Origin of the sequence: Paenibacillus methanolicus (assembly GCF_008124765.1) — a bacterium.
In the GTDB taxonomy this organism is placed as follows: Bacteria; Bacillota; Bacilli; order Paenibacillales; family Paenibacillaceae; genus Paenibacillus_Z; species Paenibacillus_Z methanolicus.
Genome location: NZ_VNHS01000014.1, coordinates 1 through 57,671, shown reverse-complemented (window position 1 = coordinate 57,671; position 57,671 = coordinate 1). Strand labels below are relative to the sequence as shown.

General features: G+C 56.2%; 46 protein-coding genes (1 of these 46 running past the window's edge). 12 read left to right on the top strand and 34 right to left on the bottom strand.

From position 1 onward, the window contains the following. From BCM02_RS30530 to BCM02_RS30480, 11 genes are all read right to left on the bottom strand, one after another. Nucleotides 1–1,286, bottom strand: partial view of an ABC transporter substrate-binding protein gene (locus BCM02_RS30530; protein ID WP_148932920.1) — the 5' portion only. Its footprint begins 259 nt before the window's first position; only the first 1,286 of its 1,545 coding nucleotides appear in the window; it begins with the start codon at nt 1,284–1,286; its stop codon lies off the left edge, out of view. 7 nt (nt 1,287–1,293) lie between these two features. Next, a complete protein-coding gene (locus BCM02_RS30525) occupies nt 1,294–2,055 on the bottom strand; it encodes a response regulator transcription factor (RefSeq protein WP_148932919.1) in 762 nt (253 codons plus the stop codon). Further along, nucleotides 2,030–3,790: a sensor histidine kinase gene (locus BCM02_RS30520; RefSeq protein ID WP_148932918.1), complete on the bottom strand. Its 1,761-nt coding sequence runs from the start codon at nt 3,788–3,790 to the stop codon at nt 2,030–2,032. Before BCM02_RS30520 ends, BCM02_RS30525 begins: the two co-directional genes overlap by 26 nt. A 155-nt stretch (nt 3,791–3,945) precedes the next feature. Beyond that, nucleotides 3,946–5,457, bottom strand: coding sequence for an ABC transporter substrate-binding protein (locus BCM02_RS30515; protein ID WP_148932917.1), 1,512 nt, complete (start codon nt 5,455–5,457; stop codon nt 3,946–3,948). A gap of 93 nt (nt 5,458–5,550) precedes the next feature. Further along, entirely contained in the window at nt 5,551–6,480 is a 930-nt protein-coding gene (locus tag BCM02_RS30510) for a carbohydrate ABC transporter permease (RefSeq protein ID WP_148932916.1), read from the bottom strand. Nucleotides 6,481–6,495: 15 nt separating this feature from the next. Further along, nucleotides 6,496–7,440 (bottom strand): ABC transporter permease, encoded by a 945-nt coding sequence (locus BCM02_RS30505; RefSeq protein ID WP_148932915.1) that lies wholly within the window; start codon nt 7,438–7,440, stop codon nt 6,496–6,498. 268 nt (nt 7,441–7,708) lie between these two features. Continuing rightward, the gene (locus BCM02_RS30500) at nt 7,709–8,386 is read right to left on the bottom strand and encodes a GNAT family N-acetyltransferase (protein ID WP_148932914.1); all 678 of its coding nucleotides are present in this window, start codon (nt 8,384–8,386) and stop codon (nt 7,709–7,711) included. A gap of 77 nt (nt 8,387–8,463) precedes the next feature. Next, entirely contained in the window at nt 8,464–9,018 is a 555-nt protein-coding gene (locus BCM02_RS30495) for a redoxin domain-containing protein (protein WP_148932913.1), read from the bottom strand. A gap of 76 nt (nt 9,019–9,094) precedes the next feature. Then, the gene (locus BCM02_RS30490; RefSeq protein WP_281288263.1) at nt 9,095–9,763 is read right to left on the bottom strand and encodes a Crp/Fnr family transcriptional regulator; all 669 of its coding nucleotides are present in this window, start codon (nt 9,761–9,763) and stop codon (nt 9,095–9,097) included. Between the two features lie 81 nt (nt 9,764–9,844). Continuing rightward, nucleotides 9,845–11,584 carry an ABC-F family ATP-binding cassette domain-containing protein gene (locus BCM02_RS30485; protein WP_148932911.1) on the bottom strand — a complete coding sequence of 580 codons (1,740 nt, stop codon included), beginning with the start codon at nt 11,582–11,584 and terminating at the stop codon, nt 9,845–9,847. A 173-nt stretch (nt 11,585–11,757) separates the two neighbouring features. Next, nucleotides 11,758–12,726, bottom strand: a complete 969-nt coding sequence (locus BCM02_RS30480; protein ID WP_246183624.1) for a helix-turn-helix transcriptional regulator — start codon at nt 12,724–12,726, stop codon at nt 11,758–11,760. Between the two features lie 82 nt (nt 12,727–12,808). Here BCM02_RS30480 and BCM02_RS30475 point away from each other — a divergent pair, with 82 nt between their 5' ends. Continuing rightward, nucleotides 12,809–13,288, top strand: a complete 480-nt coding sequence (locus tag BCM02_RS30475; protein ID WP_148932910.1) for a hypothetical protein — start codon at nt 12,809–12,811, stop codon at nt 13,286–13,288. 24 nt (nt 13,289–13,312) lie between these two features. Next, nucleotides 13,313–13,789, top strand: coding sequence for a GyrI-like domain-containing protein (locus BCM02_RS30470; protein WP_148932909.1), 477 nt, complete (start codon nt 13,313–13,315; stop codon nt 13,787–13,789). A gap of 442 nt (nt 13,790–14,231) precedes the next feature. Here the strand turns inward: BCM02_RS30470 and BCM02_RS30465 are convergent, their stop codons facing one another. From BCM02_RS30465 to BCM02_RS30415, 10 genes are all read right to left on the bottom strand, one after another. Further along, complete coding sequence (locus BCM02_RS30465) at nt 14,232–16,883, bottom strand: FtsX-like permease family protein (protein WP_148932908.1); 2,652 nt, start codon at nt 16,881–16,883, stop codon at nt 14,232–14,234. After that, nucleotides 16,775–17,551 (bottom strand): ABC transporter ATP-binding protein, encoded by a 777-nt coding sequence (locus BCM02_RS30460; protein WP_148932907.1) that lies wholly within the window; start codon nt 17,549–17,551, stop codon nt 16,775–16,777. The genes BCM02_RS30465 and BCM02_RS30460 overlap by 109 nt, the downstream gene beginning before the upstream one ends. 35 nt (nt 17,552–17,586) lie before the next feature. After that, a complete protein-coding gene (locus BCM02_RS30455) occupies nt 17,587–18,276 on the bottom strand; it encodes a hypothetical protein (protein ID WP_148932906.1) in 690 nt (229 codons plus the stop codon). Then, nucleotides 18,263–19,150 (bottom strand): ABC transporter ATP-binding protein, encoded by an 888-nt coding sequence (locus tag BCM02_RS30450; RefSeq protein ID WP_148932905.1) that lies wholly within the window; start codon nt 19,148–19,150, stop codon nt 18,263–18,265. Before BCM02_RS30450 ends, BCM02_RS30455 begins: the two co-directional genes overlap by 14 nt. Nucleotides 19,151–19,154: 4 nt before the next feature. Continuing rightward, nucleotides 19,155–19,523: a GntR family transcriptional regulator gene (locus BCM02_RS30445; protein WP_148932904.1), complete on the bottom strand. Its 369-nt coding sequence runs from the start codon at nt 19,521–19,523 to the stop codon at nt 19,155–19,157. Between the two features lie 535 nt (nt 19,524–20,058). Then, complete coding sequence (locus BCM02_RS30435) at nt 20,059–21,090, bottom strand: DUF1835 domain-containing protein (protein ID WP_148932903.1); 1,032 nt, start codon at nt 21,088–21,090, stop codon at nt 20,059–20,061. Nucleotides 21,091–21,401: 311 nt separating this feature from the next. Continuing rightward, the gene (locus tag BCM02_RS30430; RefSeq protein ID WP_148932902.1) at nt 21,402–21,896 is read right to left on the bottom strand and encodes a DMT family transporter; all 495 of its coding nucleotides are present in this window, start codon (nt 21,894–21,896) and stop codon (nt 21,402–21,404) included. Nucleotides 21,897–21,910: 14 nt separating this feature from the next. After that, a complete protein-coding gene (locus BCM02_RS30425) occupies nt 21,911–22,609 on the bottom strand; it encodes a Crp/Fnr family transcriptional regulator (protein WP_148932901.1) in 699 nt (232 codons plus the stop codon). 29 nt (nt 22,610–22,638) lie between these two features. Then, nucleotides 22,639–23,061 (bottom strand): DMT family transporter, encoded by a 423-nt coding sequence (locus BCM02_RS30420; protein WP_148932900.1) that lies wholly within the window; start codon nt 23,059–23,061, stop codon nt 22,639–22,641. Nucleotides 23,062–23,208: 147 nt separating this feature from the next. After that, the gene (locus tag BCM02_RS30415) at nt 23,209–23,922 is read right to left on the bottom strand and encodes a ferritin family protein (protein WP_148932899.1); all 714 of its coding nucleotides are present in this window, start codon (nt 23,920–23,922) and stop codon (nt 23,209–23,211) included. 243 nt (nt 23,923–24,165) lie between these two features. Here BCM02_RS30415 and BCM02_RS30410 point away from each other — a divergent pair, with 243 nt between their 5' ends. Next, a complete protein-coding gene (locus tag BCM02_RS30410; RefSeq protein WP_148932898.1) occupies nt 24,166–24,597 on the top strand; it encodes a hypothetical protein in 432 nt (143 codons plus the stop codon). Nucleotides 24,598–24,709: 112 nt separating this feature from the next. Here BCM02_RS30410 and BCM02_RS30405 read toward each other — a convergent pair whose 3' ends face one another. From BCM02_RS30405 to BCM02_RS30385, 5 genes are all read right to left on the bottom strand, one after another. Further along, nucleotides 24,710–25,246, bottom strand: a complete 537-nt coding sequence (locus BCM02_RS30405; RefSeq protein ID WP_148932897.1) for a hypothetical protein — start codon at nt 25,244–25,246, stop codon at nt 24,710–24,712. Nucleotides 25,247–25,445: 199 nt separating this feature from the next. Continuing rightward, entirely contained in the window at nt 25,446–28,676 is a 3,231-nt protein-coding gene (locus BCM02_RS30400; RefSeq protein ID WP_187434492.1) for a beta-galactosidase, read from the bottom strand. A 123-nt stretch (nt 28,677–28,799) separates the two neighbouring features. After that, nucleotides 28,800–30,347, bottom strand: a complete 1,548-nt coding sequence (locus tag BCM02_RS30395) for an ABC transporter substrate-binding protein (protein WP_148932896.1) — start codon at nt 30,345–30,347, stop codon at nt 28,800–28,802. A gap of 76 nt (nt 30,348–30,423) precedes the next feature. Next, nucleotides 30,424–31,377: a carbohydrate ABC transporter permease gene (locus BCM02_RS30390; RefSeq protein ID WP_148932895.1), complete on the bottom strand. Its 954-nt coding sequence runs from the start codon at nt 31,375–31,377 to the stop codon at nt 30,424–30,426. Nucleotides 31,378–31,400: 23 nt separating this feature from the next. After that, entirely contained in the window at nt 31,401–32,330 is a 930-nt protein-coding gene (locus tag BCM02_RS30385; RefSeq protein ID WP_148932894.1) for an ABC transporter permease, read from the bottom strand. A gap of 388 nt (nt 32,331–32,718) precedes the next feature. Here BCM02_RS30385 and BCM02_RS30380 point away from each other — a divergent pair, with 388 nt between their 5' ends. Then, nucleotides 32,719–32,943 carry a hypothetical protein gene (locus BCM02_RS30380; RefSeq protein ID WP_148932893.1) on the top strand — a complete coding sequence of 75 codons (225 nt, stop codon included), beginning with the start codon at nt 32,719–32,721 and terminating at the stop codon, nt 32,941–32,943. Nucleotides 32,944–33,281: 338 nt separating this feature from the next. Here BCM02_RS30380 and BCM02_RS30375 read toward each other — a convergent pair whose 3' ends face one another. Beyond that, on the bottom strand, nt 33,282–34,898 hold the full coding sequence (locus BCM02_RS30375) for a response regulator transcription factor (RefSeq protein ID WP_148932892.1): 1,617 nt from the start codon (nt 34,896–34,898) through the stop codon (nt 33,282–33,284). Continuing rightward, entirely contained in the window at nt 34,895–36,733 is a 1,839-nt protein-coding gene (locus BCM02_RS30370) for a sensor histidine kinase (RefSeq protein ID WP_148932891.1), read from the bottom strand. The genes BCM02_RS30375 and BCM02_RS30370 overlap by 4 nt, the downstream gene beginning before the upstream one ends. Before the next feature lie 369 nt (nt 36,734–37,102). On the opposite strand from BCM02_RS30370, the gene BCM02_RS30365 reads away from it, so the two are divergent. The 3 genes from BCM02_RS30365 (at nt 37,103) to BCM02_RS30355 (ending at nt 44,874) form a co-directional block, all read left to right on the top strand. Further along, entirely contained in the window at nt 37,103–40,480 is a 3,378-nt protein-coding gene (locus BCM02_RS30365) for an alpha-mannosidase (RefSeq protein ID WP_148932890.1), read from the top strand. Nucleotides 40,481–40,637: 157 nt separating this feature from the next. Next, the gene (locus BCM02_RS30360; RefSeq protein ID WP_148932889.1) at nt 40,638–41,924 is read left to right on the top strand and encodes a glycoside hydrolase family 125 protein; all 1,287 of its coding nucleotides are present in this window, start codon (nt 40,638–40,640) and stop codon (nt 41,922–41,924) included. Between the two features lie 13 nt (nt 41,925–41,937). Continuing rightward, nucleotides 41,938–44,874: an alpha-mannosidase gene (locus BCM02_RS30355; protein ID WP_148932888.1), complete on the top strand. Its 2,937-nt coding sequence runs from the start codon at nt 41,938–41,940 to the stop codon at nt 44,872–44,874. 83 nt (nt 44,875–44,957) lie between these two features. Here the strand turns inward: BCM02_RS30355 and BCM02_RS30350 are convergent, their stop codons facing one another. From BCM02_RS30350 to purM, 3 genes are all read right to left on the bottom strand, one after another. Further along, entirely contained in the window at nt 44,958–45,452 is a 495-nt protein-coding gene (locus BCM02_RS30350) for a BsuPI-related putative proteinase inhibitor (RefSeq protein WP_148932887.1), read from the bottom strand. Between the two features lie 381 nt (nt 45,453–45,833). Beyond that, nucleotides 45,834–46,796, bottom strand: coding sequence for a cation diffusion facilitator family transporter (locus BCM02_RS30345; protein ID WP_148932886.1), 963 nt, complete (start codon nt 46,794–46,796; stop codon nt 45,834–45,836). A 187-nt stretch (nt 46,797–46,983) separates the two neighbouring features. Next, on the bottom strand, nt 46,984–48,033 hold the full coding sequence (gene purM, locus BCM02_RS30340) for a phosphoribosylformylglycinamidine cyclo-ligase (protein ID WP_148932885.1): 1,050 nt from the start codon (nt 48,031–48,033) through the stop codon (nt 46,984–46,986). 154 nt (nt 48,034–48,187) lie between these two features. On the opposite strand from purM, the gene pdxR reads away from it, so the two are divergent. Further along, the gene (pdxR, locus tag BCM02_RS30335; RefSeq protein ID WP_148932884.1) at nt 48,188–49,723 is read left to right on the top strand and encodes a MocR-like pyridoxine biosynthesis transcription factor PdxR; all 1,536 of its coding nucleotides are present in this window, start codon (nt 48,188–48,190) and stop codon (nt 49,721–49,723) included. A 27-nt stretch (nt 49,724–49,750) separates the two neighbouring features. On the opposite strand, the gene BCM02_RS30330 is transcribed toward pdxR, so the two are convergent. Next, a complete protein-coding gene (locus BCM02_RS30330; RefSeq protein WP_148932883.1) occupies nt 49,751–50,233 on the bottom strand; it encodes a CBO0543 family protein in 483 nt (160 codons plus the stop codon). A 183-nt stretch (nt 50,234–50,416) separates the two neighbouring features. Further along, nucleotides 50,417–50,905: a helix-turn-helix domain-containing protein gene (locus tag BCM02_RS30325; protein WP_148932882.1), complete on the bottom strand. Its 489-nt coding sequence runs from the start codon at nt 50,903–50,905 to the stop codon at nt 50,417–50,419. Between the two features lie 266 nt (nt 50,906–51,171). On the opposite strand from BCM02_RS30325, the gene BCM02_RS30320 reads away from it, so the two are divergent. The 4 genes from BCM02_RS30320 to BCM02_RS30305 all read left to right on the top strand — a co-directional run bounded on the left by BCM02_RS30320 (nt 51,172) and on the right by BCM02_RS30305 (nt 55,081). Next, nucleotides 51,172–51,837 (top strand): TetR/AcrR family transcriptional regulator, encoded by a 666-nt coding sequence (locus tag BCM02_RS30320; RefSeq protein ID WP_148932881.1) that lies wholly within the window; start codon nt 51,172–51,174, stop codon nt 51,835–51,837. Nucleotides 51,838–51,958: 121 nt separating this feature from the next. Next, the gene (locus tag BCM02_RS30315) at nt 51,959–52,636 is read left to right on the top strand and encodes a pentapeptide repeat-containing protein (RefSeq protein ID WP_246183623.1); all 678 of its coding nucleotides are present in this window, start codon (nt 51,959–51,961) and stop codon (nt 52,634–52,636) included. A gap of 69 nt (nt 52,637–52,705) precedes the next feature. Further along, complete coding sequence (locus BCM02_RS30310; RefSeq protein ID WP_148933023.1) at nt 52,706–53,935, top strand: serine hydrolase domain-containing protein; 1,230 nt, start codon at nt 52,706–52,708, stop codon at nt 53,933–53,935. Between the two features lie 459 nt (nt 53,936–54,394). After that, nucleotides 54,395–55,081, top strand: a complete 687-nt coding sequence (locus BCM02_RS30305; protein WP_187434491.1) for an AlkZ-related protein — start codon at nt 54,395–54,397, stop codon at nt 55,079–55,081. 272 nt (nt 55,082–55,353) lie between these two features. Here BCM02_RS30305 and BCM02_RS30300 read toward each other — a convergent pair whose 3' ends face one another. Then, nucleotides 55,354–57,483: a hypothetical protein gene (locus tag BCM02_RS30300; protein WP_148932880.1), complete on the bottom strand. Its 2,130-nt coding sequence runs from the start codon at nt 57,481–57,483 to the stop codon at nt 55,354–55,356. Nucleotides 57,484–57,671 lie beyond the last annotated feature (188 nt).

The following is a 57,671-nucleotide window of genomic DNA, read 5'->3' as shown; positions in this document are numbered from 1 at the left end:
CTGTTGCTGGCGCGGAATTGATCCCATTTGTCCAAGGGGTCCGGGTATTCGCCGCCCATCGTCTTCAAGATGAACCAATTCCCCTGGGTGTACTGCACGCCTCCATAGCGCGGGAGCGCATCCGGGATCGGATTGCCGTTATTATCCTTCGGCGGAATCGGCATCACCTGGCCGTTGCGATCCAACGTGTAGTGCACGCCCTCGATTCCGAAATTGAACAGATTGCGCACCTCGGGATCCGTGTTCAGCAGATTGAGAAACCGGACGGACTCGACGGGATGCTTCGTATCCGCGCTGACGGACATGACCCCTCCTCGGGTGGATTCCGTCGTGATGAGCGCAGGGGTGACCGGGTAGGCCACCATCTTGTAACCGCGATCCTTGCTCCAGCTATTTTCCGACAAGGGGCCGCCGCCCGCGGCTTTCCAGAATACCCGCGCGCCCCGCTTCAGTCCTTCGGTTTCCCGCAGGGCCGCGTCCTCATTAATATAGCCTTCCACATAATAATGCCGAAGAAGATCCAACACCTTCCGGGCTTCTTCGGTTTCGAATATATTCACCACCGGGGAATGGGGATCTAGAATCTTCGTCATAAGCGGAAGCGTCTTGTCCGATATGTATTCGTAGCCGTCCAAGGCGAAGAAGTTCTGAGATTCCTTGTCGAGCTCCATCGGCAGATAGGCGGGTTCCTTCTGCTTGATCATCCTAAGCAGCGGTTCAAGGGAAGCCAACGTGGCGTACTTCGAGATGTCGATCCGGTACTTCTTCACCAACGCCTCCGGGTACATCCACTGGTCGCGCACGGCTAATTCTTTGTTGGTCGGCACGCCGTAGATGCCGCCGTCCTCCATCCGCACCCCTTGCCAGAAAATCGGGTCGATCGCGTCAACCATCTCTTTACCCGCATTCGACAAGTAGTCGTTCAGCTTCAGCCACGCGCCTCGCTGCGCATAGATCGCATACTCCGGCGCGAACGCGATGTCAAAAGGGGTTCCAGCCGACACGAGGGTGTTCAGGCGGTCTTCGTACTCTTGCCAGCCCACTTTGATATACGTGACGGTCACCCCGATTTTCTCGGCCAGCACCTCGTTGATCTTGTCGTTGACCATCTGCAGGTCCTCGTCCGGATCCCCGATCGTGTAATAGATCAAATTCACCGTATCGGCGGACATGGCGGCATTGTCTTCCTGACCGGATGCGGAGAAACAGCCGGATAACGGCAGCGTCAGCATCAGGACGAGCGCGAGGGAGGTAACGAGACGACTCCAGTTCCGTTGTTCCCGCATGGCGTCATTATTCCTTTCTCCGCATATCCGACGGTGATTGGCCGAAATACGCGTGGAAATGAGAATAAAAATAGTTCAGGTTGGGATAACCGACAGCAAGCGCGATGCTAATGATCTTCTCGTCCGTCGCCTGTATGCGTGCCTGGGCGCGAAGCATCCGGTAGGCCATCAGATATTCCGAGAACTTCTTTCTCGTCTCCTTGAGGAAAAGCTGCCCGAGGTACGTGCCGTTCATGCGAAACCGCTCCGCCACCGATTTCAAGCTCAAGTTCTGGGCATACTCCGCCTTGACGATCAGCAGAATGCGATTGGTCAGCTTGGATAGGCTGTCGTAGCGCACGCCGAGCACCGGATCTATATCCCGATCATCGGGATCCGCGCCTGCCAGCTTACCGTGCAGATCTTCCACGATAATCTTCTCGATCAGCTGCTGCAGCTTCGAACGGTCGACGGGTTTGAGCAGGTAGTCCTTGGCCCCGCAGCGAATCGCCTCCAGCGCATACTGAAATTCGCCATAGCCGCTCATCATAATATATTTCGAGGGGACGCGCAGTTCGTTGAGCTTGTGGATCGCATCATAACCGCGCTGCTTGCCGATGCATACGTCGAAGATCGCCAGATCGGGCAGCATGTCCACGGCCTTGGAAATCGCGCCCTCATAGGTCTCGCTCGTCTCAATGCGGCCAAAGCCGTATTTCTCCCAGTCCAGCGTGCGCTTCATGCCCTCCAAAATCTGCGGCTCGTCATCGACGATCAGCAACTTGTACATCGTTCGTCGCCTCCTTGGATAGGATTACGGTTATTTTAACGCCGGCTTCCTCGTTATTGTCGATCGTCATGGAGAACCCTTTCCCATAGAAAAAGCGCAGCCGGGTGTACACGTTGCGCAGACCGATGCTATCCGCCGGGGCGTCGTCGCCGCTGGCGAGCTTATTCCGGATTTCGGCTAGACGCTCGGTTGAAATCCGATTGCCGTTGTCCACGATCTCCAGCACGAAGCCCCCCTCTTCCTCCCAGCCGTTCACGATGAGCAGATTGAACTCGCTCTCCGGGTGGAAGCCGTGGATGAAGAAGTTTTCCGCCAGCGGCTGCAGCCAGAATTTGACGGTGGGCAAGGCGAGCAACGCCGGTTCGATATGAAACTGATAATAAAAGCGGTCCGGATATTTGAACTCCATAATTTTCAAATACTGCTGAAGCAAGTTCAACTCGCTGCTTAGTGAAATGATATTCTCGTTCTTCACGATATCCCGATACAGCGCGCCCAAGGTGGCGATGGCGTCGGATGTATGATCGGCGCTGTTCATCAGCGCGGATGAACGAATCACCTCGAGCGTATTATACAAAAAATGCGGATTAATCTGATGTTGAAGCGCTTTTATTTCCGTCTCTTGCTGCTTGAGTTTGAGCAAATAGTTGGTGCGGATATGCCGATCGAGCTGACGGATCATATCGTCCAATTCCCGAGCGATCATCCCGTATTCGTTCCTTCGGTAGCGGGCCGGCTTAACCGGCGTAAAGTCCGCCGTTTTCACGCGTCCGATGGAATTGATGATCCGCCGCAAGAAGTTCGCGTCCTCGCGCAAATTGTATACGATGAGCAGCAGGACGGAGATCATCGCGGTCAGGACGATGAGAAACACGATGAGCAGCACGTTGGCTTTTTGACGAATCAGCGAGGCCACATCCACGATGCTGACGAACTGGTAATCGAACTCGCTGGAATAGAACGCCGCGTAATACGCGCGGTCCATGAAACCCGTCGTCAGCAAGCCATGCGAGCGCCCATCCGCCACGGCCCGGCGAATCCGCTCCTCCGCGGCGCGTCCGTTACCGGCGATCAGGTACACGTCTCCCGAAGCGCTGACTGCCGCGGCTTCATCCGAATAGTCATGATGCGCCGTCTTAAAAATCCGGTCGCTGCTGACCAGGAATCGGAATTCGCCCAACTGGCGGGAGATTTGGTTCGGATCCGAAAGCTTCTTGCGGTAGACGAATCCTTGTTGGATCGTCTCGCGAAACGTCTCATCCGCGTTCGGCAGACGGAATCGAAAACTCGTATTGCCGTTATGATCAAAGCTGACCACGTTACCCTCTTGTTCGGTATGCAAGCTGATTTGCGTGATGTCTCCTTTGCCCCCGTTGCTCAGAAAGGATTTGATATCGTCGGGAAAAGAGACGAGCGGCCGGTTATAGTGGCTGCCCTGCAGCCTGCTCGTCAGATAGCCTTCCGCGTTATTGCCCAAGAAACTGCGAATGTCGGACACCAGCCCGCTGTTGGAATACACGCGCTGCATGAACGCTTCGATCCGGTCGGCGTCGTACCGTAGGCTGTTCTCCGCCCGAGAGAACGCGCCGGCGGCCTCATTCCGCGAATTCTCCACCCATTGGTCCAGCAGCACGGCGCAGGTGAGCGCGCCGATCGTTACCCCTATGAACACCACGAATACCGCATAGGCAATGAACTTGGCGCGATAGATCTTGATTTGCATAAATGAACGCATCGCATGCGGCCTCTCCTTTGCAATAGGCTGTCGTCGCCCCCCCACTGCTCCACCATATAACGGAGGGTTCGAGAAAAACAATCCTAAATTTCGTGCCAGAAAACCCGAACGGGGATCGCCGTTCGGGTCTCTGGATGGGGATGACAAAACAAAACTTATTGGAAATACGTATCGACTTGCTCTTGGGCGGCCTTCATAATCGCATCCAAGCCGGCGGCCTTCAATTCCTCCACGATCTTCGGCACCATCTTCTCCGGGTCGGAAGCGCCTGTCAGCAGTTCGTACCGATATTTGTCCCATACCGCTTTCGTATTGGCCACTTCGGTGCTCAGCTTGCCGATATCCAGCGCGAAGCCCAAGTTCGCGGAGGAGGTCGCTTGTTCGTTCAGCTTGCGGACTTGATCCCATTGATCGACGGGAGCGCCTTTCGTGACGGCCAGGTTAAAGAACGTCCCTTGCGTGTAAGCGGCCAGCGGCCACGTATCCGTTTTGCGCTCCACCACTTTCTCGCCGTCCACGTTGTCGTAGTCGACGCCCAGCTCGCCGAAGGCCAACATATTGCGCAGCTTCGGGTCGGTATTGACCAGCTGCAGATATTTCAACGCCTCGTTCTTATACTTGGAATTGGCCGAGATGGCGTTCAGGGAGCCTTGGATCGTGCTCGTCGTGTAGATCGGGCCGAAGATTTGGAACATGTCGTACTTCGCAACGCCCTCCGTAATCTGCCAGTTCACTTCCGCGCCCGGGAATGCCTGCGCCGCGAAGAATGGGCGTGCTTTGTCCGCTTCCGTCTTCGTCGGCGCGTCCGGATTGATGATGCCGTCTTGGTACCATTGGTGCAGCAGCTTGAGCCCGTCCATGATGTCCGGCTGCTCCAGCACGGAGACGACCTTGCGGGATGCGTCGTCGACTTTCACGCCGACCGGCGCAAGGCCCAGCGTCATATCGTCGTAGCCGTTGAAGAATCCGTTGAATCCGTCGCCTTGCGTGAGCGACAGCGGGTAGAAGCTTTTGCCTTCGCCGGCCTTCATATCGCGGAACGGTTTGTCGAGGTCATTCAACGTCTTAATGCTAGCCGTGTCGATGCCGTATTTCTGCACGTACTTGTCATCGAACACCCAATATTGGGTCAACGACGAATCTTTGTACGTCGGCACGGCGTAGATTTTCCCTCCGATCTTCGTTCCGTCCCAGACCTTCTGAGGAATTAGCTTCGAGAGCTCGGGCGATTCGCTTTGCACCAAGTCGGTCAGATCGGCGAACGCGCCCAAGGCCACTTGCTGGCTATACTTGCTGTTGTTCGTAAACATGATGTCGAACGGTTCGCCGGTGTTCACGATGGTATTGATCTTCGTATCCCAGTCGCCCCAGCTGGCTACCTTAATGTCGACTTTCACGCCGATTTTCTCGGCCGTGTATTCGTTCATCGCGGCGATCGCTTGGTCGAAATTAGCAGGCGTCTGACCGCCGATCGTCCACCATACCAGCGTAGGCACCTCGCCCGAATCGGCGGGTTTGTTCGCTTCCGTCTGCGTGTTGGCAGGCGTGTTGGCGTTCGCAGGCGTGTTGGACTCGGAATTCGAATTCGAGTTGCCGCAGCCCGCAAGCGCGGTTGTCAAGAGCGCCGCGGCGCTGATCGCAAGCCATTTTTTCTTCGTCTTTTTCATACCCATTTCCTCCCTTTGATCGCTTCCTTCATGCCCATCTCCGCCATCATGCGGCGGATATCATAAACCGGACGAATGCCGGTTTATTTCCCATCAACCTTTCACGGCGCCTACCGTCAGACCGGTAATAAAGTATTTCTGGAAGAACGGGTAAGCCACGGCCACGGGAACCACAATGACGATGGCCACCGCCATGCGCGCGGATTCCTTGGGCATGGTGGCGACAAGTTCCGCATAGCTGATGCCCATGCTGGACGCATTCTTCGCCAGGGCGTCCACGTTGGTCATCAAACTGTTCAAGAGCGCCTGCAGCGAGTACAGGTTCTGGTTGTCGATATACAGCATGGATTGGAACCAGTCGTTCCAATAGGTGAAGCAGAGGAACAATCCGATGGTCGCCAGGACCGGCAGCGAGATCGGCAGCACGATCGAGAAGAAGATGCGCAATTGGCTCGAGCCGTCGATCTCGGCGGATTCGATCAGCGCGTCCGGAATCGTGCTTCGGAAGAAGGTTTTGCAAATGATGACGTTGAAGGAGGAGACGGCCAGCGGCAGAATGAGCGCCCACACCGTATCTTTCAAGCCCAGCACATTCGAATTGATGTAGTAGCTGGACACCAAGCCTCCGTTGAACACCATCGGGATGAACACGATCCAGGTCAGCAGGCCTTTCAGCTTGTAATTCGGCCGGGAAAGGACGTACCCCATCGACGTCGTCAGCATTACGCCGAGCACGGTGCCGACACCGGTCACGAGCACGGAGATGCCCAGCGCCTTCGTGATCATCGTCCCTTGCTGCGCAATATACTGATAAGCTTCGCCGGAGAAAGCCGCCGGGATGAGACGATACCCGCTGGTCCGAATCGCATCCTCGCTCGTCAGCGATATGGATAGCACCACGAGGACGGGTATCAGGCAGAGCAGCGCCAGTGCAATGAAAATCAGATGGAACACCACGTTCGTGCCGGGTCGGATTCGGTTGAATTTGTCCAGACCCGATTCAAATTTCGCGCTTGATGACATTTCCCGCTTCCTCCCTTACATCATGGCGCTCTCTCGGTCTACGCGACGAACGACCCAGTTGGCAATCAGAATAGTCACGCAGCCCATCACGGATTGTACGAATGCGGAAGCCGAAGCCATGCCGAGCGTCGCGGATTTGAGCTGCTTATACACCAGAACGTCAACCGTGGTCGCGACAGTGAACAACGAGTTGGAATCCCGCGGCACTTGGAAGAACAAGCCGAAGTCGGTGTAGAAGATGCGGCCTACCGCCAAGATGAACATCATCACGATGACGAGTTTCATGAGCGGCAGCGTGATGAAGCGCGCTTGCTGCCATTTGGAAGCGCCGTCGATGACGGCCGCCTCGTAGTACGTGCTGTCGATGCCGGAGATGGCCGCCAAGTAGACAACCATGCCATAGCCCAGCCCCTTCCATACGTTCATGAAGACCAGGAAGTACGGCCAATATTTCGGCTCCATGTACCAGTTCACCGGATCCGTGCCGAAGACGGACAAGAATTGATTGGCGATTCCTTTATCGAAGCTGAGGAACGCCCACACAATGGCGGACACGACGACCCAGGAGAGGAAGTACGGCAGGAACATCAACGTCTGATAGATTTTGCCGGCCTTGCCGCTGTGCAGTTGACCGATCATTAGCGCTAGCGTAACGGGCACCACAATGCTCAGCACGATGAAGATCAGATTGTAGCCCAGCGTATTGCGAATGACGACCCAGGCATCGTTGGACTTGAACAGGAATTCGAAGTTCTTGAAGCCAATCCAGTCGCTGTGGATGACGTTGCTCAGGAAACCGCCGCGGATCTTGAAATCTTTGAAGGCAATAATGAGGCCGAACATCGGCAAGAAACAAAACAAGATGTACCAGACGGTCGTCGGTAAGGCCAAAAGCGTCAGTTCGGTATCCTGTGCGCGCCAGCGCGTTCGCAAGCGTTTTCGCCCGCTCTTCCTATCCATCTTCGCCACCCCTTGCGTTTGTTCGCTATCGGCATGTACACGCTTTCAGGTTCGCCGTAAGCGTATTCATGAATCATGCCGATCCATCTCGCTGATGTAAGTTTATAGAAAATCGCCTGCTCCGTTCTAGACAACAAACATGAGACCGTAGTCAACAAACGTTAGATTTTGAGGGGGACGCAGGATAAAGCTAGCAGGAGGTCAGCGTGTTCTGTAGCAGCAAGAAAAGGCCACCCTTGGCGGAATGGCCTTTCCAGAGATCTAAATTTTAATAAATCGAAATATCCGTCCCATAATGGTGAAGACGAAGGCGCTTGGCGATAGACTGGGAAGCATAATTATCCCAAGCTGTACTATAGAAAGGAATTCTTCGAGTCTGCTGTATCGCTTGAGCCCAGGCGGATGTGACGCGCATCGCATAACCTTTGCCTCGATATTGCTGCAAGGTCCCGACTCCCGCCTCTGCCGCCTTATCGCTGCTTCTTGCACTGAAACAGACCGACAAGGCCATGTTGTTCTCCGTCACCATATAACAAGGCTCGCGAAACGTCAGTTCCGATAATAGATGAGGAAACCCAGGTTCCAAACAGAATCTATTGTCTTCCGTGACTAATGTAGCGTCCGTGCAATCCGTTATGACTTCTTGACAGGCAAAAGCCGGGCCGATCCATAAGCCTTTGATGCCTCCGGACCTCTCCAATGCCCGAATAACCTGAGCAAGCCGCTCGGTTGAATCCGTCTGACCGATGATTTGCTCGATGTCATGTACCAAGCCATCTGGCATGTCGCTGCGGAATCTTACGATGCTGCCGGCCTCGGTCTGGCCCCAAAACAATCGAGGAGCAGGCTGGTTCGCAGGCTCATTAATCGTGGTAATCCGTCCAGCATGATCGTGAATATAGAGCACTTCAGCTTGCATGCGCATGAGATCCAAATGATTGTGCAAAGCTCTGCCTCCTTACTGTGTATGCTTCACCCTTTCCCTGTACAATTTCATGATCATCAACAATCACTCCCTCCCGGTTATTCGCCTGCCGCGAAACGGTCGATCACCGCAATCTCCAGATGGTCGGTGACCAGTTGACTATAATGGGCAACCTGCACGATTCCATCCTCGTTGATTAAAAAGTCGGCGGGGATGCGATGGAAGTTAGCGCCTTCCTCGTGGATCAGCTCGTAACCGGCGGCCGCCGCCTCCGCGATAAAATCTTTCGTTCGGGAATCGGCCACGGTCGTCTTCATCTTCTCTTCGGATGTCTCGATCCCATACAAGTCATACAGAACAGCTGTTGGATCGGCAACCAGCGCAAATGGCGCGTTTTGAGTCCCGACATAGGTATTCATGTTCGCTAAAGGCGATTCGAACACGGCGAAGACGTCCATGCCTTGATCCTTCCACTGAGCGCTTCGGCCAATAAACTGGTGTACGCGCAGATTGCACAGCGCACAGGCCGCGTTCCGGAAAAAGGCGAGCAGCACTTTACGACCTCGGTAGCTCTCCAACGCGACGGAATTGCCATGGATGTCAGTCGTAGTGAAAGTTGGGGCAATGGAGCCCGGTTGAAGCAGGTGAACCATAGACGACGCCTCCTAAACTTCATGTAGATGAGTTTACAGCTCCATCTTACCTGGAGGTACGCTCCGATTCGGTGACCTAGTCACCTAACTGCGCTTCCAATTCATCACGCCGCATCATTCGAATCCAGCCGCGTCCCGTCTCGATCCACCCCTGCTGCCGGTAGCGCCGCAACGCGCGGCTTACGACTTCGCGAGAGGAACCGATCTCTACGGCCAATTCATGGTGGGTCACGTTAAGCAGCAGCTTTCGTTCCGAAGACATTCGCAGCAGAGCTTTCGTCAGCCGTGCATCCAACGACTCCGATCGCTGCCCATACTGCTCGCTGATGCGAAGCAACCCATCCAGCAAACCGCCGAATACGGCACTCCGAACTTCCGCGTACGTATGCAGCCAGCCAAGGAAACTGTCTTTGGCCACAAATAGCGCCTCGACTTCCGACTCCGCCGTTATGGTCCCAGGGTAGTCGCGGCTGCTGAGTCCGCTAAGCACGAAAAGGCCGCATACCTCGCCTGGGGTAAGTAGGCTGATGACAGCTTCATCGCCATCCTCGGCGATCCGGCTGATGCGCGCGGTGCCGCTTAGTAGAAACATACCGTAGGAAGCGGCTTCCTCCCGCTGAAATATACGAGAATTCGCTTCGTACTTCCGGACTGTCGGTTGTGCCTTGACCCACTCCTCGGAAGTAACCACGCTCAACCAGGGGAAAACAGCCAGTAGCTGAGCATTATGAGATGTCGATCGCATATAGAATCGGTTCACGCTCCTTTATCTCCAACACCAAACAAGCCGACCTTGAGGTCAGCCTGTTTATCTATGAAGCCAGCTTTAAAGCAGCTTAATCAGCTCTTCCAGCTCATCAACCAAACCTTTTGCAAGTTCAAAGTTAGTATCTTTTAAAGCCAATTCGATTTTCATTTCAACGGCTCTTTTCTTTTGTTCCGTTTCTAGATAGTCTCGATCGAAATGACTCGCATAAATCATCTGTTTAAATTTTTTCATCTTCATTTTTCTAATCGTCTTATCGTCAATGATTAACACATAATCCATGCCATTTACGACCGAATAGAAATCATGCGAAATCATGAGAATCGCGCCTTTATAGTCTGCGATGGCTTTCTCCAGCGCGATTTGGGTATAGGTGTCGAGATGGCTTGTCGGTTCATCAAGGAGCAATACGTTGGCTTGACTGGCAGAAATTTTAGCCAATTGAAGCATGTTTTTTTCTCCGCCAGACAGAGAGGCTATCTTCTGATTAACGATTTCTCCTTCAAAGCCATAGTTGGACAAATACGCTCTAACCTCATCATACGTTTTAAACCCGGCATCGATGAATTCTTCGAGTATCGTATTCGAATCCGTTAGCATTTCGCCTTGAATCTGAGATAAATAAGCCACTTTAGCGTCCGGATTGATTTCGATGGCATCCTGATTATTTTTATAGATATCGCGGAGTAACGTCGTTTTCCCGGTACCATTCGAACCAATAATGGCTACTTTATCCGTCGATTTGATCTCAAAGTTGACATGGTCTAATAGCAACTCATCAAAGGCAACGCGATAATTCGTGACCTTTACAACAGTGGCGTCTTCCATTTCATGATCCATGCCAAAACGAATAGCCGGTTGCTTAATATCCACGAATGGCGCTTTAATTCGACGCGCTTCCAATCGTTCTTGAAATCTAACTCTAGCTTTGAGCGCTCTCCCTCTGGAAGCGTCTGAATTATATGTGGCGATCACTCGAAGATTGTTGATGATCGTATCGTTTCGCTCCATCTCTTCTTGTTCCGCGACTGCAAGTTCTTGCAGCTCGATTTTCGTCTGAAGCAAGGAGAAGTTATACTCGATGTATCGCCCGTCAAACTCTTGGATCTCCCTGTTTTCCAGGTGTATGATTTTGTTGAAACAATGATTCAATAGATAGCGGTTGTGCGTCACGACGAGCAGCATGCCTTTGTGCGCATTAATCAGTTTTTTAAGCGCATTGAGGTTGTCGAAATCTAAGAACACATCCGGTTCGTCCATAATCATCAAGTCGGGACGATTCAGCATTTCCTTCATCACTTGAATCAGTTTGAATTCCCCGCCGCTCAGGTCGGCTACCTTCGTATCTCTTCGCTTCATGAGGTTGGCTAGATTAAGCTGCTTATGAATGTGACTTTCAAAATCATCCCCACCCATGGCCTCCAATGCGTCTAACGCGAGTTGATACTTCTCCAGCAACGGTTCGAGATCTGTTGACGTTTCCATTTCCGCGCAAATCGATTGGATATCATGTTGAATCTGTATAAATCGTTCGCCGATATATTCAAAAACCGTTGGTTCTTTCGTGTTGTCTAGTTCCGGAAACTGACTGACATAGCCAATGGTACAATCGGGATCTATCTCCAATTTGCCATCGAACAGATATCGTTCCGGATCCATCAGCATATCGATCAATGTGCTTTTCCCGCTGCCGCTTGTTCCGATGAAAGCGCAATGTTGGCCAGCTTCCAAAGTAAACGAAATGTTGGTATATAGTTCTTTTTGCGGGAATGAGAAGGACAAGTTTTCAACTTTTATCATTGTGTTCCCTTTCTTGATAACGAGTATAGGGATTATCTTTTGATGTTATTACAGAACATAGGTTATAAGTTTACCGTTGTTAGCGTAACACCGTTTACAAGCAACTTCAATCCGTTTGTATCCTTCCAGATGCTTCCCCCTTGGGGCCTGTTCTTGGTCGGATCGGATAACATTCAAGGGAATTTCAATTGTGCTGCACGCTCTTCCAAAATCATGCGCAGTTCATCCGGAATCCGTTCATACGCGACCCCTTGCCCCAAAAACAAAAGCCAATCCGCATAATACGCCAGCGTCTCGACATCGGACACATCCAATTGAACATTAAAGATCCCGCTCGACTGGAACATCCCGGTAAGGGACAACACGATTCCCGGCGGGTGCATACGCTTAAAGCGCCGAATCCCGGTCGCATCCAGCTTCACGACAAGATTGGACTCCCGTGCGCGAAGCCGTTTTTTACTTAAAATCTCTTGCTCCGACCATTTCATTTTCTGCTCGGAAATGGCCGAATCCCGCAGCGTCTCAACAGGCAAATAACGAAACTCGTCCGTATCCAAATCATACACCTCGGCCAGCCACTGCGCGTTCGAGTTGAAGATATGCAGCAAAAAAACGTCCATCAACTGCGGCCAGCCGGGACTCAGCTCATAAGTCAAGCGCAAGTGCTTATCCCGCACGGCAAGCGATATTAGTTGGTTCAGCTCCGGGGGCGCCGCATCGTCGAGCTCCAGAAGATTCGGATTGGCAGGATTCGTATTCTCAAATAGCACGATATGATTCAGCTCGATCAGCTCGTCTTGCTGGGTTTGCGACGCGATGCCAATCAGTTTTTCCGTGATAGACCGGCGATTTTGCAGATAAGGCAGCTGCGAATTTTTCGAGGCGATAAAGCTGATAAAAATCGCCTTCAGCTCTTCCGGCGTGAAGCGGACGGCGGGCAAATACTGATTTTGCAAGACAGAGTAGCCGCCGCCGCGCCCAAGCTCGGTCGTCAGCGGAAAACCCAGCGCCTGAATTTCCGTAATGTCGCGAATCGCCGTCGCGCGGGAAATCTTGAACTCCCGCTGAATCTCGGCAATCGTAAAATGCGCGCGGTTATTGATATAGCGCATGATGAGGTTAATTCGTTCGGTTTTCTTCATGGTCCATAAATAGTATCATTTCTTGATACATTTGACCAATAGAATCAATCTTGTAAAACAAAACCTCAAAGGAGCGATTAATATGTCTAAGTACGCCATCCAAACCATCTCGGAAAACTACAAAATGACGGCTTTCGGTGTTACACTGGAAGACTACAACGATTGGGCAGGCAATGCGGCAAAAACGGCAGCGAAAAAAGCCGAAATCACGGAAAACGGCAAGCTTGCCGAACTTCTCGCGCTCGCCGACGGGCAAGAGTTTCAAATCAACTATAATCTCGGCGGCAAGGCTTGGCGGGGCTTCGGCGTGATGGGCGAGTTCGATCTGGAAGGCGCGGTCGTCTTTGATTTCCTCGCTGGCGACTACCTCGTCGTGCCAGGCACAGGCGCTGACAAAGACGCTCTCGCTGACGCAATAACAGGCAACGTTTTCGGCGGTATGTTGCAACAAATCACAGACTACCAATACGTGGGCCCGGGTAACGCCACCTTCGTCAAACCAGCGGACAATGGCGAATATTACGGCGAAATGTGGCTTCGCGTCAAAAAAGTCGAAGGCTAATCTCTCGGATGAAGGAGCGCTCGCATGACCGATTACACGATTGAACGCAAAAAATCATTCACATTGACCGCTTATGGATTCTCCATCCATTCGAACTTCCAAGACATGTCGGCTTTGCAAAAGGAAAAGGCCGCGTTTTGGGGCAAACTCAAGGCCGATGGACGTTTTGACAAGCTCAAAAACGCCGCAAAAGACGATCGCGAATGGTCCGTCAACGAGGTTTATCAAGGCAAACCGTGGAATTATTTTGCGGTAGAAGCCGGGAAATCCGTGGTCGACGCAACGCGCATCATCGAGTTTCCAGAGAGCGAGTATATCGTGGTCGCGGGAACCGGGGAGAAAGAAGCTTTGTTTGATCAGCTGACTTACCTTGCTTTTGGCGAAGTTCTGTCCCACATCACGGATTATGCCTACATTGGCGGTCCAAACGCAACGTATCGCCAAGATAACGGCGACGGTACCTTCTATGGCGAATTTTGGGTGCCTGTGGTTCAGAAATAAGGATTCGGCGTTTTTGATGTTGCGTACCAAGGAGCAAGTTGGGGAAAAATTTTCGGGCCATCTTTTGGTGAGATGGCCTTTCTTTACGTTATTGAACTCTCTCTCACTCGATTCCATTTTCTTATTGCATACAAATGTACCATAACGGAGTGATTCATTTCGCCCTACTTATGATAAGGTCACCGCAACGGAGCTAACGGCGAATTTTACTCAAAAAGAAAAAGGACCCCAAGCCTGAAGGAGTCACTACAAAAATGCGTGGATGATGTCTAAACACTCCTCGATTATTTCTTTGGGGTCTTTTCCAACGATATCCATGCGTCGAACTCGCCAATCGAGATTTTTGACCTGGTCCCTTCCTTGACACCGTACCGTTCCAACCATCTCTCCAAAGGTGCAGGAGTCCACCACGCGCGCTTGCCGAGCAACCGCATCGAAGCCATTAATAGCGGCCGGTCTGTTGCCTTAAGCGACTCACGGTTAATCGTACGGGGATCAATCCAGCAGCTAGACCAAGTATGCCCGCAGCCAGAATCAATCCGCCGTAAAGGGTAGGATCAATAACCCACCGCCATATTCCGTCCTGGGCGATACTGAAGGCGCCTACGACACCGTTTGTAATCATGCATCCCGTCAGCAGACCGATAAGCACGACGATTAACGTCTCCCATACGGCCATTCTCTGTATTTGTTTAGAAGTCGCTCCGGCTAGCCGCAGATCATTAAACTCTCTTTTGCGCACTCCTGTAGCCATGGCGAACGTATTCACAACCGCTATCGCCGTGAAACCGGCCAAGATGAGGACAAGCAGATAAGATGGCGCTTGTTGGGACCTGATGTTATCCTTCCCTACTGAAGAGCTTCCCTCCGGTACGTTCACGTTAAGCTGCGGTAACTTAGGACGAAGCGACGTTAGTTGGCTAGCGAGCTGAGCGGTATCGGCCGTGGACTTCCCGCGAACATACAGCACGCCTAGCAATCCCAGCGGATCGTTCTCCAAAACCAGCTTTCCAGGGAGAATGACGTCTCCGAATCCGCGCGATAAGGCGTAAATGCCAGCGACCTTGAGCTTAACTTCCGTTCCGTCCGACAGCCACAATTCGATCTGATCGCCAACCTGCCACCCTTGCTTATCCGATAGTTCTTGGCTGATCGCTGCAGAACCTTCAGCCAGATCGCGCAGATGTCCTGACTGAACGCCTAGTTCCAATACAGGTTCGGAACCGGTGGAAAACAGCCCTTGAGCTTTGGTCTTTTTCAGCTGATCTCCAAACCGCATAAGAACGGTTGTCGGCATCGCAGCCGTAACATCGGCGACACCCGATACTTTGCTTGTATCGGACAGCGCATGAAACGGCAGCCCCGGCGCTCCTTGTGCGGTCAGTACAACATTATTCGATACCCGCTTTTTCCCTTCCGATCGTTCAAGATCGATCAACAAGCTGCTCGTTAAAAGCATTGTCCCATTAAGGGCGACTAACAGCGCCAACGGAATGGCCGCGCTCGCCATACGGCTCGCCCGAGCGGTCGTATTGGCGGCAGCCAGCTCGCTGGTTACTCCCCCGAACATCCGGAGGAATCGACCGACGAGTCGTCCGATGGTGCTTACAAGCAACGGCCCCCATAATGAAGCGGCAATTAATAATAAGAAACAAGCGATGAATCCCATCCCAATCCCGGTTCCGTCACTGCCTCCAAGCGGCGTAAACAGCAGTACCGCCACAGCGCCTCCGATACAAATCAATCCGGCCGCAATCTTGATCGGCGTAGACCCTCTCAGATCGGCTACGGATTCTCGCAGTGCCTGCGTCGGCGGGATTCGGCTGCCTCGGCGGGCCGCTGCTCTCGCGGCGATCTGCGTTACCGCCAAGCCTGCAACGACCGCAGTCAACAAGGGGAACGGCCCGATCTGAAGCTGGTATTGAATCGGAACGACTCCGATCTCTTGGAATTGCCGGCTGATCTCTTTCGCCAGCAATATCCCGAGCGGACAACCGATTAGGGAGGCCGCGACTGCGATCCAGAAGTTCTCCGCGCCGATCATTCTTCTTAGCTGCTTAGGAGTAGCACCGATCGTGCGCAGCAGTGCCAATTCCCGAAGCCGTTGCTGCACGGAGAAGGCTGTCGTTCCCGCAATAACGAAGATCGCGGCGAAGACGGACACTGCCCCCATAATAGCGAATACCGATATTGCTCCCGCATAGCTGACCAACACCGCCGGATGATCGGCCCTGCTTCGGCTACCGCTGCGATAGAGATCAACATCTCCTGCGACTCCCCGAACGGCTTCGGACAGCGACTTAATTGCCGCTCCCGACTCGGCCACGACGCCAATCGCGGTCGGGGATTCGCCTGCCAAGCGGATCGCATCCGAAGAAGCGAAGAAAATCGCTCCCTGCGTAGGCAGTGCCTCTTCCCCGGAAGGAACCGCAATACCGGAGAGCATATAATTGTTCACTCCGGCTTCCGTCGCGATGGACACTTGCTGCCCTACGCTCACGCCGGAGCGGTTAGCCAGATCTGCGTCCAATACGACTTCTCCTTTCTTCGGCTCCTTGCCTTCACGCAGCGAGTACGGCGTGAGCCGCGCAGACGCCCATTCGTGACCCATCGTCGCAGACCCGTTCGTTCCCCGTACCACACGCCCCATCTCATCCAAAGGCTGCGCATAAAATGATTTGTCCGCCACGATCTCCGCAACACCCGGTACTTGCTTCAGACGTTCCGCCAGATCAGCCGGCAGCGAAGGCAATCCGGCTATCGGTTTACGCTTGGTATCACCGTCGCTCTGCGTAATCTCGACTTGCCGGTTCGCGGTAACGATCAGATCGGCGGCCGCAAAACGGTTCGCCCCCGGATTGCCGCGGAGCGCCGACTCCATTAGCATTCCGCAAGAAGCAATTAACGCAATGGCGAGTACCGCTGCAATGAACGAACCGATAAAACTCCCTTTCCTCGAACGCAGGGTCGACCACGCTAAACCTATCATCGGGTGTTCAACTCCATCATTCTCTCGGATATTTGTTGCGCTGTCGGGGATTGCATCATTCCGATCAGTTCTCCATCGGCCAGGAAGAGGACCTGATCCGCCCAAGCGGCGGCAGACGCGTCATGCGTGACCATGATGACGGTTTGCCCCAGCTTATCTACGGCATCGCGAATTAATCGCAGAACTTCGATTCCCGTTCGGAGGTCGAGCGCTCCCGTCGGTTCGTCGGCGAACAGCACTTCCGGCTTTGCGGCTAGCGCCCGGGCAAGAGCGACCCGCTGCTGCTGCCCTCCGGACAATTCCCCGGGTCTCGCATTTTCCTTGCCTTTAAGCCCCACTCGTTCCAGCACCTCGCGCGCCCATTTTTTATCCGCCCTCCTACCTGCCAGACGCCCCGGAAGCAACACGTTCTGCCAGACATTCAACGATTCGATGAGATTAAACGATTGGAACACGAATCCGACCCGTTCCCGCCGGACTTTCGTCAGCTTGGGCTCTCGTAAACGGCTGATATCGATATCCCCGTACTTCACTTGACCCGAAGACGGTTGGTCCAGCCCGGCCGCGCAGTGCAGCAACGTCGATTTTCCTGATCCCGAAGGTCCCATAATGGCCGTGAACGTCCCAGATGCGAAACTCACGCTCACTCCTTGCAGCGCGTGGACGCCAACCTTGCCCGGATACGTCTTCGCGATGTTATCCAAGCAGACAGCCGGAGCTTTCGCTTCATTATTTGTTGAAAATTCTGATTTTTTAGCATTCAATCCCCACATTCGTCCATCATCCCCCTATCATCTTTCATATCGTGTTATAATGCGCGCTTACGAGTATACAACCAGCTCCCCATAACGAAGAGGCATGCAAGCGCAAGATTAAGAGCCAAGCCTTCCCATAGAACGTCGTTGAACAACAAGAACGAGAATCCGTCGGCAACTTTGTCTCTCAGCGATTCAATCGACAGACTGACCGGGATTGCCGCGATCAAGAGCGCTCCGATGATCCAACCGATATAATTCCGAACTCCGGAGAAGAGGAAGTGAAAAAGCGAGACCGCCATCATGTAAGCTGCGAACTGATAGAGCAAGTTTCCGATATACCCGAAATCATTCCAATGAAAAATGTCAAGAATATTGTACGTTCGAATATAATCATTGATCACGTGTTCTTCGAGTCCTAACCAGAGGACATTGAACGCCGCGATCCCCGCTGCCCATATCGCATAGAATCCGACGGCCCCCCAATGGTACTCTGTCCGCGTCGCTCCGAGATTGATCAGTTTCTTGAACGAGACTGTCGGAACGATAATCGCCATCACAATAAGAAGAATGCAGAAAATATTGCCGGACGAGACCGTTGTATTGCTAGATGTGTCGACAAGGGTGTATAGTACCCCGTTGATAAGTAAAGTAAGACATGCAATGCCTGTCACAATGAACAAAAACAATCTAATCACTAAAAAATGAGCTTTCACCTGAGCAGCCATCTTAGCCCTTGTCACTGTCTAATCCCCCCTCTGCCAAATAGGCGAACAGCTTTTGCAGGGACAGCTCGTCGAAGGAAATCCCGCTCCTGACCGCCTCTTGCTTCTCCTGCTCGGTAATCGTATCGAACAGCACCGCGATGCCCCCGCCGCTTCCGTAAGACTCTCGATAGATCACCCTTTTGCCTTGGGCGAATGCATCCAGATACCCGCTGGGGCCTCTTAATAGATGGGAACGGGCTTGCAAATTCTCCACTTCCTCATGAAGTAAGATCTTGCCCGCTTCCATGATGTATACCTTCTCCGCGACGGTAGCGATTTCGTCAATGAGATGAGTCGAGAACAAGATCGTTCGCGGATATAAGGCATAATCGTTCATCAACGCCTGATAGAATCGTTCTCGCATGAGAACGTCCAATCCGAGCACCGGTTCGTCGAAGATCGTAAGCGGCGCGCGGCTAGCAAGGCCAATAATATTGCCTACGGTCGACTCCATCCCTCTGGAGAGATGCTTGATTTTCTTATTACCATCCAGATGAAAAGTCTTCATTAGCTCTCTAGCATAGTCCCAATCCCAGTTCTCATGGAATGCCGAGGCCATCTCCAATATTTCCACCACACGCGCATTGCCATAGAAATAACTTTTCTCTCTTACGTAACACAGTTCCCTTGGAATTCCCCCGTGTCCTATCAGCTTGCCGGCCACTTCAATTTCCCCGGTATCCGCGAAGATACTGCCGCTGATAATATTCAGAAGGGTCGTCTTCCCTGCGCCGTTGCGACCGAGAAGGCCGTAAATGACGTTCTCTTCAAGCTCCATGTTCACGTTGCGTAAAGCCATGGATCTTCCGTATTTTTTGCTGAGGTTATTGCAAACGAAAATCCGATTCATCTTCTTAATGCCCCCTCCTGTTCTCCCTGATGATCCGGATAATATCCTCTTCCGTTAGCTGCAGCTTATAAGCTTCATCCAGCAACTTGGTTACTTGTTCGTTTAAGAATCGATCGCGTCGCTTTTTCATGATGATCTCTTTTGCGTTCTTTGCAACGTACATGCCTAGCCCCCTCTTTTTGTACAGGGTCCCTTCGGTCACGAGCAGATTAATTCCCTTCACGACGGTCGCCGGGTTGATGTGGAAGGTCTTTGTGAACTGGCTGACCGAAATGATTTGATCGTCCTCCAAGTAGGTGCCGATCAGGATGTCGTCCTCAATGAGGTCGGCGACTTGCTGGAATATCGGCTGCCCCTCATCAAAGTTAGTCATGATGTTTGCCTCCAATGTTAGAGTAATGTCGCATCTTACTGTATGTTGGTATGTTGGTCTTGTAACATACCATAACGGAATCGGTTATTCCTGTCAAATATTTCTTTTTACTGGTTGTCCATCTCGACAACCGAAGTGCTCGCCCGGCGAAAAAACGCAAAAGGGAACTGCCGTGGAGCAGTTCCCTTCTAATTGCAATCGCAGGGCCGAAACACTGGCTAGAGCGTGGAACGTTCCAATATCAGAACAAACTAACTCCACTTATTTTCGTAGCTGACTTGCAATCATCAAACAAGATCATGGACGCAGCGGAACCCCCACTACGATTTGCGCTCGGCTCGGAAGTCTTACCTATGGCGCACGGCATCTATGCTGACCGTCTAGCTACCTGGGAAGCCTGGGAGACTGTCTCGAATGCAGCGCAAGGCAACCCTATGCAATAAGCCAATTTCGTCCTATTGTGATACGGTTCACTGCGTTTAATCTTTAACGCCCGCTTGCCGGCCAGCTTCTGCTTCGTCGGGTCTTGCGCCATTCACACCACCCGCACACCAAACCGATGCACCGCCCCCGGCAACCCGCTAAACGCCAGCTTCCCTTCCCCAATCAAATGCCACAACCGCTCCTGCAAAAAAGAATCCCCCAGCGCCTGCCGCTCGCGTTCGAGCAAGCTAACCAGCAGCGTCCCTGCCTTCACGTACGCCCTTGCCTCGCTCGCCGCCTGCAGCTCCGCCACCATCGCCAGTATAACCTCATCCAACTCGTCCACCGCACAGCTTACGATCCGACCATCCCGCCACAAGCGCAACGCCCGCTGCCCGCTCGCAAGCTCCAGCCACTCCGCCTCGTATCTCAGCCGCTCTTCCTCTACCAACAGCGGAAGATCCTCGCTCCGCCGAACCAACTCTATGTATTGCTCACGCCCCATCTGTCCCTGCGCGAAAGGAGCCTCAAACCGGCTGCCGACATCACCGAACGCCACCAAATACATCTCCGACACGTTCGCAATCCTGATCGGCTGCCGTCGCCCTCTCAGCAGATGCAGCGCGAACCGCAAGCCCGTCTGATCGTGGGCATTGTCTGCGCACCAGATCGTGATCGTCTTGTCCGCCGGAATCGCATAGAGCGTCTCGAGCATGCGTCCGATCCGATGATCTCGGTTCTTCGAAAGCCAATAGCCCAAATCCGGTACATGCTGCATCAACCAATGGTCGCGAAACTGCTGCCCATCCTTCGTGTCTAACTGCCAGATCGGACCGACCGAGAACTGATCGTCAAAAGCGAGCACCTGGCTCTTCTGCCGCATCCCAAGCTTGCTGAGCGTCACCTTCAACGATCCCGCGTCCGACATGCTGAATACGAGGTGCACGTTCAGGCGTAACGCATCGGACTCCGCCAACATCCCCTGCGACTGCTCCACATATCGATACGCCAGCTCCAGCAGATCGTCCGCCAGCGTCAGACGCTCCGTCTCCTCTGCGTCCGCGGCGTTCTCCGCCAAGCCCACCATTTCGCGAAGCAGCCGCCTAGCCTCCCTATCCTTCAAACCGTCCAACCGCGATTTCATCCCTTGATCCATCCCGTTCCCCTGCCTTTCACGCTCACCGATTCACTATTCCGAAAATAACATACACTTTTTACCAATTAACTACTACTTCGCGACCACGCCTCCGATTCCTCCGAGCAACCCGCCCATTCTGCCCTCTCCCCTTATTCCCAATTGTTAAGTCCCCCCTTACAATGCTTGCTCTAGATCTGTTTACCCACCTCCTCCCCAACACGCAGCAAAGGCAGCCCCACGAATGGCGGCCGCCTTAACATACGCTATCCTATTCAGCTCACTCACCGCGCATCCTACCTTTACACAACCTTAGTTATTCACGATTTATCCACATGTGGAGTTGTGGATATTGTGGATGAAGCTGTGGATGAACGTTCTGCCCCGCCCAGCTTGAACACGATGACGCCGCCGATAATGACGAGCACTCCGATCAGCTGTTTCAGCGTGAACGGCACCTGCTCTACACCGAACAACCCGAGCGAGTCCCAGACGAGCGCAATGAGGAGCTGGGCCGTCAGCGCGATTGCGATCGCGTACGTCGGTCCGAGCATCCGAATACCTTTTACCAAGCACGTGACGACCCCAACGCCGATAATACCGCTAAAATAAAACCACGTCTGCATCCCCTCGAGCCGGAACATTGCCTTTCCTTCGAACGCGACCCCGAATGCCAGCGACGCCAGAAATCCCATCCCCAGGACGAGCGTCGTCGTCGCCCACGATCCCGTCCGTTCATTGACCTTGCTGTTGAAAATATTTTGCACGCTGACCAGCGCGCCCGCGGTCATCGCAAGCAGCAATCCGAGTATCATCTTCGTTCTCCCACCTATTCATATATATTGCGATCGGCGGCTTTCACCTGAAGCCCCGCTTTATCCAGCACCACGAGATGACCGTCTTCCCGCTCGATCAATCCCGACTCGATAAATTGCTGGATGACCCGGTTCAAATGCCGGTAGCTCGTGCCCATCGAATTGGCCGCATCCTTCAGCCGACGCACCGGCAGACGACCGCGGAAATCCGCATCCGTCTCGTCGAAGCAGACCGACAGCAGATAGCTGGCCAGCCGCACCTCGACCGGGTACAGCAGATTGAGGTTCGTCGAGCTGGATTTGACCAGGAACTTGCGCGTCAGAATGCGGAGCAGAAAATCCAGCAGCGGCGCGTGATCGTGCCCGTATTTGCGCAGCCACTTGTGCGGAATCGCGATCGTATGGACCGTCCCGACAGCCTCCACCGTGTTGTGGACATCCGTCTCGCTGAAATACTCCAAGTCCCCGATCACTTCAAGCGGCGTCTTGAAGCATAGCACCAACGTCCGGCCTTCCGCCGTGTTCGTATACACCTTCAGCTTCCCCTTCACCAGCACGAACAGCTCTTCGATCCGCTCCCCTTGGGCGCACACCAGCTCCCCTTGCTCGAACCGGCGCAGCGACATATGGGGAACGAGCACATCGGGGAACACCTGTGCCAGCTGCGGATCGCGCAAGTATTCGTGCAGCAGCGTGTCCATCGGTTCCGACATGTCGCGCGCCTCCTTCACTTCCTACGTCTCTACACGCTCAAAATCACGACGCCCGCGATCATCATCCCGATGCCCGCGAAATGCGGCCAGCGCATGCGCTGCTTCGCCACGCCGAACCAGCCGTTGCTGTCGATCGCGAAGGTCAAACCCAGCTGCGCGATGAGAAGCGATGCGCTCGAGATGGTCACGCCGATCTCCTCGATCGCCTTCACGTTGCCGAAAATAATCAATGCCGCGAACGCGCCGCCGAATAGATAACCCGGCTTCACCCGCCCGTAATCCCCAAGCTTCCCGTCGCGCATGGCCAGCAGCACGATCAGCGCCACGACGAAACCGGTGAACTGCGTCAGCGCCGCCGCCTGCCACGTGCCGATCGATTGACTGATCTGCGCGTTCGCCACACCCTGCAGCGTAATGAATGCTCCGCCCAAAAATGCAAATATAGCGCCCATGTTGTTGTCTCACCTCATCGTATAAGTTGCTTCACTTATTAAAAGCGATTCACCGGTCGCAGAGAAAGGACATATGTCCTTTCTCTCTCGAATTCCGCTTATAAATGCTCTTGTATGCAAAAAAAGCACCCGCAAGGGTGCCGAAGGTCAAGCGTTGATTCGGCATTCCGCCTCGTCGAACACGGCGAAGGCGCCTTGGCAGAAGGATGCGAAGCGATAGCCGCCCGCCCGGAAAACCTTGCCGTGATAAAACCACACGACCGCGAGCGTACCCGTCAGCAGCACCCGCCGAAGCAATCCGGCCACCCGATTCATCGGCTTGGCGCGCCGCCGCGCGAATTCGCCCAGCGCCACGCACTGATACTCCACATGCTTCGCTTCGTCGGCTAGAATCTGGTCGCAGATGCCGATCAGCAGAGGGGATTTGGTCGCCTGCCTTAACGCGATATAATAGACGCTCGCGATAATTTCGGCCGTCAGCAGCACCGTGATCGACTGCTCCAAGCTGGCGAATCTGCGCAGCTTCCGAAACACGCCGTCCACCCAATGGCTGCGGATCCGCGGGATGTGCTGCCGTTCCATGAATCTGGCGAGCTCACGGGCATGCCGCTGTTCCTCTTGAATAAAGAGAATGAGCGACTCCAAGTAACTCTGGTCGCGGCGTCCGGCCAGATAACGCTTCGCGGCTTCGATCAAGTATTTCCCCTCGGAGCTCTCCCCGATCTGGAACTGTTGGATGGAACCGGCGATCGTCTTGTACTCGGCTTCATCCAGCCGATAAGGGTCGTCCCAGTCGAGCTCGCGCAACCGCGTCTTATTCTCACGGTAGTACCGACTCCAAGCCCCATAATGCACGTCCATGTTCCCGCTCTCCCTTGTCTCCCGCTGTCCTTGAGCTCATTATAGCGGCTGGACACATCTGGAAAAAGAGCAAATCGCGCGCCGAATGTTTCGTATTTTCCGCCATGTATTATGCCTCAATTGTAATAGCCACTAGCAGATGCCGACCCCTCACAATATAGAACCATCCGCTCCGCGGACGAGCCGAACCAATCCTCTCTCTCCCGAATACGCTATGAATATATGAACCGGGAGGTGTTACGATTGACGAAATTGCTAGATGCGCGAACGTCCCAGAACGCCAGCTTCGCAGACTCCATCAGCATCCCGCTCGCGGCCAATACATCTGCCGTCATCGGCAGTATCGGATTGAATGTCACGGGCGCGGGAGACCTCATCCGGGTTATCCTGAACGGAATCGCCACGGTTAGCCTGCCGACCGAGATTCCGCCGGGCGAGGTCGTTCTCTTGAGCGTCGTTCGCGGGATCGCCCCGGACGAGACGGTAGTCGGGAACGAAGCGATTCCGCTCACCCCGTTAGATTCAGGCATCCAAATTTTGAATATCACCATCTCCGACTACAACGTGCCGTATCCGCCTTCGAATGAGCTCGTCTATTCGCTTGTGCTATTCTCAACCATCGGCTGCGTTCGCGTCGGTCCGGAAAGCTTCAATGCGGTCGCTTACTCGGATTAGCCGCACACCCCATATTTCGTCACATCGCCTCCACGCGTGACGCCAAAAGCGGCAGCCCTATTCGGCTGCCGCTCGCTTGTGTTTATGCATGCTTGCTCCCCGATCCAATATTTCAGGACAACCAATCTCGGACGATCGCGTACCACGACTCGGCCTTCATAATCAGCTTATCCGCTTGCTTGCCGTGATTAATGAGACGAATGAGCCAATCCCAATCGGTCATGAATTGCAGAACCGCCAGCACGAGCATAACGACCGCGAACCCGAAGGCCACCAAGAACACGGCCTGCAGACGGAAATAGGTGACGAGGCGTTCCATGAGCTGCGCCGCCTCACGCTCGTTCCCCGGCTGGCGATGGATTCGTTTGGCCTGCGCCCCCATTCTGAACAACCAAATGCTGACCGCGATCTGTACGATGCCGGCGATCGTGCCGAGCCCGAAATTCAGCAGACCGACCGCAAGCTGGAACAACCCGAATGCGAGGCTGAACGTCGCGGTCAAACGCATCCAGAAGGCCAGTTTGGTCCACACGCTCTTCGCTGGCGTCGGGAAGACGGCGGGCGATGGCGCATAGGGCCCCGGCAGCGGCACGGCGGCGCGGGGATCGGCGGTCACAGGTTCATGCTGGGGAAGGGATGAGGACGTCAAGGCGAATCTCTCCTGTCAATGGGTGGTAGTTACTAATTATACCGATAGTACGGCATAAATTACCATTGGATTCTTTTTTGAGAGAGTCGCGGATTTCGCGACAACAGGAGAGATTTGGTTATGTCCTTATCAAGAGACGACGATGGCATCTGACACCAATCGGCGTTGCCGCGGCGTGCGTCAGACTTCAACCGGCAGCTTACGCAAGAGTAGACGCAATAACCTGCCTTCGATACGTCTGTCGAATCTCCCCGTCCCGTCCGGCCGCGAACATCGCGATTCGCCCCGGCGCAAGCTCCAGGCGATACGTCCCGCCATGCTCCGGATCGCGTACCGCGACAGCCGCCGGATACGCATATTCCGATACGAAAATATACAGCGCGCCGTCCGCGAAACGCAGCTTCTTCCCGTATAGACCCGCGTTGTCGCCGCCTTCCAGCCACTCCAGTTCCCGCTTCACGCCGGCTTCGGCCAGGGCGTGCTCGTACAACCGCGCGATCGCCTCCGTCCGCTCGCCGAGCTCCACCGGCAGACCGCACCAGATGACGCGTCCGCGCCCGACCGGCCACTGCAGCACCTTCGGCATCACGCCGCCGCTTCCGTCCGCGATCATCGGTGATTCCTTGCATAGCTCGGCGATTTTGCGCTGACCGAACGACGTCGGCACAACCGCGCCGTCCAGCTCGAACGCTTCCTCGCGCAGCACGTTCGCTACCCGCGTACGGCCCGTATGCTCGACTGCCCGAGGCTGTATGCGCCAATATGCATCAAGTCCGAGAGGCCCTGTATACAGCAGTGTCGCGCCCGTTTCCCCAACGATGTCCATCAGCGTATCGAACGCTTCGTCGCTGAAGTTATGCGGACTCGGCACGACGATCAGCCGGGCGGGCGCCCTGCGCAGCTCCTCCAGCTGGTATTCCCCGACGCCGCGAAAATGCACGTTCATCCCGTAGCTCAGCACCCGGGTTAACCGGCTCGTCGCTTCCGCGGCCAGACGGCGGTTGCCCAGATCGTTGCTGTACGGGAACACGACCGCGACATCCGCCGCTTGCCGACCGCGGAACAATTCCCCGATCTCCGCCATGAACCGTCCAAAATCGCAGCTGACGTCCGCTTCCGGCTTCTCCGTCCCGTCCGCGCGCAGCGCCCCGATATTGGATTCGTTCACGTTGTCCATGAAATAGTTCGTATTCCAAATCCACTGCACCGCCCCCGCGCCGCCGGTCGCGAACGCGTACGCGTACTTGCGTTCGAGCAGGTCGCGCAGCTCCTCCTCCGATCGCTTCGCCCGCCCGTCCGGCGTCTCCACGTACATAATGCCGGTCTCCTGAATGAGGTTCGGCTTGCCTTCCATCTTGGAGAAGACGCCATCCCAGACGAGCTGGTCGTTGAGCCACCACGAATGGTTCGTCGTATAATCCGCGATCGGCGCATAGAAGTGCGTCGTCGGCCGCTGCGCGCCGAGCGCCTCGTCCTGGCCGACCGTGATCAGCTGGCGCGGCTGCAGTTCGCGGAGCGTCGCATTCATCTCCCGCGCCCAGCGGTTGAACATCTCCATCGCGAACAGCGAATAGTCGAGCCAGCGCGTCCCTTTCTTGCCGGAGCGCATATCCTGCACGTCGAAATTAATGTCCTCCGCCTCCGGGGGCATGACTGCCTCGAACGACGGCAGCTGTTCCGGCGTCATGTTCCAGCGGGCTTGCACCGCTTCGATGCCGCCGCCGTGCCGCTCCCGCAGCCAAGCGCGGAACGCGCGCTGCTCGTACGGATCGCCGGCCGTGCGCGGACCTTCGAAAATCCGCTTCGGATCGAATACCGACGGCTCGTTGATCAGGTCCCAGTGGACATGCTTGCTCTCCCGGTGGCGGGAGACGATGGAGGCGAGGAACCGCTTCTGCGCCGCGATGCTCCGCGGATCGAGATACGGATTCGTCCCCTCCCACGCTTCCGGCGCGAAGGAAAAGAACGTGAATGTCACCTCCAGCCCGTGCCGCTTCGCCGTCAGCAGGAACGCGTCGATCGCGCGCAGCGTCTCCTCCGATGCGTGACCATCCTCGTACATATAGTTCCGGTATGCGGTCCAAATCCCGGTGCGAATCAGACTAATACCGGCCTTCTTCATCGTTGCCATATCGCGGTCCCAGACGGACGCGTTCGGCAGGAATAGGAACTTGCGCGCCACGTCCGACGTCATGTACGTCATGCCGACGATCGGCACCGGTTTGCCGTCGCGCTCGAAATAATCCGGGCCGCACGTAAGGAAGCTGCCTTCCGCCAGCAGCGCGTCGTCGCGGCACCAGATACCCTGCCGAAGCACGCGCCGCTCGCCGTGTTCGCTCGTCAACGTAAGCTCGGCTTCATAGTAGCCGGGCGTCATCGGCACCGGAATCCGGATGCGCTCGATGGCGAGCTCATCCGTCGCCGCGACGCTCCAGTCGCGCGTCCAGACGGGCGGCTCGGACGGCTCGGTTAAAACCGCATCCGAGGAAAGCGCGTACGCGTCAGATCGCCCAGCCGGAGAACCGGATGCCATCGCGGATGTCGCGCCGTCCGCGGTCCTGCCCCATACGCGGCGGAAGCTCAGACTCGCTTGCCAACGGATTTCGCTCTTCCCAGCACCACCTACGCCGCTCCCGCCCAACGCCTGCACCTGCAGCTTCAACACCGGATGATCGCCCTCGTCATAGCTCGCGTACAGCGGCATCAGCCACATGTCCGTCACGCCGCGCGCGGTGAAAGCCGCCCACTCGGCTACCGCCTGCGCCCCTCCGCCCTGCCAGAACCGCTCGCCAAGCGCCTGGTTCGCCATCATCCAGCGGCTGCCCGCGAACTCGCCGCGCGCGTATTCCAGCAGCACGATCGGGGCCGCGATCTCCCGCCCTTCGGCGGTAATCCCCTTGAGCAGCGGATAGATCCGCCCGTCCATCGGGCCGGATGTCCCCATTTCGTGCGGATGATCGCTCAGCTTCGTCACGTGAAGGATGAGGCCGTACGTCGGCGCTTTCTCCCATGCTTCCGCCATGGCTGCCGCGACCGGAATGTCGCCGGACGCTTCATAGCGTTCAATATTCGCCTCGTTAACCTTTAACGCCTCATGGATATGCAGCTGCTGATGGTATGCGGTCTGCTTCGGCTCGCACGTCCAGCCGTCTCCCGAGCGGACGACCGGCACGCGGAACGGAATGCCGCCGAGGCTGACGAGTCCGCCGCCCAGGCGTAGATAATCCAGGATCGCGGTCCACGCCGCCTTCGGGAAATAGGGCGCGTGCAGATTGACGAAGCTGCCGCCGGAAGCGCCGCGCAGCGCCGCCGCCAGTCCGTCGGCATCCGCGATGACCGCCCCTTTCGCGAGTGTCTCTACCTCAGCCGCCCCCGGCCGCGCGTTATCGATCGGAAAGTTAGCGTCGTAAAATATTATGGTTTTGCTCATCGTCCCGTCTCCTCTCGAGCTTCGGCATCCATCCGCGTACACCGAGCCCTCTTCGATTAAACCTTCCGCCAAATGCGAGAAACGGCAGCCATTCCGGCTGCCGCTCCATTCGCATCGCATTGCTTATTTGCCGTTCGCCGCTTTCCACGCGTCGTATTGCTTTTGCGCTTCGGCGATGACTTTGTCGAGGCCGGCGGCCTTCAGCTTCTCGATCGCCTTCGGCAAATATTCGTCCGGATCGACCGAGCCGGTCATGATCGACGGATAGAATTCCTTCACGATCGCGGAGATCGAGGCGACTTCCGTCTTCACCGGATCCGGATTGAAGTTGAAGCCGAAGCTCGGCGCGACAATCGCGGAGTCGTTGAACTTCTTGAACGCGTCCCACTTGTCGGCCGGATCTTCTTTGTGCAGGTACGTCAGGAACAGGTTGCCGAGGGCGAAGCCCGGCATTTGGAAGCCGTCCTTCATCGCCGGCAGGTCTTCGATGACGTTATCGGACAATTTCTTGTAGTGCGTGCCTTCGATGCCGTAGTTGATCAGGTTGCGCAAGTACGGATCGGTATTCAGCAGGTTCAGGAACATCATGGCGCGTTCCGGATTTTTGGAGTTGGCCGAGATCGCGTGCATCGCGCCCGTCGCGGAGCCGGTGAAGATAACCGGGTCCTGCATCGGGTTCGAGACGATGTCGTAGCCCGCGCTGCGGGACCAGCCGAGATCGGCGTACGGCTGCGTCTGCTCGCGGTCCGCGAACCATTTGCCCGTCTTGATGTTGTCGATGCCGTCCAGCGTCGCCACGTCTTTGCGCAAGTAGCCGGCTTGGTAGTATTTGCGAATCGTCGCCAGGGAGCTCTTCAGCTCGGCGGATTCAAGAATGTTAACGTATTTGCCTTCTTTGTCACTGAGGTTAATGCCGACCGGGAACTCGTCGCCGAGCAGGAAGTCGAACGGCACGTACGGCTTGAAGCCTTTCGGCACGGCGAGCGGCGTAATGTCGGCCGGTTCGCTCTCCTTGATCTGCTTCAGGTACGGCTCCATATCCTCGAGCGTGCGGATCTTCGTCACGTCGATCTTGTATTTGTCCACGTACTGCTTGTTGAAGCGCCATACCCACTGGGAGGCGAGCTCCTTGTTCACCGGCACGGCATAGTTCTTGCCGTCGATCTGCGAACCGCTCAGGAAGCGCGGGTCGAGGTTTTCTTTGATGCCTTGGCCGTATTTGTCCAACAGGTCGTTGATCGGCATGAATGCGCCGCGCGTCGCGTTGGGCAGGTAGTCGAACGCCCACGAGGACGTGAAGGCGATGTCGAAGTTCTCGCCCGATGTCGTGATGACCTGCATCCGCTTGGAGTAGTCGCCCCAGTCGATCATCGTGATGTCGACGGTCGCATTGATTTTCTCGGTCAGGTATTTGTTCATCTCGTCCTGCACCTGCGGCAGATCCCGCTGCGGGCCGCCGATCATGTACACCTTGAGCTTCGCCGGATCAAGCTTAGCTTCGTCCTCGCCGCCAGCATTCGCTTCGCCGGCCGCGCTGCCGCCCGTGTTGTTCGTCTCGTTCTTCGGCGCGTTCGCGTTGCCGCCTTCGTTGTTGCCGCCGCAGCCGGCGAGCGCCGTCGTAGATGCCAGCATCATGGCCGCCAGCGTCAGCATCATTTTTCTCGATTTCATACGTCTCCCCCTTAAGGATAAGTATTCGTATTGGAACCGCCCATTATGGGCGGACGCAATCTTGCGTGCAACCGCGTTACTCTTTGACCGACCCGATCGTCAGCCCTTGGATGAAATATTTCTGGAAGAACGGATACGCCAGCGCGATCGGCAGCGTCGCCAGCACGACCATCGCCATCCGCACCGTCTCCGTCGGCAGCGTCGCGGCAATGTCGTACGAGACGACCTTGCTGCTGTTGGTGACGACGAAATCCATGTTGTTCTGAATGCGGATGAGCAGCGTCTGCAGCGGAATGAGGTTCGGGCTGTCGATGTAGAGCAGCGCGTTGAACCAGTCGTTCCAGAAGCCCAGCGTGCTGAACAGACCGATCGTCGCGATGCCCGGCAGCGAGATCGGCAGAACGATCCGCGTGTAGATGCCGAACTCCGACGCCCCGTCGATTTTGGCCGATTCGATGATCGCGTCCGGTACCGTCGTCGCGAAGAACGTCCGCATGACGATGATGTAGAAGGCGTTCAGAATCGAGGGCAAAATGAGCGCCCACAGCGTGTCCCGCAGATGCAGAAACTGCGTCATGACGATGTAGCCCGGCACCAGACCGCCCGAGAACAGCATCGTGAAGAAGGCGAGGAAGCTGAAGAACCGGCGCTGCGCGAAGTTTTTGCGCGAGATCGCGTAAGCGTACGTCGAGACGAGATACAGCGTGAGAATCGTGCCGATGACCGTCACGAGCACCGTCACCCCGAACGACTGCAGCATTTGCTGGCCGGATTGCATCAGGAAGCGGTAAGCTTCCAGCGAGAACTTGCTCGGGATGATCGAGAAACCGTCGATTGCGAGCGCCTTCTCGTCGGTGAGCGAGATGATGATAATGAACAGGAACGGGAACACGCAGGAGAGGGCGAACAGCCCGATCGCCGCGCTGAACACCGCGTTCCACAGCGGCGAGATGCCGCCGATATCGCGTTTCCTGCGCCTGGACGGCATCGCGGCCGCCCCTTGCGGGATCGATTCGCGCAAGTCAGCCATTGCAAGCACCCCCTTGCCGAATCTTAAAATACGGCATAATCTTTTTCAATTTTGCGTACCGCCCAGTTGGCGGTCAGGACGAGAATCAAGCCGACGAACGATTGGTACAACCCCGCCGCCGTGCTCATCCCCATGTCGCCCATGATGGTCAGGCCCCGGTAGACGAAGGTGTCGATGACGTTCGTAACCGGATAGAGCGCGCCGGAATCCCGGGTCACCTGGTAGAACAGACCGAAGTCCGAGCGGAAAATGCCGCCGAGGTTGAGCACGGTCAGAATGATCATCAACGGCTTCAGCTGCGGCAGCGTGATGCTCTTGATCTGCTGCCATTTGCTCGCCCCGTCGATCATGGCCGCCTCGTACAGCGATTTGTCGATGCCCGCGATCGCCGCGAGGTAGACGACGCTGCCGTAACCGGCGCTCTTCCACAAGCCGAGCAGGATAAGGAAGTACGGCCAATATTTCGTCTCGTTGTACCAGCTGACCGGATCTGCGCCGAAATACGCGAGAATTTGATTGAACACGCCTTTCTCGACGTTCAGGAACGAGAAGACGAAGTAGCTGATAATGACCCAGGACAGAAAGTACGGCATGAACATCGCCGTTTGGTACATTTTCGCCAGCCGCTTGTTCAGCAGCTCGTTCATGACGACCGCCAGCGTCACCGCCAGCACCAGGCCGAGCGCGATGAGGCCGACGTTATACAGGATGGTGTTCCGCGTGATGATATAAGCGTCGTCGGTCGAGAACAGGAACTCGAAATTTTTGAATCCGACCCAATCGCTCTCGTAGACGCTCTTGAAAAACCCGCCCGGATGGATCCGGAAATCCTTGAACGCGATGATCGTCCCGAACATCGGCAGGTAGGCGAAAATGATAAACCACGCGGCTCCCGGCAGAACCATCAGAAGAAACGCCTTGTTCTTCAGCAGACTCTTCAAGATGCCAGGCACGGCTGCTCCCTCCTTTGTGCTTCGCGAATCCGCTTGCCCGCCCCGTCTGCCGATCCCCTATAATCGACGCGCGGTTTGGCGCAAGCCTTAACATTGGTGCAATGGATCCTTTCGTTCACCCTTGCCCCTATTATGGGAGTCGCGAGGCCGCGCCGAATAGTTGAAAAATGCTCGGCCGACGTGGAGAAATCAAAGATAACGTTTTCATTTTTCATAGAGAAAAGAGGCGGGAATCCGCGCGGTTGCTGGGTTTTTGGATGGTGGACAGGCATTGGATACGTTGGCTGCGAGCTTCGTCTGTGAGGCTTAGTGTGCCTTCCACGACGATTGGGCTGACGGTGGTTTTACAGTTTCCGTGCGGTTATTTCCGTGCGATGAGAATTTCTTGTTGTCCAACGATGCATTCGTCTTCAAGGCGGAGGCGTTGCCCTCAACCGGAACGTTCACGGCCCGTGGCGGCGCCGGAGATTTGCAGCCGAACAAAGTGCTTTTCAACAACCGAACCGGAGACGGCGTCCGGATCTTTCTCAACATCTCGGTCATCAACAGAGCGCGACATACCCGCACGCTGGACCGAAACTCTTCCTGGTTGCTGAAGCTTGCGCGCGTATGAGGAAACTCGGTTAGCCCCCTCGCAATTCCCGCCCGTATGGAAAAAGGGACGCTCCCCCATCAGCCGAAGCTGATAGCGGGGACGCCCCTGTATGGATTTGTGCTGCACGCCTACAGCTCGGCACGCCGCTCAATAGTCGCGCTCTGCCCACTATTGGCGCACACTTGCTCCGCATACCGTCCAATAGTCGCGCTCAGCCTACTTTTGGCGCTCACCTGCCCCGCTGACGGCCCTATAGTCGCGCTCTGCCCACAATTGGCGCACACTTGCTCCGCATACCACTCAATAGTCGCGTTCACACCACTATCGGCACACGCAGCACGCCTTGCCGCCGCTCGCTACTTCTGATACATCGCCCGCAGCTCGGTCGGCGACACGCCCGCGTATTTCTTGAACTGGCGGTAGAAATACGACGTGTCCCAATACCCAACGTCTGCCGCGATCTCGGCCGTCTTCTTGTCCGTGTAGAGCAGCAGCTGCGTCGCGCGCTCGACCCGGTACTGATTGACGTAATCCGAGAAGCTCGTCCCCGCCTCCTGCTGGAACAGCTGGCCGAGGTAGTTCGGGTGCAGACCCAGCTTCTGGCTAAGCGTCTTGAGCGACAGCTCCTCCCGGTAGTGGGTCTTCACGTAGTCGAGCGCGGCCGCGACGTGCGGACTATGCTCCGCCTTGGCCTCCGCGTCCTGAAGCGAGCCGAGGATGTCCCGGACGAGCGTCTTCGTCCGCTCCCGCAGCCCGCGCAGCGTATGGAGGCGGGCGAGCGGCGCGAACATGTCGCCATAGTCCGGGTTCGGCTCCAGCTCCTTTGCCGCCAGCATGAGCGCGATCGCCGCGTTGACGAACGGCGCCCGCGGCAGCGGCCGGTAAGCGCCCGCTTCGGCAAAATAATCGTCCAAGAACGCGTCGATCGCCGCCGGATCGCCATCGCGCAGCAGCTGGTGGAATTGGTCGAGCGCCGGACCGCGCATCGAGCCGTCCGCCGGCTCCCCGGCCGCTGCCTCGTCTCCCGCCTCCGCAATCTCGGGCTCCGTCTCGCTCAAGAGATGGTCTTGCAGCCACTGCTTCGCCGCCTTGAAGCTGCCCGCGAAGCCGTCGTGGGCATCCGCTGCCGCACCTCGCACGCACCAAACAGCCGCGCCCGTCTCCGCCGCCAGCCGCTGCTTCATCCTTCTCAGCGCCTCCCGCTCCCAGCCATCCGGCTCCGCGTCGCCGTCCGCCAGCATGACGATCAAGTCCTCGTCATGGTCCGGGAAGCAGAGCAGCTCCCCGCTGTCCGGCACGGTGTCCGGCGCGGCGCGCTCGCACAGCTCCGCCAGCGCAGACGGATGATGCGCTAGCGCCGGTATCCCGCCCGCGTATCCGCTAGCGCCTTCGCCCGCGGCTTCGGCTGCCTCTCCCTCTCGGTCCGCTACAACCCGCAGCACGGCCGCGCTGTAGCGGGCCTTGCCCGTCGGAATGCCGAGCAGCTGCGCGCGCTCGCGGAATTCCTTGGCATCGATCGTCTCCTGCGCCCACCGCTGCAGGATGTTGTTGCGCAGAATTTTCCAATCCTGATTCATCTGCAGCCGGCGGATGTCCTCGCGCTCCCAATCGTGCTGCATATGGCGGATCGTCGCCTCCAGCTCCTCGATGTTGACCGGCTTGAGCAGGTAGTTCTCGACGCCGAGCTTGATGCCCTCGCGCACGTAGCCGAATTCCTCGTACCCGCTCAGGATGATGAATTTCGTCTGCGGACTGCGCGCCTTTACTTCGCGGATGAGCTCGAGCCCCGTCATCTGCGGCATCATAATATCCGTAATCAGCAGGTCGACCGGCTGCTCGCCGAGCTTGGTTAACGCTTCCAATCCATTGGGCGCCGTCCCCGCCACCTTCAGATTGTACGCGTCCCAGTCGATAATGGCCTGCATGCCTTCCACGATCAACGGCTCGTCGTCCGCCAGGAATACCGTTCTCATCGCATTTCGTCCTCCCTTATGACCGGAATATGCAGCGTCACCTCGCAGCCTTCCCCCGGCGCGCCGTCGACGGTCATCCCGTAATCCCCGCCGTAGTTGAGCCGAATCCGCTCATGCACGTTGCGCAGCCCGAGCGAACCCGAACCCGAGCCCGAATCGAGCATGCCCGCGTCCGCGAGCGACTGCCGGATGTCCGCAAGCTTCGCCGGCTCGATGCCCCGCCCGTTGTCCTTCACCCGGATGACGATGCGGCCGTCCTCCTCGCGCGCCGTCACCGCGATCACGTTGTCCGACGCGTCCGCGCGGAACCCGTGCACGATGTAGTTCTCGATGATCGGCTGCACGAGCAGCTTGACGACGATGCCGCGCGCCGCCGTTTTGTCGACGTCGGTCTCGACCCGAAGCTTGGATTCGTAGCGGTACTGGAACAGCGCCAGATACATGCCGCACAGCTCCATTTCCTCGGCGAGCGTGACATGGGTTTGCTTTTTGATCAGATGCCGGAACATCGTAGCCAGAATGTAAATCATTTGCCCGACGTCCCGCGCCCCGGAGCTGATCGCCTTCATCCGGATGCTCTCGAGCGTGTTGTACAGAAAATGCGGATTGATCTGCGCCTGAAGCGCCACCAGCTGCGCGTTCTTCTGCTTGATCTCGGACACGTAGACGCTCTGGATATACGCCTCCAGCCGGTCGCACATGTAGTTAAAGCTCTGCGAAATCTGCTGCAGCTCGTCCTCGCCGTCCAGCACGATGCGCCTGCTCAGGTCGCCTTCTTGGAGCCGCCGCATGTGAATGACGATTTTGCGGATTTTCTTGGAATAGCGCCGGATAATCGTGAACGTCACCGCCGAGCTGACGACGATGCACAGCAGCACGATGCCGATCAGCGCCAGCCGGATCGCGGACAGACTCGCTTCGATCTGGGATTTCGGCGTAATCGCCGCGACGACCATCCCGGTGTTGCCGATGTTGAGCAGCTGCACCTTCGCCCGCTCCTCCAGGTTCGCCCAGTCGGCGCTCGTATGCAGTTCGTTCCAGTATGGGTAGACCGTATTCTCGCTATCGCCCGCCGAATCGAAAATGACCTCGCCCCGCGACGTCATGAGCATGATCCGGTTGTCCGTGCCGTTCAACTTGCCGCGCACCAGCTCCCGGATCCGGTCGGTGTTCAGCTCGAACAGCACCGCCCCGTATTTGCGCAGCGTGACCGGGTCCTTCAGCACGTTGACATAGCCGTACGGCGCATCGACCGCCTCGGTCCGATCGCCGAAGAGCGGCTCTTCGCCGGTGAACAGCCACGGATCGTTCTGCGCCCGCTCGAACCAGTCTTGGTATCGCTCCGGCACCTTCGGCTCGTAATAGAAATGCTGCGTGTCCCGGTTCAGCACGTAGAAATACCGTTGATCCGCGCTGTACAGCACGATATTGGCGATGGCCGGCTCGTCCTTGAGCAGCAGGCGGAACCGGTAATCGAAGGAGCTTCGCTCCGTCCGGTAGCTGAGGACATATTGGTTCAGCCGCCATTTGATGAACGCCTCGTAGTCATGCGTCAGGAAGTAATTCAAATCCTCGCCGATGAGCGCGTCCGTATAAATTTGCTGCACCGCGTCGTACAACCGCTCGTACTGCTGGTTCAAGCTGATGCTGACGATATCCAGCTCCTGCAGGCTCGTGTCCATCTGCTCGCGCACGACCCGCTGCTCGTAGTAGCGGTACGCCAGCACCGACAAGCCGATCAGCAGCAGCACCATGACGAGCGAGTAGAGCAGCAGGATTTGGTTGAACATCCGTTTCTTCAGGTGGTTATGGTAAAAGGTCCGTATTTTGGACATTCGCGCTCCGCCGCCTCCCTTGCCCCGATTGTCCCCCAGTGTAACACCGGTTTCGGAAAACGCGCAACGAGGGGCCATGCAGCCGCAGTCTCCTTCACACGGTCACTGTCCCGGCCGCTTCCGTCCCTCCCCGTCCCGAACGGCGCGCTTTTCCTCTTGAATACCGGATGCTCGCAAAAGCCGCTCTTGCTTCCAATTTCACGACGTCCGCCTCCCCCGCCCGCAAAATCCATTTGACCAATTTCCGAACCTCCGGCTATAATGGCCTCATTCCCCTATGAACGTTGTTTTAGATTTCCGCAAGACGCTTCACCCGATTTGGATCCCCCTATTTCGTTCACCCCCTACTTCACCGAGGGGGCTGACCCAATGTTTCTGACCGAACACAAACTCCAAGCGCGCATTCATGAATTGTCCGTGCTCCGTTACCGGGACCGCATGCCCTTTAACGTCTTTTCGTCCTGCGAAGATACCCGTCCCGACATCAATCCGTCCATGCCCGGCGAAGATGCGGGCTGGAAGCCGTTCGCCCAAGGCGAGAGCTGGAGCGGACGCGACTTATATCTGTGGCTCCAAGCCGAAGCCGACATTCCATCCAGCTGGGCGGACCGAAGGTTCCTCGGCTTATTCGATTTCGGCGATACCGGCGCCGGCAACAACTCCGGGTTCGAATCGCTCTTCTATTGGGACGGCAAGCCTTACCAAGGCGTGGATTCCAACCATAAGGAAACGTTCCTTCCCCCTTCCGCGGCGGGCGAGCGCAAGTCCTTCGTATTCCGGCTCTGGTCGGGTCTTGAAGGCGGCGGCGTGCCTCGCGACCAAACCCATGTGTTCAAACAAGCCGAATTGTGCTGGCTCGACGAGCAGCTGGACGACCTCGTGTTCACCGGTACCGCGATTCTCGAGACGCTCAAAGTGCTGGACGCGAACGCGCCCGAGCGGACGAAGCTGCTGCAGGCGCTCGACCAAGCGTTCCGTCTGATCGACTGGTCCGTGCCGGGCAGCGAGGCGTTCTTCGCTTCCGCGCACGCGGCGGCAGCCGACTTAAGCGCGCGCTTGGAGGCGATGGAGCGCATCTCGGACGTGACCGTCACCTGCATCGGCCATACCCATATCGACGTCGCCTGGCTGTGGCGGCTGAAGCATACGCGCGAGAAATGCGCCCGCTCCTTCTCCACCGTCATGCGGCTGATGGAGATGTTCCCGGAGTACACGTTCCTCCAGACGCAGCCGCAGCTGTACGACTACGTCAAGGAAGACTATCCCGAGCTGTACGAGATGATCAAGCAGCGCGCGGCCGAAGGACGCTGGGAAGCCGGCGGCGGCATGTGGCTGGAGGCGGACTGCAACCTGACTTCGGGCGAATCGCTCGTGCGGCAGCTGCTCGTCGGCACCCGCTTCCTGCGGGACGAGTTCGGCACGGAATGCCGCTACCTGTGGCTGCCGGACGTGTTCGGCTACAGCTGGTCGCTGCCGCAGATCTTGAAGAAATCCGGCATTCACACGTTCATGACGACCAAAATCAGCTGGAACCAATACAACCGGATGCCCTTCGATACGTTCCGCTGGCGCGGCATCGACGGCTCCGAGGTGCTCACCCACTTCATTACGACGCCAGAGCCGTGGTCCGAGCCGGGCTCGTGGTTCTACACGTACAACGGCAAGATCATTCCGAAGACGGTCAAAGGCATCTGGGACGCCTACCGCGACAAAGAGATGAACCAAGAGCTGCTGCTCTCCTACGGCTATGGCGACGGCGGCGGCGGGGTCAACCGCGAAATGCTGGAGATGCGCCGCAGGCTCGATAAAATGCCGGGTCTGCCGAACGTGAAGACCGGCCGCGCCGACGATTATTTCGAGCGACTGCAGCAGACGGTGGCGGAGACCGAATCGTACATCCACACGTGGGACGGCGAGCTGTACCTGGAATACCACCGCGGCACCTACACGAGCCAAGCGTACAACAAGCTCGCGAATCGGAAGCTGGAGCTCGCCTACCGCGAGGCGGAATGGCTCGGCGCGCTGGATAGCGTCCTATGCGAAGATTGGTCGCGCTATGACGCGAACGCATTGCTGGCGGGGTGGAAAATCATCCTGCGCAACCAGTTCCACGACATCATCCCCGGTTCCTCGATCCGCGAGGTGTACGAGGATAGCCGAGTCGAGTATGCGGAAGCGGAAGCGATCGTGAAGCGGATCGATGCGGGGGCGAGAATGTCCATTGCGGGGGCCGGCGCGCTCGAGGGTAGGGTCGCGAACACCCATGCGAACGACGGCAAGCCTTCGGCGTACGAAGCAGGACATGCCGCGCCGAACGTCAGCGCCAGCGAAGTGCTGCGTCTAGCGGCCGAGGAATTCGCCGCCGGCGCCGATCTGGCGGAGCATGACGCGAAGCTTGAGGATGCCGTCCATTCGTCAGCCTCGCTACTCGCGAGCCAAATCCCGGGCAGTGGCAAGCCGGCCGACGACGGTACGAAAGTCCGCGCCTACACGGTGTGGAATTCCTCCCCGTGGTCGGTGACCGGCCTCGTTGAGATCCCCGCTGTCGATCAGCCGCCCGATGGGCGCTGGACGAATGCATCCGGCGAGCCGCTAACCGCCCAGCTGACGGACGGCAAGTGGCTTGTGGAAACGGCGGACGTCCCGGCGCTCGGCTATGCGACGATTCATTGGGCCGCCGCGCCTGCCGCAACGTCGCCTGCGCCGTTCATGCTATCGGACCGCTGCATCGAGACGCCGTTCTACGCGTTGGCTTGGAACGAATCGGGCCAGATTACCCGGGTCTACGACAAGCAAGCCCGTCGCGAGGTGCTGGCTCCAGGCGCACGCGGCAATGTGCTCCAGGTGTTCGAAGATAAGCCGCTGGCACACGAGGCGTGGGATATCGATTTGTTCTACCAGGAGAAGATGCGCGAAATTCAAGATTGCGCGTCCATCGAGGTCGTAGAAATGGGCGCGCTGCGCGCCGTCGTCCGTTTCCGCTGGCGCTATATGAGCTCGACCGTCACGCAGGACATGATCGTGTACGCGTCCAGCCGCCGCATCGATTTCGTCACGGAAGCCGACTGGCAGGAGCGCCAGCAGCTGCTGAAGGCCGCTTTCCCGGTGGCGATCCGCTCGACGGAGGCGACCTACGACGTGCAGTTCGGCAACGTCAAACGCCCGACCCACTGGAACACGAGCTGGGATTGGGCCCGCTTCGAATCCGTCGGCCATCAGTGGGCCGACCTGTCGGACCGCGGCTACGGCGTCAGCCTGCTGAACGATTGCAAATACGGCTACGACATCAAGGACAACGTCATGCGCCTGACGCTCATCAAGAGCGCGACGCACCCGGACCCGGACGCGGACCGCGGCGAACACCGCTTCACGTACGCGCTGCTGCCGCATGAGGGCGATTGGCTCGCGGGCGGCACGGTGAAGCAAGCGTGGCAGCTGAACGCGACGCTGGCGGCAACGCCGGGTCAAGCCGCGATGCCGTCCCTGTCCATGTTCGCGCTCTCCGGCGATACGGCGATGATCTCCGCGGTGAAGAAAGCCGAGGATGCCGACCGCGTCATCGTCCGCGTCCACGACTATTCCGGCAGCCGCAACGCGCTTGTCCTGACGAGCGATCTGCGCATCGCCGCGTGGCGGGAGACGAATCTGATGGAGCGGCCGGAGAGCGAATTCCGCGAGGAAGCCGCCGTCGCCTTCGTGCTCGAACCGTACGAGATCAAGACGTTCGAGATCGATTTGCGCCGTTAACGGTTCGCGGGATTAAGCCTGCCCCCATCAGCCGCAGAAGCCGCGAATTTTTAACGACGATAACCATTCCGCACATCAATCATCGACCGCTTGCGGGAGCCGACCGGCCTTCGTGCCGTCCGCTGCTCCTCCGGCGGCTGGAGAGGAAGTTAACCGCATGACCATTCCATTGCCCGCTTCGATCGCGAAGCAGCTGGACGCCGCGCGCGTCTCGCTCGCCCATCGGCCGAAGCTGCTCGAGCTATACGCCAATTGTTTTCCGAATACGCTCCAGACGACGACCAAACTGCTCGATGACGGCACGAGCTTCGTCTTCACCGGGGACATCCCCGCCATGTGGCTGCGCGATTCCAGCGCGCAGGTGCGGCAGTACCTGCCTTTCGCCCGCGAGGACGCCGATCTGCGCCGCATCGTGGAAGGCTTGATCGAACGCCAATTTCTGTACATCGGCATGGACCCTTACGCGAACGCATTCAACGAAGAGCCCAATGGCAAGCGTTGGGACGAGGATCTCGCCGAGACGAATCCGTGGGTATGGGAGCGCAAATTCGAACTCGACTCGCTCTGCTACCCGATCCAGCTGAGCTATCTGTACTGGAAGGAGACCGGCAGCGACGCCGTGTTCCGCGGCAGCTTCGACCGGAGCATCCGCGCCATTCTCCGCCTGATGGAGACCGAGCAATATCATATGGAGAAGTCGGACTACCGCTTCTCGCGGACGAACTGTCCGGCGCAGGACACGCTGCGCAACCAGGGACGCGGGATGCCCGTCGGCTACACCGGCATGGTGTGGAGCGGCTTCCGGCCGAGCGACGACGCGTGCACGTTCGGCTACCATATCCCGTCGAACATGTTCGCCGCCGTCGTGCTCGGCTACGTCCGCGAGATTGCGGAGACCGTGATGGAGGACGCGTATTTGGCCGCTTGGGCCGCGCGCCTCGAGGATGACATCCGCTACGGCATCGAGACGTACTGCGTGTACCGTCATCCGGTTCACGGCCCGATGTACGCCTACGAAACCGACGGGTACGGCCACTACGCCCTCATGGACGACGCGAACGTGCCGAGCCTGCTCGCGATACCGTATCTCGGGTATACGGATGCTTCGAATCCGGTGTACCTGAATACGCGCCGGTTTATTTTGAGCCCGGACAATCCTTACTTCTACCGGGGCACGGCCGCGGAAGGCATCGGCAGTCCGCACACGCCGCCCCGTTATATTTGGCCGATCAGCCTGACGATGCAAGCCCTCACGTCCACGTCCGACGAGGAAGTCGGCCGCATCGTCGCCATGCTGGAGCGGACGGACGCCGGCACCGGCTTCATGCACGAAGGCCTCCACGTCGACGATCCGGCGCAGTTCACGCGGCCATGGTTCGCGTGGGCGAATAGTTTGTTCAGCGAGTTAATTACGGGGCTCATGAAAGACGGGAAGCTCGGTTAAGGAGGAACAACCCATGACAGCACAACGCACGACCGCCCATTTGATCTCCCACACCCACTGGGACCGGGAATGGTATATGTCCTACGAGCGGCATCATGTCCGCCTCATCGAACTGATGGACACGCTGCTCGACACGTTCGACCTCGATCCGGATTACCGCACCTTCTTCCTGGACGGCCAGACGATCATCCTCGACGATTATTTGCAGGTACGCCCCGAGCGGGCCGAGCAGCTGGCGCGCCATATTCGGGAAGGCCGGCTCATCATCGGGCCTTGGTATATTTTGCAGGATGAGTTCCTGACGAGCAGCGAGGCGAACGTCCGCAATTTGCAGATCGGCCATCAGGATGCGGCCCGCTACGGTTCCGTCGTCGCCAAAATCGGCTACTTCCCCGACTCCTTCGGCAACATCGGCCAAGCGCCGCAGCTGTTCGCCCAAGCCGGGATCGACAACGCCTTCTTCGGCCGCGGCGTCAAGCCGACCGGGTTCAACAACCAGGTGAGCGAGAGCGCCAGCTTCGAGTCTCCTTATTCCGAAATGATGTGGCAGGCCCCCGACGGCTCGAGCGTCCTCGGCATCCTGTTCGCCAACTGGTACAACAACGGCATGGAAGCGCCCGTGGATCCGGAGGAAGCGCGCAGCTATTGGGCCAAAAGGCTCGCGGACGCGCGGCGCTTCGCCTCCACCCCGTATCTGCTGTTCATGAACGGGTGCGACCATCAGCCGGTGCAGACCGATCTGCCGGCGGCGCTCGAGACGGCCCGCGCCCTGCATCCGGACGTGGACTTCGTGCACGGCACGTTCGAGGACTACTTGCGCGCGGTGCGGGAATCGCTGCCGGACGACCTCGTCACGATCCAAGGCGAGCTGCGCAGCCAGCGTACCGACGGGTGGGGCACGCTCGTCAACACAGCTTCTTCGCGCATCTACCTGAAGCAGCAGAACCAGCACGGCCAAGCGCTGCTCGAGCGCGGCGCCGAGCCGCTGGCCGCGTTCGCCAAGCTCGGCGCAGGCAGGGCGTATCCGCACCATCTGCTCACGTATGCGTGGAAGACGCTTATGCAGAACCACCCGCACGACAGCATCTGCGGCTGCAGCGTCGACGAGGTGCACCGCGAGATGTCGACCCGCTTCGCCAAGAGCGCCGAAGTCGCCGGGGCGATTATCGACGACAGCTTGGCGGCGATCGCGTCCGCCATCGATACCGCGAGCGTCCCGGTTTGGGCGGATGGCGGCGCGGCGATCACCGTGTTCAACACGTCCGGCTGGTCCCGCAGCGGCGTCATGGAGCGGGAGCTGGAGGTGGCGCGCATCTATTTCGGCGTCAACCCTTCGCTGCCGGACATCATCGCCGAGCTTGCGGCGCTGCCCGTTCGGATCGAAGGCAGCCGGCTGCTCGACGAACAAGGCGGCGTCATCCCTGCGCGGGTCGAGGATCTCGGCGTGCATTTCGGCTACGAGCTGCCTCGCGACCGTTTCCGCCAGCCTTACATGGCGCGCACAATCCGGGTCGTCTTCGAGGCGGTCGACGTCCCGGCGCTCGGGTACCGGACCTATGCGTGGGAGCCGGGGGCGGAGGGTACGCCTAACGCCACGCCGGGGACGGAAGTTGAACGCGAAGCAGGGCTCGATCGCGAAAGCGCACCGCTAGCGGCAGGCGCGGCAGGCGACCGCGCAACCGGGCAGTTTGCGGTTAACGAAATTAGCGTGCGCGAGGGCGTCCCCCTGGCGTCAGCGCTGCTTGCAGCCTCAGCTAACGCAGGCGATGCCGACGCAGCTGCCCCTTCCCGCTCCCTGCTCAACGGCCCTCGCGGCATGGCCAACGACTATGTCTCGGTCACCGTGCGCGAGGACGGCTCGTTCGACCTGATCGACCGGGCCTCCGGCCAGACCTATGCCGGACTCGGCATCTACGAGGATTGCGGCGATATCGGCAACGAATATGTCTTCCGCCAGCCGGACGGCGAAGTGCCGCTTACGACGGCCGGGCACGCGGCGAGCATCCGGATCATCGAGGATGTACCCTACCGCGCCGTATTCGAGATTGTACATGAGTGGGCATTGCCGCGAGGCGCCGAAGCGGCGTTCGAAGCGGAGAAGCGCAAGCTGATCTACGTCCCCGAGCGCGCGTCCCGGCGGGCGGACGAGGCGGTCGCCTGCCGCATCGCGACGCGCCTCTCGCTCGAGGCGCACGGACGCGGCGTCCGCATCCAGAGCGAAATCGTTAACGAAGCGAAGGACCATCGCATCCGCATGCTATTCCCGGCGGGTATCCAGGCCGGCCATCACTGGGCCGACTCGATCTTCGAAGTCGCCCGTCGCGACACGGAGCCCGCCGAGGAGTGGATCAACCCGAGCAACTGCCAGCATATGCAGACGTTCGCCAGCGTCGCCGATGAATATCGCGGGTTGACCGTAGCCGGCAAAGGGCTGCACGAGTACGAGGTACTGCGGGACGGCCAAGGTACGATCGCGCTGACGCTGCTCCGCTCGGTCTCCGAGCTCGGCGACTGGGGCGATTTCCCGACGCCCGAAGCGCAGTGCCTCGGCGTTCAGACCGCCGAGTTGGCCGTCTTCCCGCATGTTGGCGGGCCGGTAGAGTCGGGCGCGTACGCCGAGGCGTACAACCTGCAGACGCCCTGGTTCACGGCCCAGCCCGCGCTTCGCCAATCCGGCGCGCTCCCGCCCATCCGCCAATGGGTGGCATGGGAAGGCGCGGCGCTCGCGCTGACCAGCGTAAAGCTGGCCGCCGGCAACGACGACCTCATGCTCCGCTGGGCGAATCTATCCGCGGGACCGACGTCGCTATCGGTTGCGCCTTCGTTCGCGACGCGGCGCGCGTTTGCCAGCAACATTTTGGAGGAACGCCTTACGCCGCTTGAAGGCGAGACGGCCGCCGCGCTGCCGGTCGGCCCGGCCAAGATCGTGACGCTTGCCATTGAATACTAAAAAACGCGAGACTCCCTGATATAATCATGGGGTCTCGCGTTTTCTCTTTTACCGCATTAATTATCCGCCGCTACTTAACTTATCTATTCCACCGTAACGTTGACCGGCTCCGACCGGACCTCCACCGTCTGCCCCGTGCCTCCGTTCTTCACCCGGTATTTGGCCAAAGCCACGATTTCATAACGGCCCGCCGCAAGCGTCAGCTCGTCCAGCCGAGGGAGCACGTGCTCCTCCGAGTCGAAACTGTACGTTTCTCCGGGATTCAGCGTGACGTTATAGCCGATCATATTGATGATCTGCTCGCCATTATATACTTGAACAGTCTTCCCTTGCTCATCCGCCACCTCGAACGTGAACAAGTCCGCGCCATGATCAATTTTCCGTGACTGCTTGTCTCTATTGGTCAACGTCCCCTGCACGCGGAACGGTTCACCCGCACGAATCGATTCCGGCACCTCGATCCCGACCGCGATGCCCCCGGCCTCCGGCTCCTTCCCGTCCGAACGCGAACAGCCGACGACGATGACGACGGCCAGCAGTAATAGCGCGGCAGCCAAGGGAAACGACAATCTCTTCATCCGATGCCCCTCCTTCATCTCAACATTACACGCTCTCTGATTCATCATCTTAACTAACTCACTACCAACAACCCATATTCTACCATAAATTGCGCTATCACACCCGGTACCCAGTAAGGTTGCGAACCCGCACGCAACGCGGTCAGACCAACAGCAGGCTCTTGCGAAGCGCAACCTTCTCCCGGCGAGGTAGCGATCAACGCCGTTATTCACGTATGCCGCTCGTTTCATGCCGGAGTTAATCATTCTTGTAGGTAAACCAAAAAGGAGGGCAAGCCGCAAGCGGCCTGCCCTCCACGATTTCGACGCTGCCTGCGCGTCACCCTAAATCCCCTATGCTTGGTATATCGCCATAAGCTCGGCGCGGAGGACGAACGTCTCTCACTCGCGCCCGCGTCTTGCCGCGCGATCCCGCTCCGGCGCGCCCTCTGTCTGCTCATCCGCATACCACGGATTCAAATGGACCAGCACTTCTTCGATCCCTTCCATTTGCGACGCTATCGCCTTCTTGATCGCCCGCGACACATCGTGTCCCTGCTGCACGCTCAGCTGCGCCGGGATGCCGACGCGGACGTCGACGATCATGTAATGGCCGTGCTCCCGCGCCCGGATGCGGTCGATCCGCTTCACTTCCGGCACGCCCAACACCAGCTGCGTTATTTCCTCCAGCGTCTCCGAGCTGACGTTCTTCTCCATGAGCACGTCGATCGAGGTCCGGCCCATGTGAATCGCCAGCCGTATGACGAAATACGCGACGACGATGCCGGCGAGCGGATCGCCGTACATGAGCCACCGAATGCCGTAATAATCGCCCGCGAGCGCCATGCTGATGCCCAGCACCGCCGCCAGCGACGCGTAGACGTCGGCCAGGTGGTCGTATGCCGTCGCGATAAGTCCGCTGCTGTTCGTTTGGCGTCCGATCCGCATCGTGTACAAATACAACCACTGCTTCCAGACGAGCGAGATCGCCGCGGCGACCAGCACGAGCAGGCTGGCTTCTTGCGCGGGCTCCATCAGCGCCTGCACGGAATGGTAGCCCATGAACAATCCGGCCAGTATCAAGATAACGGCGACGATGCCCGCCCCGATGACTTCCGCCTTGCCATGGCCGTACGGGTGATCTTCGTCGGGCGGGCGCTTCGAGATCATCATCGAGATGAGCGCGGCCGCGGTCGCGCATACGTCCCCCGCGTTATGGATGCCGTCCGCCACGAGCACCTGACTGCCGAACAGCAGCCCCACGACCAGCTTCATGACCGTCAGCACGATGTTGCTGACCAAGCTGATCCAGATGGCGACGGTCGATTGCGTCTGCGCCTGCGTTTGCGCTTGCGATGATTCCATAATCGTTACGTTTGCCTCCTGCTTCTCTCTCTCGCGGAAAATGCCATCTCCCGCGACACTCGAACCATTATACAGAAGCGGTTTCGTGTGGGTCTAGAGAAACAGTGTTGCCCCCTCTTAGAACTGTTCGACCGGGGAAATAGAGTTTAGAGCGGCGAAGAGAGTTTGCCCCGGGCAACTCGTCCGCCTACCACTGCAGCTCGCCGACGAAGACCACGTCCTGGTTCCCGGCGACGATTTCGCCGACTTCGTACGCTTGGCACCCCGATGTCTTCAGATGCCCGATCAATGCCGAGACGCGCTTAGCTTCCATGACCACGACCAGACCGGCGCCCATATTGAACGTTTGCAGCATATCGTCCTCGGGCACGTTTCCGAAGCGCTGAATCACCCGGAATAGCGGATGGACTTCAAGTCGGCCGAGTTCGATGCGCGCCCGGGTCCCTTCCGGCAAAATCCGCTTCACGTTCCCTTCGATCCCGCCGCCGGTAATATGCGCCATTCCGTGAACGGCCGGATCGCCAAGCCAGTCCCGAAGCGGCCTGTAATAGCACGTATGCGGAAGCAGAATCGCATCGAGGAAACGCATGCCCCCGATCGTCTCCGCCATGATCTCCGGCCGGTCGGCCATCAGCCGGCGAACCAACGAGTAGCCGTTCGTGTGCAGACCGTTCGAGGCGAGCGCGACCACCTTGTCTCCCGGACGTATGCGGCTGCCGTCCACGATACGCGCGCGATCCGCCACCCCGAGAATGCTGGCGTTCAGCATATATTGGCCGGTCGCGAGCACGCCGGGCTGCTCCGACGTCTCGCCGCCGACGAGACTGCAATCTAGTCCTCGACACGCCGCCGCGAGATGCTCCACGATGGCCAGCACCGTTTCCTGCTCGATCCGCCCGCACAGAATCGTATCCAGCACGACCTCCGGCTTGGCCCCCATGACCACGATGTCGTTGACCAGGTGGTGAATGAGATCTTGGCAAATGCTCTCGATTCGGCCATGTTCGAACGCCAGCTGCTGCTTGGAGCCCGGCTCCTCCGACTTCAGCACGAGCACCGGATCCGCGACGCCGTCGAAGCGCGGCACGAATAACGAAGCGAAAGCGCCCCCACGATTCAATACGCGCGGATCAGGCGACGCCGTTAACGCCCCCATTTTGCCTTTAGCCCGCTCCGCGCCTCGTACATCAACGCCGGCTTCCTTATACGTATGCTTGCGGTCATTGCGATTGTCCATCGTATCCCCTCGCCTCTTCGCCTCTTTTAGAAAGCTGCCCATGCAGCTTTAAGGCTCATTATACGGAGAACGTGTCATTTTCAAATGGACAGAAAAGTTTTACACTTAATGACAGATTACGCACGGACTGCCCGCGCGAAAGGAGAGAACCCGCATGCTCATGCCGCCGCTGCTAGACACCAAAGACTCGAAGCCGGTCTACCTCTCCATCTATCGGTTCTATCGGGAACATATCCTTCTCGGCTTGCTGCCGCATGATGCGAAACTGCCTTCCATTCGCGCGCTTGCGCAGCATCTCGGCATCAGCCGCAATCCGGTCGAGACCGCATACGACCACCTGGTCTCGGAGGGCTACATCGCGAACAAGCCGAAGAGCGGCTATACGGTGGCGCCGGTTATGCCTATTCTGGGAGCGAACGAAACTGACGATTCTTCTCGGCAGCAGCTTGGTCCCGCCTCTCCTGCATCCGACAACAGGACGCCCGCAATAGCCGATGCCGCCGCAAACGATGCCCCTTTGTCCACGCGCGAACCCGCGCCGCACGACGCTCATCCGGACGCTGCTCCCTCTCTCGATTTTGCGCCTATCGATTTTGCCTATGACGCCGTACGGCAGGAAGACTTCCCGCTCCGCATATGGACCCGGCTGACCACGCGCGCGATGCGCGAAGCCGGCAGCGCTTTGTTCGGCTACGGCGACGCGCGAGGAGAACTCCGCCTCCGCCGGCTCATCCAGTCCTACGTCCGGCAGAACCGCGGCGTGCGCTGCGACCCGGAGCAAATCATCGTCACGGCCGGCACGCAGCAAGCCGCTATTCTGATCGCGCAGCTGCTCGAAGGCGATACGCGTCCGCTCGGCGTCGAAGCCGCCATGCATCCCGGCCTCTATCGCGTATTCGCGCGCCAGCGCCTTCGCCCGCAGCCGATCCCGCTCGACTCCGATGGCATTAGCTGCGATGCGCTTGAACGGAACGGAGAGCTGTGCGGCGTCTACCTGACGCCTTCGCATCAATTCCCCTATGGCGGCATCCTGCCGGCAGCCAAGCGCCTCCGGCTGCTTCAGTGGGCGTCCTCGCAGGAAGCTTGGTTGATCGAGGACGATTACGATAGCGAGTACGTCTACGACGGACGGCCGCTGCCGTCGCTGCAGGGAATGGACCGCTTCGGACGCGTCATCTACATGGGGACCTTTTCCAAAGCGCTCGTTCCCTCGCTACGGCTCAGCTATGTGGTGCTACCGCCATTCTTATTAGACCGCTATGAGCGCGATTTTGCGGATGTCGACCCAACCGTCTCGCGGTTAACGCAATTGACGATGGCGGCGTTCATGGAGGATGGGCATATGGAGCGGCATACGCGGAGGATGAAGCAGTGTTACATCGCGAGCCGCAGGACGCTTCTCGCGTCGGTCGAGCGTCATTTTCAGGGCAAAGCTGCCGTCACGGGTTCGGGATCCGGACTGCATCTGCTGCTCGCGTACGAGAACGGCTTACCAATAACGGAGCTGCTCGAACAAAGTCGCCGGGCAAGGATCGGACTTCGACCCGTGTCGGATTTTCATGCACAGGCGATCGGCGGCGGCAGCCCCTCTTCCTTCGACCCCTTCGTCCTTGGCTATGGGGGATTGACGGAAGCCGAGATCGAAGAAGGCATCTGGCGGCTGGGTCGGGCTTGGAGGAACGACGAATAGGAGATCGCAAGCGCGCCCCCTATCGATTTAAGCAAATGGAATATGAAATACGACCACCCAGAACAACACTGCCCCTATCGTGAATAGGTATGCCCATAAGGGCCGTTTATGGTGCAGCAGCATCATCGAGAACATCATCACGTTGAACAGCATCGACCACCCTAACGTCCAGCCGTGGCCATAATCCATGAAAGTCAGCGCCACGTAAACCCATTCGCCGATGACGAACGCGGCATACCACTTGAGCACGTACAACCCTTTCGCGTACAGACGGCTTTCGACAGGATAATGGGATAAGTACAAAAGCGCGGTCGCCGGCAAAAATATGAATGTATAGCCGTAATTCGTGAGCAGCTGATGATAAACCGGCCATTTCGGCACATAGGTCCATAAGACGTAGCGGGCGCACAGTCCCTGATAAAGCAAATCGCAGGCCGCGACATACAGCATCGTAGGCTGATACTCCCGCCAGCGGCGATAGGTTTTGTACCTCCAATTTAACCAAACCATGAAAGCCGCCATCCCCACATGCATGCTCGGAAAGCTCCTTTGCGTCAGGTAACGAACGACAACTAGTATGCGCAATTCCCGCCGCTTTACGCGCAAACGCGAATAGGACCCGGGACGAGACCTTGAAGGTCCGTTGGGCCATAACCGGTATTTTCGACGTCGTCTAAAAGTTAGGCCGGCGGCTCAATACTGAACGCCTTCGGCCTTGGCATTCCTCACCCACGCGACGAGCCGCTCATCCTTGCATTTGTTCAGCACCCGGTCCCCGATGCTCATGAACGTCATCAGCTCCTGCTGCGTCAACATCGAGAAGTCGATCGGGAAATCCTCTTTCGCCTTCACGTACGCGGCCAAGTCCAAGTACTTCTGCTTCCCGGCCGGCGTAATCGTCACGTATTTGTTCTTCGATTGCGTGCGATCATAACTCATGACGAGCCATCCGCGTTCCAGCAGCGTCTTGAGGAGCCTCGTCACCGTCGAGATATGCCAGCTGCCGAGCTGGCTGATTTGGGACACCGTCAGAGCTCCCTGCTGCGTCGACAAAATGAACAGAATCATTTGCTGCGCGGGCGTGACGCCGAACTTCTTCCCCATCTCTTCCCATTCTTCTTCCACATACGCATAGAGCGCGCGAATCATCAGCAGAAACTGCTGCCGTGCAAGTAAGTCCACTTCGCCACCTCATTTGTAACGCCAACTGTTGCTTACATTGTGACCGAACCCGAACGTTTCTATTCGAGCGGCAATCGAGCTTCACGCCAAATAGGAGTTGCCCCATAACTTACCCCGGAGACAGCAGGTACTCGCATACCACCGGCAAACGAAAAACAACCTCGAAATCGCCTTTCTGCAATTCAGGCTAAACAAGGGGTTGACATCAAAAGACGGGTCGGATATATTAAATACATACCAACCGAACGTATGAAAGTGGAGGACGAATGGCGAGAAATAAATATCCGGAAGAAACGATTAACCAAATCCTGACCGTGTCGTTACATCTGTTTGTCCAAAAAGGCTACGAGCAGACGTCCATTCAGGATATCATCAACGGGCTGGGGGGGCTGACCAAAGGAGCGTTATATCATCACTTCAAGTCGAAGGAAGAGATCATGCAGGCCGTTATCGAACATCTGTTCAAAGATGTCGACGAGATGCTTTCCGGGATCCGGGACGACAACGAGCTAAGCGGTCTGGAGAAGCTTCAAAAGATCTCCCGCGTCTCTCTCGGCAATCCCGCCCAAGACGAAATGGCATCGGTGGCACCGAACCTATTACGCAATCCGAAGCTGCTGGCGGCTCAGATCGAGCATATGATCGAGAAAGCCGTACCCGTCTATATCCAACCCATCATCGAACAAGGCATGAGAGACGGTTCAATCCGTACCGACTATCCGAGGGAGCTTAGCGAAGTGTTGTTGGTTCTAACCAACCTGTGGCTAAACCCGGCAGTTATCCAAACATCGCCGGAGATGATGCTGCGCAAGGTAAGGTTGTTCGATGACATACTGAAAGGCCTGGGGCTTGACCTATTCGATGAGCATATGTTCCAACGATACGAGGAGCTTTTTCGTTTATCAGCCAGAGAAGTCAACAGCGAGAACTAAACTGCCGAAAGGCAGTATATTTTCACAATAATACATACCATCGGTCGGTATGTATTCGTAATCCATGTCCAAGACGGCCGTTATCGAAAAAGAAACCCCATTATAAGGAGATGTGAATGTAATGAATCCAAAAATGACCATGAACCCCCGTTTGCCTGAACGGCAAGTCGTAACCAACTTTAGCGCAAGCAACCTGGCGAACAGCGATTTTGCAGACGTTACGGCCCATAAAGGACAGTTTAAAAGCAGCTCGTTGCATGGCGCCGACTTCTCGGGCGCGGATTTAAGCGGCAGTACGTTCAGGGGCAGCGATGTACGCGAAGCCAATTTTGACGGCGCGAATCTGACGGACTGCAGCCTATCCACGCTTGACCTGACGAACGCAAGCTTCACTAACACGACCCTTGTACGAACCGATTTGAGCAAATCCAAGCTTGACGGAGCCACATTCACGGGCGTAAGACTAACCGACGTTACGTTGACGGTAACCGATCTTAGAAACGCGGTTTTTCAACGCTGCTTATTTGACGGGGTTGACTTCAAGCACTCCGATCTAAGCGGGAAGCGTTTCGACGGACAGACGTTTATCGGCGTCAAATTCGACAAAGCCGCATTAACCGACGCTTCGTTCAAAGGCGCTACTTTTAAAAATGTTTCTTTCCACCCGGGGTTTACGTTAACGAAAAAGTTCTACCGTATGATCAAAACCATTTGCTTTGACGGGGCAACCATGGATAAATTGACTTTCGCTTTGCTCAAAGGCATGGATGCCAATTTATCCAAGGTTACGGTCATTTAAGCGCGCTTGCTTACAATAGGGCCGATAAAAAACAAAAAACGAAAAGAGGGAAACGAAATGAAAACGACGATGGGGCAAAACAATAACGGCTTCTCCGAAAGAGGGCTGCGCAACATGCGCGACGTGCTGGCAAGGCATGTGGATTCCCGGAAGATTCCGGGACTCGTCGCCCTGATCAGCCGCGGCGGCGAGACGCACGTCGAAGCGATCGGCACGATGCGCCATGAGGGAGGCACACCGATGAGCCGGGACACGATCTTCCGGATGGCGTCCACGTCCAAGATGGTCGGAGCCGCGGCGGTGATGGTCCTGCTCGACGAATGCAAGCTGCATCTGGATGATCCGGTAGATCGATGGCTGCCCGAGCTCGCCAACCGGCAGGTGCTGAAGCGACCCGACGGCCCGCTGGACGAAACCGTGCCGGCGCGGAGGCCGATCACCGTGCGGGACCTGTTGAGCTCTACGTTCGGGCTCGGCGTGGATCTCACGTTGATGGGCTTCCCGATTCAGAATGCGATCTTCGAGAATGGTTTATTCGACACGCCAGGGCAGGCGTTGCCCGAACCCGATGAATGGATGCGCCGCCTCGGTACGCTTCCGCTGATTTACCAGCCCGGAGAACGGTGGCAATATCACATTAGCAACGAAGTGCTCGGCGTGCTCGTAGCAAGGGTCACGGGGCAAACATTCGAGACGTTTCTACGCGAACGCATCCTTGATCCGCTGGGGATGAAGGACACCGGCTTCTATGTGCCCGCGGGCAAGATCGACCGCCTGCCGCCCGCCTACATCCCCGATCCGCAGACCGGAGCGTTCACCGTATGGGACGAGGCCGAAGGCGGACGCTACACGGAGCCTCCGGCGTTCCAAGCAGGCGGCGGCGGGCTGCTCTCCACCGTCGACGACTATCACGCGTTTTTGCAGATGCTGCTGAATCAAGGGATGCACGGAACGGAGCGGATCCTGTCTCGCCCCGCCGTCCAGTTGATGACCACCAACCGCCTTACGCCTGAACAACAAGCTTTTCGAGAAGACTTGGCCAAAAACAACGTCCATTTATCGTTTGGCCAAGGTCAGCACGGAGGTTGGGGCTTCGGGATGGCGGTACGCACCTACCGCGGCGACTACGCTTCCATCGGTCAATTCGGCTGGGATGGCGGAAGCGGCACCTCGGCGTACGTCGACCCAGACCAACAGCTCAGCGGAATCCTTCTCACCCAGGTCGGGATGTCCACGCCGGATTCGGCGCATCTGATCCACGATTTTTGGACGATGGTCTATCAGGCAATCGAAGACTAATACCGTGCCCGCGCCGTGAAGACCATCGGTGGAGACGATCGCTAACGGGTAACAAGGCGCTGTCCTTAAGAAGCTCCTTGTTACAACCATTTTACAAATTACGACATCCGCTCCGCCATCGTATCCTCCAGTTCGCTAAACGGCTTCGGCCAGGGACTACTGAAAATATTCCCCAATTCGTTCCTACTGCACGCATACTCCGCTAATCCCTTGGCGTTTACCCTCCACTCGACGGGCCATGGCCCATACAATCCTTTGTTATACTTGTCCAAGGTGTGGAGACCCACCGCGTTTAGCGTTTAGCGGGTGGTCTTTGCCCTTATGGGAGACGAATTCGGTCCTCCGTGCTTTCTTTGTGAAATCCCGCGAATTGGCATTATTAAAACTAGTATCTTCCTAATTTGTTTTATAATAATGTCATAATACTCTTTAGGAGGAAGCGGTTAGGAGGCACTGCGAATGATCCCAATAAAAGTCTCAACATATGAAGAGGCTGTTCAGCTAATTAATGAAGTGGGCATCTTGCCACTGGCACCACTTATTCCAAACCATCCCTCCCTTTACGAAATCACTTTTGGCGAGCAATGGTTAACGGGGAAGGAAACTGATCCTTGGCTTTGGCGAACACGACTTCCCAGTGACGGCGCAGCGGCTTACGGTAAGTTCATTAAGAAAAAACCAGTCCTCATTTCACGCGAATTGTTCCCATTGGTTAAAGTCATTCTAGGAAGCAATATATCTATTGAAGTTCGTTATCAACAAGGTCTGGTTTCTAAGGATGCATTAGTGCTTTATCGACAAATCAGAGAGGAAGAAGGCATCGAAACGAGGTCATTACGATTAAAATCGAGCATGCATGGTAAAGAAATGAAGAAGACATTCGAACGGTCCCTTTTGGACTTGCAAGAAACGATGGATATTGTTATTTCTGGCGCCAAAGAAAGCAGGATTATTCTAGATGTGAATAGCGCGTGGAAGAGTACTTCATTCGAGTCAACCGACCATTGGATGGAGAACGTCGGCATCCTCCATTCTGATATTCGCGTGGAGCTTGCTAAGAAGGAACTGAAGAACTGCTTAATAGGTAAATGCAGTGTTGAGGCATTGGGATTCCTCAATACATTATTCCAACTTGATAGGGGTTAACTTTCGAAACATGAACACAAAAAAGTCCCGATTAATTTCGGGACTTCTTGTTCGATTCATATTCGGTTCCAAACTTTAATGTCACTGAACATTCAACTACTACTACTCTACTCCTCTGTCGGGTGAAATAAAACTGTGGAACCAATTTCGTTGATTTTACAAGGTTTTTCGGGGGGCGTGATAAACTCCCGAAAAATAAAGTCTGGAACCACCAAAATTTCGCTTCAAAATAAAGTTGGAAACCAATTATCTAAGAAGATTTAAATTTCGTCTCATGATTGCGAGCCCCAATATTCTAGACCTGCCCAAAACTCCGGTTTTTTCCACTTTTCGACTTTCATTAATTCTCGTTGACCCTTAATAAGGGACTCAGCGATGCTCTGTCCTCCCTTTGTTGTAATATTATTTAATAAAAGATCAAGTATTTCAAATGAGGCTTGGGCATTAACATCCCATCGGCACAACACTACACCAGAAAATTCATATGATAAAATATTATTAAGAACACCCGTACTTGACTCAATTTGTTCCTCATAATTTGAGCCAGCACTACATGATATTAATACAATATTATCTGTAAACTCCTCCAGTTTCTCAAAGTCTTCTCCCCAAATTGTATGGGCTTGACCTTGGATACCGACAGCACCGCTCAACATCCCTGCGTTTCTATCTGAGATGCCATGTCCAATAACAATAACAGTAGACGGAAGTTCTTCTTCACAAAGTAAGGAAAGCTTATCAAATTCATCCGCTTGTCCAGCAAGCTCCAAATGTATTATTTGTGGGTTAGTTACCCACGTTTTTATCTTCCTCCTTGCTATTCCGATTGCTTTATCATTCGCAGAACCTAAGGTTGCAATTACAACTTTGGTCCTTTCGGTATTCGCTACTTTGGGAATTACTACCTGCGATAAATCAAGAACGTTACTTACACCTCTTACCTTGTTTATCAACCATTCGCCTCTGTCTCTTAATAAACCTAGGGAGAACAATGGGAGTGAAAGATCCGGAGAGATATACAAAGTTATTTCTGACATTTCTATATTCATCGATGATATGAAGTTCTTCAGAGGCTCTAACAACGGTCTGGACAATTCTTCTGTAATTTCCCCGTAAAAGTCCGCTTCCTTCTCTTTGTGAAATTCCCCACCTTGCAGCATACTCCCTAATAATTTGGTTGTTTCTCTATATTTTGTAGCATTCAGCATTAGGTATTCTACGTTTATGCTAGTGTTATTCACAATTAAAACGATTATTCCGAATTTTAACACTGCATACTGAACAAAGACACTTCGTTCATCTAGTTTGGTGTGTAACTCATCAATTCTTGCATCAATCTTAGATAATGAGCGGTAATACGGATGACACTTCTTTAACTCTGCTAGCATCTCATTCTGTTGACGAACTAGTTCTTGCTTTTCCTTCGAATGCTCTAACAAAAGAATTTCATCATAAATACGCTTAAAAGATTTCTCCAACTCCTTCAACTCAGGTGTCAACCTTGAATCACTTACTCGAGTTTCGAGAACTGACCTAGGGCTAATAAAGGTAAATACCTTAAGAATTTCCTTTAAAGCAGATTGCTTCTCTTCCATAGAAAATCCTACTGTTTTATTTATCAATACAAGTATTTCGAGATAATCAAGCAATACACTTCGGTGAAAATCCGAAAAATTTGCACGCTCCCCTTTATGAAAGAGACCGCTTCGCCTTGCATCCATAATCTGCACTGCTTCTTCTAATAGACGACGAGCAAGATGGAATTTATTGGCAGATTCGCCTACTTCAGAGCCAATCAAAATTTGAGACCAAGACTGCAAGCAACGAGTCAGCATGTCCTTCCTTACATACAAATGTGGAATCACCATTTCAGAGTATTTAGTAATTAGTTCAGACGCCTCTTCAGAACGGTTTGTCTTGATGCATGCCATAATATAGTTCGAAAGATTAATCGCCCAATTTGTATCTACTTCAGTAGGTAAGACATTAATGATGGGATTGAGTAACTCATATAATTTATCAAAATCATTATTTAAAACAGCAGAACGAATTGAGACATGCTGTGAATCTATCCTATCCGAAAACCTCTCGAATAAATCAAGAATATCTTGTTTCTGCGCAGGTGATATAACAACTCCCTCATCCAAAATAATACGGTAGATCATATTCATGCCGTCTTCCACAAATGCCCCTATCTCCCCAGTTCTCCTTGCCAATCCCATTCCTACAATGATGGAAAAAACACCTTCTGTACTGTTTCCAATTCTGAATTGGGTATTTCCCCAGGCAAAGAAAGCAAGCATTCTTGCGATATGATTGATTGGTTCTGAAATAACTCTTGCGACTTCAAATAAGGTTAATGAGTGATTTAGAGCCTCTTGGTCCTTTCCCATTGCCCCCAAAAATAAGGCAGCCTCATATCTTATCCAGACTTGGTTTTCTATATCACCAGACATTTCAGAACAAATAAGACACCCTTCAACAATCTCAAGAAGTATAATGCTACATAGAAACTAGACAGCAAAAAGGAGTATCTTAGTTGTATGAAGCCGACAAGAAGAACGTTTACTCCCGAGGAAAAAGCGCGTCT

What these genes read in the sequence shown, in the direction of transcription:
- BCM02_RS30525 (WP_148932919.1), bottom strand. Translation starts at nt 2,055, where the DNA reads ATGTACAAGTTGCTGATCGTCGATGACGAGCCGCAGATTTTGGAGGGC.
- pdxR (WP_148932884.1), top strand. Translation starts at nt 48,188, where the DNA reads ATGCTCATGCCGCCGCTGCTAGACACCAAAGACTCGAAGCCGGTCTAC.
- BCM02_RS30330 (WP_148932883.1), bottom strand. Translation starts at nt 50,233, where the DNA reads ATGGTTTGGTTAAATTGGAGGTACAAAACCTATCGCCGCTGGCGGGAG.
- BCM02_RS30490 (WP_281288263.1), bottom strand. Translation starts at nt 9,763, where the DNA reads ATGCGATCGACATCTCATAATGCTCAGCTACTGGCTGTTTTCCCCTGG.
- BCM02_RS30310 (WP_148933023.1), top strand. Translation starts at nt 52,706, where the DNA reads ATGGGGCAAAACAATAACGGCTTCTCCGAAAGAGGGCTGCGCAACATG.
- BCM02_RS30450 (WP_148932905.1), bottom strand. Translation starts at nt 19,150, where the DNA reads ATGAATCGGATTTTCGTTTGCAATAACCTCAGCAAAAAATACGGAAGA.
- BCM02_RS30495 (WP_148932913.1), bottom strand. Translation starts at nt 9,018, where the DNA reads ATGGTTCACCTGCTTCAACCGGGCTCCATTGCCCCAACTTTCACTACG.
- BCM02_RS30510 (WP_148932916.1), bottom strand. Translation starts at nt 6,480, where the DNA reads ATGTCATCAAGCGCGAAATTTGAATCGGGTCTGGACAAATTCAACCGA.
- BCM02_RS30375 (WP_148932892.1), bottom strand. Translation starts at nt 34,898, where the DNA reads ATGAGAACGGTATTCCTGGCGGACGACGAGCCGTTGATCGTGGAAGGC.
- BCM02_RS30320 (WP_148932881.1), top strand. Translation starts at nt 51,172, where the DNA reads ATGGCGAGAAATAAATATCCGGAAGAAACGATTAACCAAATCCTGACC.
- BCM02_RS30470 (WP_148932909.1), top strand. Translation starts at nt 13,313, where the DNA reads ATGACCGATTACACGATTGAACGCAAAAAATCATTCACATTGACCGCT.
- BCM02_RS30350 (WP_148932887.1), bottom strand. Translation starts at nt 45,452, where the DNA reads ATGAAGAGATTGTCGTTTCCCTTGGCTGCCGCGCTATTACTGCTGGCC.
- purM (WP_148932885.1), bottom strand. Translation starts at nt 48,033, where the DNA reads ATGGACAATCGCAATGACCGCAAGCATACGTATAAGGAAGCCGGCGTT.
- BCM02_RS30395 (WP_148932896.1), bottom strand. Translation starts at nt 30,347, where the DNA reads ATGAAATCGAGAAAAATGATGCTGACGCTGGCGGCCATGATGCTGGCA.
- BCM02_RS30520 (WP_148932918.1), bottom strand. Translation starts at nt 3,790, where the DNA reads ATGCGTTCATTTATGCAAATCAAGATCTATCGCGCCAAGTTCATTGCC.
- BCM02_RS30515 (WP_148932917.1), bottom strand. Translation starts at nt 5,457, where the DNA reads ATGAAAAAGACGAAGAAAAAATGGCTTGCGATCAGCGCCGCGGCGCTC.
- BCM02_RS30415 (WP_148932899.1), bottom strand. Translation starts at nt 23,922, where the DNA reads ATGGACGTGCATTATGGGGCTTGGAGTCGGTACTACCGTGAGAATAAG.
- BCM02_RS30480 (WP_246183624.1), bottom strand. Translation starts at nt 12,726, where the DNA reads ATGAAGAAAACCGAACGAATTAACCTCATCATGCGCTATATCAATAAC.
- BCM02_RS30315 (WP_246183623.1), top strand. Translation starts at nt 51,959, where the DNA reads ATGAATCCAAAAATGACCATGAACCCCCGTTTGCCTGAACGGCAAGTC.
- BCM02_RS30430 (WP_148932902.1), bottom strand. Translation starts at nt 21,896, where the DNA reads ATGATACTCGGATTGCTGCTTGCGATGACCGCGGGCGCGCTGGTCAGC.
- BCM02_RS30305 (WP_187434491.1), top strand. Translation starts at nt 54,395, where the DNA reads ATGATCCCAATAAAAGTCTCAACATATGAAGAGGCTGTTCAGCTAATT.
- BCM02_RS30485 (WP_148932911.1), bottom strand. Translation starts at nt 11,584, where the DNA reads ATGATAAAAGTTGAAAACTTGTCCTTCTCATTCCCGCAAAAAGAACTA.
- BCM02_RS30370 (WP_148932891.1), bottom strand. Translation starts at nt 36,733, where the DNA reads ATGTCCAAAATACGGACCTTTTACCATAACCACCTGAAGAAACGGATG.
- BCM02_RS30505 (WP_148932915.1), bottom strand. Translation starts at nt 7,440, where the DNA reads ATGGATAGGAAGAGCGGGCGAAAACGCTTGCGAACGCGCTGGCGCGCA.
- BCM02_RS30420 (WP_148932900.1), bottom strand. Translation starts at nt 23,061, where the DNA reads ATGGGCGCTATATTTGCATTTTTGGGCGGAGCATTCATTACGCTGCAG.
- BCM02_RS30365 (WP_148932890.1), top strand. Translation starts at nt 37,103, where the DNA reads ATGTTTCTGACCGAACACAAACTCCAAGCGCGCATTCATGAATTGTCC.
- BCM02_RS30425 (WP_148932901.1), bottom strand. Translation starts at nt 22,609, where the DNA reads ATGTCGGAACCGATGGACACGCTGCTGCACGAATACTTGCGCGATCCG.
- BCM02_RS30460 (WP_148932907.1), bottom strand. Translation starts at nt 17,551, where the DNA reads ATGTGGGGATTGAATGCTAAAAAATCAGAATTTTCAACAAATAATGAA.
- BCM02_RS30445 (WP_148932904.1), bottom strand. Translation starts at nt 19,523, where the DNA reads ATGACTAACTTTGATGAGGGGCAGCCGATATTCCAGCAAGTCGCCGAC.
- BCM02_RS30360 (WP_148932889.1), top strand. Translation starts at nt 40,638, where the DNA reads ATGACCATTCCATTGCCCGCTTCGATCGCGAAGCAGCTGGACGCCGCG.
- BCM02_RS30390 (WP_148932895.1), bottom strand. Translation starts at nt 31,377, where the DNA reads ATGGCTGACTTGCGCGAATCGATCCCGCAAGGGGCGGCCGCGATGCCG.
- BCM02_RS30435 (WP_148932903.1), bottom strand. Translation starts at nt 21,090, where the DNA reads ATGAAATCGCGGTTGGACGGTTTGAAGGATAGGGAGGCTAGGCGGCTG.
- BCM02_RS30400 (WP_187434492.1), bottom strand. Translation starts at nt 28,676, where the DNA reads ATGAGCAAAACCATAATATTTTACGACGCTAACTTTCCGATCGATAAC.
- BCM02_RS30355 (WP_148932888.1), top strand. Translation starts at nt 41,938, where the DNA reads ATGACAGCACAACGCACGACCGCCCATTTGATCTCCCACACCCACTGG.
- BCM02_RS30345 (WP_148932886.1), bottom strand. Translation starts at nt 46,796, where the DNA reads ATGGAATCATCGCAAGCGCAAACGCAGGCGCAGACGCAATCGACCGTC.
- BCM02_RS30475 (WP_148932910.1), top strand. Translation starts at nt 12,809, where the DNA reads ATGTCTAAGTACGCCATCCAAACCATCTCGGAAAACTACAAAATGACG.